The sequence below is a fragment of the Streptomyces sp. MB09-01 genome (assembly GCF_033794505.1).
Classification (GTDB): Bacteria; Actinomycetota; Actinomycetes; order Streptomycetales; family Streptomycetaceae; genus Streptomyces.
Genome location: NZ_JARAYQ010000010.1, coordinates 1 through 57,087, shown reverse-complemented (window position 1 = coordinate 57,087; position 57,087 = coordinate 1). Strand labels below are relative to the sequence as shown.

Genomic DNA, 57,087 nt, shown 5'->3' with positions numbered 1-57,087 from the left:
ACCCTCTTCCTTCCGGAGAAGGCCGCGGCGGTGTGGGGCGGGCCCCTCGCCGAGGGCGCGGCGAAGCGGGCGCCGGAGCTCGGCCCGCTGCAGACCGTCGCCGGGGGCCTGCTCGCCATCGGCGAGGACGCGGCCGCCGTACGGGACCTCGCGCGCCCGCAGATCGCCCTGTACGTCGGCGGCATGGGCGCGGTCGGCAAGAACTTCTACAACGACCTCGCCGTGGCCTACGGCTACGAGGAGGAGGCCCGGAAGATCCAGGAGCTCTACCTCTCCGGCCGCAAGCGCGACGCGGCCGCCGCCGTACCGGACGAGTTCTGCGAACTGATGACCCTCTGCGGGCCCGAAGGGTACGTGCGCGAGCGCGTCGAGGCCTTCCGGGAGGCGGGCGTCACCATGCTCAACGTCACGCCCGTCGGCCCCGAGCCCGCCCGGCTGATCGAAACCGTCAAGAACTGGCTTTAGGGAGCCGAACGATGAAACGCCAGATCTTCGACGCCGACCACGAGGCGTTCCGCGAGACCGTGCGCACCTTCCTCACCAAGGAGGTGCTGCCGCACTACGAGCAGTGGGAGAAGGACGGCATCGTCAGCCGCGAGGCCTGGCGGGCCGCGGGCCGGCAGGGGCTGCTCGGCCTCGCCGTCCCCGAGGAGTACGGCGGCGGCGGGAACACCGACTTCCGCTACGCCGCCGTCATCGCCGAGGAGTTCACCCGCGCGGGCGCCCCGGGGCTGGCCATCGGCCTGCACAACGACATCATCGGGCCGTACCTGACCTCGCTCGCCACCGAGGAGCAGAAGCACCGCTGGCTGCCCGGATTCTGCTCCGGGGAGACCATCACCGCCATCGCGATGACCGAGCCGGGGGCGGGCTCCGACCTCCAGGGCATCCGGACCAGCGCCGAGGACCGCGGCGACCACTGGGTGCTGAACGGCTCCAAGACCTTCATCTCCAACGGCATCCTCGCCGACCTGGTGATCGTGGTCGCCAAGACCACGCCCGAGGGCGGGGCACACGGACTGTCGCTGCTGGTCGTCGAGCGCGGCGCGGAGGGCTTCGAGCGCGGCCGCAACCTCGACAAGATCGGCCAGAAGTCCCAGGACACCGCCGAACTGTTCTTCCACGACGTACGCGTCCCGAAGGAGAACCTGCTCGGCGAGCTGAACGGCGCCTTCGTCCACCTGATGACCAATCTCGCGCAGGAGCGGATGGGCATCGCGATGGCCGGCATCGCGGCCGCCGAGTACCTGCTGGAGATCACCACCCGGTACGTGAAGGAGCGCGAGGCCTTCGGCCGCCCGCTGTCCAAGCTCCAGCACATCCGCTTCGAGATCGCGGAGATGGCCACCGAGGTCGCCGTCACCCGGACCTTCCTCGACCGGTGCATCACCGACCACTCGAACGGCGAACTGGACCACGTGCACGCCTCGATGGCCAAGTGGTGGGCCACCGAGCTGCAGAAGCGCGTCGCCGACCGCTGTCTGCAGCTCCACGGCGGATACGGCTACATGACCGAATACCGGGTCGCGCGCGCCTTCACCGACGGCCGCATCCAGACCATCTACGGCGGCACGACCGAGATCATGAAAGAGATCATCGGCCGCTCCCTCCTCGGCTAAGACCCAGACCTCCCGAAAGGCTTGACCAGTGAGCACCGAAGCTTACGTATACGACGCGATCCGCACCCCGCGCGGCCGCGGCAAGGCCAATGGCGCCCTGCACGGCACCAAGCCGATCGATCTCGTCGTCGGACTCGTCCACGCCCTGCGCGAGCGCAACCCCGGCCTGGATCCCGCCACCATCGACGACATCGTGCTGGGCGTCGTCGGCCCGGTCGGCGACCAGGGCTCCGACATCGCCCGGATCGCGGCCATCGCCGCCGGTCTCCCGGACACCGTGGCCGGCGTACAGGAGAACCGCTTCTGCGCCTCCGGGCTGGAGGCCGTCAACCTGGCCGCCGCCAAGGTCCGTTCCGGCTGGGAGGACCTGGTCCTGGCGGGCGGCGTGGAGTCCATGTCCCGCGTCCCGATGGCCTCGGACGGCGGCGCCTGGTTCAACGACCCGATGACGAACTGGGACGTCAACTTCGTCCCGCAGGGCATCGGCGCCGACCTGATCGCCACGATCGAGGGATTCTCCCGGCGCGACGTGGACGAGTACGCGGCCCTCTCGCAGGAGCGCGCCGCCGCCGCCATCAAGGACGGACGCTTCGCCAAGTCGGTCGTCCCGGTCACCGACCGCAACGGCCTGATCGTCCTGGACCACGACGAGTTCGTCCGCCCCGGCACCACCGCCGACACCCTCGCCAAGCTCAAGCCGTCCTTCGCGGACATCGGCGAGCTGGGCGGCTTCGACGCCGTCGCGCTGCAGAAGTACCACTGGGTCGAGAAGATCGACCACGTCCACCACGCGGGCAACTCCTCGGGCATCGTCGACGGCGCCTCGCTCGTCGCGATCGGCTCCCGCGAGGCGGGGGAGCGAAACGGCCTCACCCCGCGCGCCCGCATCGTCTCGGCGGCCGTCTCCGGCTCCGAGCCCACCATCATGCTCACGGGCCCGGCCCCCGCCACCCGCAAGGCCCTCGCCAAGGCCGGTCTGACCATCGACGACATCGACCTGGTCGAGATCAACGAGGCGTTCGCCGGTGTCGTACTGCGCTTCGTCAAGGACATGGGCCTGTCCCTCGACAAGGTCAACGTCAACGGCGGCGCCATCGCGCTCGGCCACCCGCTCGGCGCCACCGGCGCGATGATCCTCGGCACGATCGTCGACGAGCTGGAGCGCCAGGACAAGCGCTACGGCCTCGTCACCCTCTGCGTCGGCGGCGGCATGGGCGTCGCCACCATCGTCGAGCGACTCTGAACCGTCCTGTATCCCCGCCCCCCGGACCTTCCGAAACGAAAGCAGTGACCATGAGCGAGTCCACCACGATCCGCTGGGAACAGGACGAGACCGGCGTCGTCACCCTGACCCTCGACGACCCGGGCCAGTCCGCCAACACGATGAACCAGGCCTTCAAGGATTCGATCGCGGCGATCGCCGACCGCGCCGAGGCCGAGAAGGACTCCATCCGCGGCATCATCTACACCTCCGCCAAGAAGACCTTCTTCGCGGGCGGCGACCTCAAGGACATGATCCGGCTGCGCCCCGAGCACGCGCAGCTCGCCTTCGACACCGGCACCGCCATCAAGCGCTCGCTGCGCCGCATCGAGACCCTCGGCAAGCCGGTCGTCGCCGCCATCAACGGCGCGGCCCTGGGCGGCGGTTACGAGATCTGTCTCGCCTCCCACCACCGCGTCGCCCTCGACGCCCCCGGCTCCAAGATCGGCCTGCCCGAGGTCACCCTCGGCCTCCTCCCGGCGGGCGGCGGCGTCACGCGCACCGTCCGCCTGATGGGCATCGCCGACGCGCTGCTCAAGGTGCTGCTCCAGGGCACCCAGTACAACCCGAAGCGCGCCCTGGAGAACGGCCTGGTCCACGAACTGGCCGCCACCCCCGAGGAGATGCTCGCCAAGGCCCGCGCCTTCATCGACGCGAACCCGGAGTCGAAGCAGCCCTGGGACGTACCCGGCTACCGGATCCCCGGCGGCACCCCGTCGAACCCGAAGTTCGCCGCCAACCTCCCGGCCTTCCCGGCCAACCTGAAGAAGCAGCTGAACGGCGCCCCGTACCCGGCGCCGCGCAACATCCTGGCCTGCGCCGTCGAGGGCGCCCAGGTGGACTTCGAGACCGCGCTGACCATCGAGGCCCGCTACTTCACCGAGCTGGTCACCGGGCAGACCGCCAAGAACATGATCCAGGCCTTCTTCTTCGACCTTCAGGCCGTCAACGCGGGCCGCAGCCGCCCCCAGGGGGTCGAGCCGCGTCAGGTCCGCAAGGTCGCCGTCCTCGGCGCCGGGATGATGGGCGCCGGAATCGCCTACTCCTGCGCCCGCGCGGGCATCGAGGTGGTGCTGAAGGACGTCAGCGCCGAGGCCGCCGCCAAGGGCAAGGCGTACTCCGAGAAGCTCCTCGACAAGGCCGTCTCCCGCGGCCGGAGCACCGAGGCCCAGCGCACCGAACTGCTCGCCCGGATCACCCCGACCGCGGAGGTCGCAGACCTGGCGGGCTGCGACGCCGTCATCGAGGCCGTCTTCGAGGACACCGCCCTCAAGCACAAGGTGTTCCAGGAGATCCAGGACGTCATCGCTCCCGACGCGCTGCTGTGCTCCAACACCTCCACCCTGCCGATCTCCGGCCTCGCGGAGGGCGTGAAGCGGCCCGCCGACTTCATCGGGCTGCACTTCTTCTCGCCCGTCGACAAGATGCCGCTGGTCGAGATCATCAAGGGGGAGCAGACCGGGGACGAGGCCATCGCCCGCGCCTTCGACCTGGTCCGCCAGATCAACAAGACGCCGATCGTGGTCAACGACTCGCGCGGCTTCTTCACCTCGCGCGTCATCGGCCAGTTCATCAACGAGGGCGTGGCCATGGTCGGCGAGGGCATCGAGCCCGCCTCGGTCGAACAGGCCGCGGCCCAGGCCGGCTACCCGGCCAAGGTGCTCTCCCTGATGGACGAGCTCACCCTGACCCTGCCGCGCAAGATCCGAAACGAGACCCGCAAGGCCTTCGAGGCCGAGGGCCGGGCCTGGACCGAGCACCCGGCCGACACCGTCATCGACCGGATGGTCGACGAGTTCGGCCGCCCGGGCCGCAGCGGCGGGGCCGGCTTCTACGAGTACGACGAGGCGGGCAAGCGCGCCCGCATCTGGCCGGGCCTGCGCGAGCACTTCGCCGAGCCGGACGCCGACATCCCCTTCGAGGACATGAAGGAGCGGATGCTCTTCTCGGAGGCGGTCGACACCGTGCGCTGCCTCGACGAGGGCGTCCTCACCTCGATCGCCGACGCCAACATCGGCTCCATCATGGGCATCGGCTTCCCGGCCTGGACCGGCGGCGTGATCCAGTACATCAACGGCTACGAGGGCGGCCTGCCCGGCTTCGTCGCCCGCGCCCGCGAGCTCGCCGAGAAGTACGGCGAGCGCTTCACCCCGCCGGCGTCGCTCGTCGCGAAGGCCGAGCGGGGCGAGACGTACAGCGACTAGAGCGGTGACAGGGGTGGCGGGCCGGCTTGCTCCCGGCCCGCCACCCTCCTCCGTGGCCCCGGGTCAGGGCAGCGTCCAGAACACCTGCGTCATGAGGTAGAAGACGACGGCCCAGAACAGGAGCAGCCCGGCGACGATGCCGCCGCCGACAAGGTTGCTCCTGGCGGACGGTTCGTCCGGCGGGGGCCACAGCCACCGCCTGAGCAGCCGGTTCACGTAGTGGGGCATCGTGAAGAAGCTCATGATGAAGCTCGACAGCAGGTTGCCCACGAGCAGCCCGAACCAGAGCGGCATGCCCAGCGGATGCAGGGCGAGCGTCAGCAGCACGACGGTCGGGTACAGGCCGACCCAGACCGCGATGGCGGTCTTGGTCTCCGAGGGCGGCGGGGCCTCCCTGCCGTTCTCCTCGAAGGCGAACCAACTGCCGAACGAGTTGTCGATCGTGCGCAGTCTGAAGTCGTCGAACTTCTCCCCCTCGGCGAGTATCTCCCGTCGCTTCGCCGACGTCAGCCAGGCGTCGAGGTGTTCGGCATTGTCGTAGCGGTACAGGGTGGTCCACTCGTCCTGAAGGCCTTCGACGGGGCGGAATATCTCCGTTCCGCGAAACCCTTCGAACTTGCTCTCCTCCTGGCTCATGCGCTCCTGCCACGCAAGGAAGTCGTCGACGTTGTCCGGGTGGACTCGGTGGCTCACCACCACGGTCACGAGCGGGTCCGTCGGCTGTGTGCCGCCGCTGATCACCTGCTGGGTGGCGGGACCGTCGAAGTAGTGCGCGCCGACGTCGAGGAGCCTCTGCCTGGTCGCGCCGTTCATCCACGCCTGCAGATGGGCCACCGAGTCGAACCGGTAGACGATCACCCAGTCGGGCTGCAAGGCGGTCGGCTTGGTCACCTCGGCGCCGAGGTGACCGGCGTAGCGGGCGGCCGCGGCGTTGACCTCCTCCTGCCATTTCTCGTACGCCTGCTCCATGCCGGGGCGGACCTTCCGGCCGATGATGACCGTCGCCGCGGCGTCCGCCTGCCGGTCGGTCGTCATCGTGCCGTGCCCGTCCGCGCCGACCTGCTCTCGACGAGCCGGCCGTAGATCCGTTCCGGAGTGAGGGGCAGCTCGCGGTAGCGGACGCCGGTGGCGTCGCGGAGCGCGTTCGCCAGCGCGGGGGCCACCGGGTTGATGCAGCACTCCGCCATTCCCTTCGACCGCATGGCTCCGACGGAGTCCGACGAGCCCACCAGGAGCACGTCGGTGCGGGGGACGTCGGCGTAGGCGGGGATGCGGTAGTTGCGGAGGTTCGGGTTGGACACGACGCCGTCAGCGTCGATCTGGAAGTTCTCGGTCAGTGCGAATCCGATGCCCTGGGCGACACCGCCCTCCACCTGTCCCCGGACTTGTTCCGGGTTGATGAGCACACCGGCGTCGGCCGCCTGGACGCTGTACAGGACACGGATCTCACCCGTCACCTCGTGGACGGCGATGCGGAAGCCCTGCGTATTGGAGGTGAGGCTGCGGGGCGAGCCGTACGCCTTGCGGGCGGCCGTGAACCGGATGCCGCGCGCCCGCGCCTCGGCGACGAGCGTGGCCAGCGAGACGCGCTGGTCGCCGCAGACGACGTCGTCGTCGTCCATCGAGCACATCACGACGTGGACGCCCGTGTGCGTGGCGGCGAAGTCCAGGATGCGGTCGCGCACCGCGTCGGCCGCCCGCAGGACCGCGTTGCCCGCCACGAAGAGTCCGGCACTCGCGAAGGCGCCGGTGTCGAACCCCGTGCGGTCGGTGTCGGACTGCACCAGCCGGATCCGCGACGGTGTCGTACCCAGCTGGCCGGCCGCGATCTGGACGTGCGCGGTCGAGGTGCCCTCCCCGAATTCGACGGTGCCGACGGCCAGCTCGTATACGAGGTCGTCGCCGAGCGTGAGCCAGGCCTCGGAGATGTGCTCGGTCGGGGGCGCGGTCTCGTGCAGGGAACTCGCGACGCCGACCCCGACGAGCCACCCGGGGCCGGGGGAGGGCTGGCCGGCCGTACGGGCCAGCTCACCGGCCACGAGGTCGATGCACTTGCCGAGCCCGTCCTCGTGGAACACCACGTCGTCGGGCCCGTCGTGCAGCGCGACGAGCGGCTCGCCCGGGCGCACGATGTTGCGGCGTCGCAGTTCGAGCGGATCCATGTGCAGGGCGAGGGCCAGTTCGTCCATCGCCGATTCCACGGCGAAGGCCGGCTGGGTCATCCCGTAACCGCGCAGCGCGCCGCTCGGCACGGTGTTCGTGTAGACGGAGAAGGCGTCGTACTTCTTGTTGGGGCAGCGGTAGAGCATGACGGCGGCGCCGCCCGCGTACAGCGTCTCGCCGCCGTGGTTGCCGTAGGCGCCCGTGTTCGACACGTTGCGGACCTGGAACGCGGTGAGCCTGCCGTCCGACGTGGCACCGAGCTTGACCGTCAGCTTCATCGGATGCCGGGGCGAAGCGGTGGTGAACTCCTCCTCGCGCGTGTACTCGAAGCAGACGGGCCGCCCGGTGTCCAGGGCGGCGAGCGCGGCCAGGTCCTCCGAGATGACCTCCTGCTTGCCGCCGAAACCGCCGCCGACGCGCTTGCAGAACACGCGGAGCTGGTCCGGGCGCAGCGCGAACAGGTAGGCCAGCTTGACCTTCGCGATCGACGGAGACTGCGAACTGGTGCGGACGTTCAGCCGCCCGTCCTCCATCCACGCGATCGAACCGTGGGTCTCCAAGTGTGCGTGCTGCACGCGGGGCGAGGAGTACGTGCCCTCGTGGATCACGTCGGCCGCGGCGAAGCCCGCATCGACATCGCCGATGTGCGAGTGGATCTCCAGCAGGAGGTTGTGGACGTAGTCGCGGGCGAACGGGTCCTCCGAACCGTGCAGTTGCGGTGCCCCGTCGGCCATGGCCTGCTCGGGGTCGAAGACCGCCGGCAGGACCTCGTACTCCACGGCCACCTTCCGGCAGCCCTCCTCGGCCGCCCCGACCGAGTCGGCGAGCACCGCGACGACGCGCTGGCCGACGAAGCGGACCGTGTGGTCGAGGATGTAGGTGTCGTCCGGATCGACGAGGTGGTCGGTGTGGATCGCCGTGGTGAAGCGCCTGCGCGGCACGTCCTCCCAGGTGTAGACGCGGTGCACGCCCGGGACCGCGAGCGCGGCGGTCTTGTCGATCGAGACGATGCGGGCGTGAGCGTGGGGCGAGCGCAGCACTTTGAGGTGCAGCATGCCTTCCATGTGGGTGTCCATCGTGAATTCGGCGCGCCCGGTCACCACGTCGTCGGCCGCCGGCGCGCCGACGCTTGTTCCGACGGCCCGTCCCGGCCTGGCCGTCTGCACACCGGCGACGCCCTTCACCGCGTCCTCGATCGCCCGGTAGCCGGTGCAACGGCAGAGATTGCCCTTCAACGCCCGCGGCAGGTCCGCCTTCTGGGCCTCGGTGAACGCCGCCGACGTCATGATCATCCCTGCGGTGCAGAAACCGCACTGGAACCCCGGGGCGTCCCGGAACCGGCGCTGCGCGGGATGCAGGTCGCCGGGTGATCCGAGACCCTCGATCGTGGTCACCTCGTGGCCTTCCGCGCGGAAGGCGGGGGTGATGCAGCTGTGCACCGGAGTGCCGTCCAGCCACACGGTGCACGCACCGCAGTCGCCGCTGTCACAGCCCTTCTTGACACCGAAGTGGCCGAGCGCGCGCAGGAAGGTGCGCAGACACTGGCCGGGGTCCGGTTCTTCGGCGAAGCTCCTGCCGTTCACGGTGTAGGTCATGCCGGGCCCCCAGCCATGAGTTCGTGGCGGATCTCTTCGGCGAAGTGCAGGGTCAGGTGGCGACGGTGGTCCGGGGTTCCGTTGGGGTCGGCGAACCAGACGTCGGCGGGAAGGACGTTGATGCTCTCCTGCAGGGTGCGGGCATCGGGCATGGTGTCGAACGCGAGGCGCACGGGGCGCGTGGTGCCGGCCGTGACGGTGAGCAGCAGGTCCCCCGTTCCCGGCGTCTGCGTGCCGATGAGGAAGACCGTCGAACGGCCGAGCCGGGTCAGGGCGAAGCGGCGGTGCGCGGTGCGCTTGCGCAGGGCGCGTGCCGGAATGCCGATGCGCCGCAGGATTTCCCCGGGAGCAAGGACGTTCCGGTGGTTCCCGGTGACGAAGTCGAGGGCGCCGACCGTGCGCTCGGACCCGTCGGGAGCCCACAGCTCGTACTCGGCCTCCAGCGCGACCGTCAGCGTGATCATGGGGCCGGCGGGCAGGGACATGCAGATGTTCCCTCCCACGGTCGCCGCGCTCCAGACCTTGAACGAGGACAGGAACGCCTCGCAGCCCTGCGCGAGCAGAGGGCTTGCGGTCCAGTCGGCCGGCGGTACGAAGGCGTACAGGTCCCGGATGGTGCACGTGGCGCCGATCTCGAGGCCCGCGCCGCTCGGGACGAGGGGATCCCAGCCCAGCGCCGTCAGGTCGAGCAGCCGGCGCAGGTCCGGCTGCTCGGCGGAGAACAGCCACGTCCCGCCCGCGAGCCAGGCATCGCCCTCGCGCCAGGCCGTGCCCGGCCGGTCGGACGGCCGCCGGACGACTTCGGTGATGGTGTTGAGGTCCATGGAAACACCTGCCCGTTGCGTGCAGGGGTGGCCGCCACCTTGAGCGGCAGAATCCGCTGGGGCCGCTGGGGCCGACCCGCTCAGAGCAGGGGCCGGCGGGCGCAAAGACTCCTCTCCAGCGTACTGAGAACGCGCCGGCCCCGCCAAAGCAGGGCTTTCGGCTGCAGCTATGGCCCGCCGGTTGTCTCGCCGGACACGAACGCGGCCCTCAATTCCTCGCGCAGGGACCGCTGGAAGGCCGTCACCAGGGCCTGGACCACCATCGGCTGCATGTGCGCCGACAGGGCCTTCATCGACTCCACCCGCTCGGGATCGCTCTCGTCCCGCGTGAACGGGCCCCACACCTCGTCCCGGAACAGCGCCGTCAGCTCGTGCGCGGCCGACCTGGTGTGCTCCATCAGCACCTTGCGCGCCGTCAGGATCGTCTCGTGCGCGATCGGCACGTCGAGCAGCGCGACCCCCAGCCGCAGCAGCCCCACGTCCACCCGGAACCCGTCGCCCGAGGCGCCGAGCACGTTCATCGCGGTCAGCCGCCGGACGTCGGTGTCCGACAGGCTCCGCCCGGCCCGCTTCTCCAGCTCCTCGCGCGAGACCTCCTGGGCCGCGTCCGGGGCCCAGCTGGCCACCATCGCGCGGTGGATCGCCAGGTCGTGCGCGCTCAGGTCGTCGGGCAGCGCGTCCAGATAGCGCTCGATGGCGGACAGGGTCATCCCCTGGTGCTGGAGCTCCTCGATCAGGGCCAGCCGGGACAGGTGCTCCGGCCCGTAGTGCCCCACCCGACGAGGACCGATCACGGGAGGGGGCAAAAGCCCGCGGGTGCTGTAGAACCGTACGGTGCGCACGGTGACGCCCGCCCTGGCCGCCAGTTCGTCGACGGTGAGCATCGGCTCGGTTGCCTGGTCGGCCATCGTCTGCGCCTCGCTCTCTGCTCCACAGCTTGGGTTCAACAGTATTGCTGTCGCACCAACGATGTGAAACGGCCAGGAGCTGCCCATGACCACGAACCTGCGACTGCCCGGACAACCCGAAGAGATCACCCTCCCCGCCCTGCTGGCCCGCAACGCCGCCGAGTACGGGGAACTGCCCGCCCTCTCGTGGCGCGCCGGCCCCGGCTCCGCCGCATGGGCGACCCTCACCTGGAGCGAGGTCCGCCGCAAGGTGGCCGTCCTCGCCTCCGGCTACGCCGCCCTCGGTGTCGAGCGCGGCGAGCACGTCCTGATGATGATGGGCAACCGTCCGGAGCACTGGCTCAGCGACCTCGCCCTCGTCCACCTCGGCGCCGTGCCCGTCACCGTGTACGGGACCTCCGCGCCCGAGCAGATCGCCCACATCGCCCGCCACAGCCGGGCCAGGGTCGCCGTCGTCGAGGGCGCCCGCGAACTCTCCCGGTGGGAGCCGCTGCTGGCCGACCCGGGCGTGCCCCTGGAACGCCTCGTCGTGGCCGAGGCCGCCGACGCGGGCGGGCACTCCACGTACGGCTCCCTGCACGCCAGCGGGGCCCGGATCCACCGCGCCGACGCCTTCGAGAAGGCCTGGCAGGAGACGCGCCCCGAAGACCCGCTGACCGTCGTCTACACCTCCGGCACCACCGGCGACCCCAAGGGCGTGCGGCTGACCCACCGCAACCTCATGCTCCAGGCGATCCGCCTCGACCGGCACGTCGACCTGCCCGAGCACGCCGAGCACCTCTGCTACCTGCCCTTCGCGCACATCGCCGAGCGGGTCCTCGGCATCTACCTGCCCCTGTTGCGGGCCGCGCACGTACGGCTGTGCGCCGACCCGACCGCCGTGGCGGGGGCGGTCCGCGAACTGCACCCGGTGCAGTTCTTCGGCGTGCCCCGGGTGTGGGAGAAGCTCGCCGCCTCGGTCCGCGCGGTCCTCGCACAGCTCCCCGAGGCGCAGCGCGCGGCCATCGAGGCGGCTAACGACCTGGCCCGCGCCCGGGCCGGCCACCGGGAGCGCGGCGAGGAGGTGCCGGCCGCGCTCGAAGCCTCGTACGCCGGGGCGAAGGAGCAGGTGCTGGATCCGCTGCTGCGCATGGCCGGCCTGGACCGGTTGGTCTGGACGGCCAGTGCCACCGCGCCGATGCCGATCGACGTGGTCCGTTTCTGGGCCGGCTGGGGCGTCACGATCATGGACGCCTGGGGGCTCACCGAGACGGCCGGCGTGTGCACGGTCAACAGTCCGGACGGCTTCCGGCTGGGCTCGGTGGGCCGCCCGATCGAGGGGCTGGAGCTGAGGCTCGCCGAGGACGGGGAGATCCTCACCCGCGGTGCGACCGTCTTCGGCGGCTATCTGCGGCCGGACGGCACGGTGGAGAGCGCCTCCGACGCCGAGGGCTGGTTCCCGACCGGGGACGTGGGCCGGCTCGACGAGGACGGGTTCCTCTGGCTGACCGACCGCAAGAAGGAACTGATCATCACCTCGAACGGCAAGAACGTCTCGCCGGCGCTGGTGGAGAACACCGTCAAGGAGCACCCCCTGATCGGCCAGGCCATGGTCCACGGCGACGGCCGGTCCTACCTCGTCGCCCTGCTGGTCCTGGACCCCGAACTGGCGCCGGTCTGGGCCGCCGCCCGGGGCATCGGGCCCGACACCCCGGCCGGGCTCGCCGCGCACCCGGCGGTCCGGGAGGAGATCGCCCGCGCGGTCGAGGCGGCCAACGCCCGGCTCAACCGGACGGAGCAGATCAAGCGGTACCGGCTGCTGACCGAGGAGTGGGGTCCCGACACCGGGGAGCTCACCCCCTCGCTCAAGCTCCGCCGCCGCGTGATCCGTGACAAGTACGGCGCACTGATCGACGGACTGTACGAGGAGCCGTACGAGGCGCCGTGACGGGCTGAGCGGACGCACCGCACCCGGGGGGACGGACCGGGTGCGGTGCGCGGCCGCTAGCGGCCGATCAGCGGGTAGTGGTCGGAGAGGTTGGTGTAGGTGTAGGAGGTGCCCCAGCTGGAGACCGTCCAGGGCGCCGACTGCTCCTTGACGACGTTGTTCTCCCAGCCCGCCGGACGGGCGTTGCCCTTGCGGTGGAGGACGTAGTCCAGGTCCTCGCGCGGGTCGGTGGGGTAGCGGTAGTTCGCTATCGAGTTCAGCGCGGTGTCGAAGGAGTACGGGTGGCCCGTGCGCGTGTCGGTGCCCGCCAGGTCGGCGTTGGCGAGCAGGGCGGCGTACTCGGGCGTGCGCGAGTCGACGTTCAGGTCGCCCGCCACGATGACCTGCTCGTTCGCCGGGATGTTCTTCCCGTCCAGGAAGGCGTCGATCGCGCGGAACTGGCGGGCGCGCATGTCCGCCGCCTCGCCCGCGCCGCAGCCCGGGTCGGTGGACTGGGCGTGGGTGCCGACCACGTGCACCTTCGCGCCGTTCACGTTCAGCACCACGTAGGCGAAGCCCTTGTTGGACCACCAGTCGGCGCCGCAGGCGTCCTTGAAGACCACCTGCTCCTTGCGGACGATCGGCCACTTGCTCAGGACCGTGACGCCGCCGTCCTCCGGGGTGGTGGAGGAGTACGCGCCGCCCGTCGCGTCCCAGCCGCTCCTGCTGCGGCCGACGACCGGGGTCTGGTACGGGTACTGCGCGGCCGAATTGGCCTTCAGCGCGTCCGACGCGCCGTTGTCGAAGGCCTCCTGGAGCACCACCACGTCGTGGCCCTGGTAGAAGGAGGCCTTGGGGATCTCCGCGGCCCGGTGGTCCTGGCCCCAGTTCGGGTAGAGGTTCTTGCTCATCAGGAACACGTTGTACGACAGGACGCTGAGCCGCGGGGCGGTGGCGCCCTCCGCGGCCGTGGCGGCGGGCGCGGAGGCGGCGGCCAGGGCGCCGGCGGCGACCGCCGCCACGGCCGCGGCGGCGGCGCGGTGGCGACGGGGGGAGTTCTGCGGCATGGGGGACTCCATCATTCCTGCGGGAAGATCGGCTCCGTCATCCAAGCAGCCGCGGTTACCTCTGGGTAACACCCGTGCAGCGACTTTCTGTCCGGCTCGGGGCCATCTGGCTCTCGCATACTGGTGCCATGGAAAGAACGGCAGCCCACGCATTCGAAGGCCGCGCCGCGCGCCCCCGCACGGATCCCGAGCCGCCGCCCCCCGGCGGGGTGCTCTGGACCATCGCCGGCGACGTACGGGCCCTGCTGATGCTGCCCGCCGCCTTCACCCTGCAGGTCGCCCACCCCGCGATCGGGGCCGGCGTCGACCAGTACTCCGTGTTCCGCACCGACCCCTGGGGCCGCGGCGAGCGCTCGCTGCGCTCGGTCCAGCTGTGGGTGTACGGCGGGGAGGAAGCCGCCGAGGAGGGCCGCCGGGTCCGCCGCCTGCACAAGGAGATCCAGGGCACCGACACCCGAGGCCGGCGCTACCACTCCCTCGACCCCGCCTGCTACTCCTGGGTGCACGCCACCGGCTTCCCCGTCTACCTGTACGCCGGGCGCTACCTGCTGCGCCGCTTCACCCCGGCCCAGGAGCGGCAGCTCTACCGGGAGTGGCTGCAGGTGGGGCGGATCCTCGGCATACACGACCGGGACATGCCGCAGACCATCGAGGAGTACTGGACGTACTGGGGCCGGATGCTCGCCGAGGAGATCGAACCCACCAAGGTCGCCCGCGAGCTGGTCGCCACCGATGTGCCGCTGCCCCGGCCCGAGGCCGGTTCCCTCGCCGTACGCGTGCTGCTGCGGCTCACCTGGCCCGTCCTGCGGGCGGCGTTCCTGCACCTGCGGGCCTTCGTCACCGTCGGGTACATGCCGCCCGAGGCGCGGGCCGTGCTCGGGCTGGAGTGGAGCCCGGCCCGGGAGCGCAGGCTGCGCAGGTTCAGCACGGCCGTGCGGCTCCTCGTACCGCTGCTGCCGGAGCGGTTGCGGTACCTGCCGATCGCCTACCGGGCGCGGGCCGCATGGCGTGCCGGAGGCCGCTGACCAACCCGGCACGCGCGGCCCCCGCCGGATGCGGGGGCCGCGCGTGGTGCGGGCCGGCGCGGACTCAGTGCCGGTGGCCGGGCTCGGAGCCGTGCGCGGTGTCGTGGATCGTGTTGGTCTGCGCGATCTTCTTCCAGGACTTCGGCTCCGCGGCGGGCTTCGCCGGGGCGGACTGCGCCGAGCGGGCCGCCGGCTTCGCGGCCGCCGGGTTCAGGGCCGAGGCCTCCGGCTTGCCCGGGGTGTAGAGCCAGGTCTCGAACAGCTGGGCCAGTGGCTTGGCCGAGACCTTCTCCGCGTAGCGCACGAAGTCCCCGACCTTGGCGTTGCCGTAGGCGCGCTCGGTCGGCCAGCCCTTGAGGATCTGGAAGAACTTCTCGTCGCCGATCTCGTTGCGCAGCGCCTGCAGGGCGATGGCGCCACGGTCGTAGACGGCCCCGTGGAACTGGTTCTCCGGACCCGGGTCACCCGGCTTGACCTGCCAGAACGCGTCCTCCGCCGGGCGCAGCGCGTAGGCCCAGTCGGCGAGCTCCTGCGCGGTGCCCTCGCCCTCCTTCTCCGACCACAGCCACTGGCTGTAGCGGGCGAAGCCCTCGTTGATCCAGATGTCCTTCCAGCCTTCGACGGACACGCTGTCGCCGTACCACTGGTGGGCCAGCTCGTGCACGACCACCGAGACGTTGGCGCCGTTCTGGAACTGGCGCGGACCGTAGAACGGCCGGGTCTGGGTCTCCAGCGCGTAGCCGGCGTTCACGTTCGGCACGTAGCCGCCGAGCGCGTTGAAGGGGTACGGTCCGAACACCCCCTCCAGCCACTCGGTGACCTCGCCGGTGCGCTCCACGCTCGCCCGCGCCGCGCCCGCGTTGTCGCCGAGGTCCTTGCTGTAGGCGTTGACGATCGGCAGCCCGCTCGCCGTCCTGTCGGTGGTGATGTCGAACTTGCCGACGGCGAGGGTGGCGAGGTAGGTCGCCTGCGGCTTGTTGGAGCGCCAGTTGTACCGGGTCCAGCCGAGCCGCGAGGTCTGCGACTGGAGCACGCCGTTGCTGATCGCCTGGGTGCCGTCGGGAACGTTGACGGAGACGTCGAAGGTGGCCTTGTCCAGGGGGTGGTCGTTGCTGGGGAACCACCAGACCGCCGAGTCGGGCTCCTGCGCCGCCACACCGCCGTCGGGCGTGCGCTGCCAGGCCGTCCAGCCGTCCACCTTGAACTCGGAGGGCTTCCCGGCGTACTTGACGACGACGGTCAGCGGGGTGTTGCGCGCCAGCGGCTTCGCCGGGGTGACCTCCAGCTCGTGGGCGCCGGAGGTGGCGAACTTCGCCTTGGCGCCGTTGACGCGGATCTCCCTGACCTGAAGGCCGAAGTCGAGGTTGAAGCGGGACAGGTCCTGCTTGGCGGTGGCGAGGAGGGTGGCGGTGCCTTCGAGCAGGTCCGTCTTCGGCTGGTACTGCAGGCGCAGGTCGTAGTGGGACACGTCGTATCCGCCGTTGCCGCTGGCCGGGTAGTAGGGGTCGCCGATACCCGGGGCACCCGGACCGGCACTCGCCGCCGACGCCGGGATCACCAGCAGCAGGGAAGCGGCGAGCACGCTCGGGGCGATGACTTTGCGGTGCACGAATGACTCCAAGTGGTAGGGGAGGTAGGTCGGTTCCAGGTCTTGTCGCTCGACCGTATTCACCCGTGATCGCTCACGTCATGTCCATGGCCCCTGCTGTCACACGATCGCCATTCGGCCGTCACGGTACGGCGCGAGGCCCGGGGCGCACGCGCGCGGCGCAACGCGCCGGGTGCACCCCGCCGACGGACCGGCGCCCCCCGGCCGGGCCCGTGGCCTGCGGCGCAGCCGCCGGCTCCCGGCCCGGCGGCGCCCGTGCGGCCCCTGCCGAGGAGGTCGGGAGCCGCGCCGCGACGAGCAGCACCCGGCGCTGCGGATCGGCCGAATCGGGTCTGAGGCGCCAGGGGAAGCCCCGGCCCTCCCGGCCGTCGCAGCGGCGGCTCAGTCGTCGAGCAGGCGCCAGGCGGTGAGGGCGAGCGCGGCCCGCTGCAGGCCCGCGGGCTCGGTGAAGTCGATCCCCAGGGTCTTCGCGATCTGGTCGATCCGGCGGGCGACGCTGCTGTGGTGCAGGTGGAGGAGATCGGCGGCCCGGCGCAGGGAGCCGGTGGCGCAGTAGGCGTCCAGCGTCGCCAGATCCTCCGGGTGGGCGGCCAGGCGCGCGACAGCGGCCACGTCCGTGTTCTCGCGCGCGGCGCCCCGGGGTACGTCGGCCAGCAGCGCCAGCGCACCCAGGTCGTCGTGGCGGACGACGGGTTCGCGTGAGGTGGTGAAGCGCAGGGCGGTGCGGGCCTGCCGCCAGGAGCGGTCGGGGCTCCCGGCGGCGCCGATGCCCGCGCGCACGTCCGCCGGAAACCGGGCCGCGTCGACGGCGGTGGCCAGGATGACGCCCACGCCGGCGACCGATGCCGCCTTCACCGGGCGGGCCGGGCACACCAGGGCGCCGATCCGCTCGAGCGGCAGCCGCGACCGTACGGCGACGGCGCGGACCGGCAGGCCGGCGGTGAAGCCCAGCAGCCGCAACGCCCGGGCCCGGGCCGCCTCGTCACCGTCGGAGCTGATCGCCAGTTCGACGAGCGCGGGGTCGGCCATGGTGGTGGCGGCGGGGCCGTACCGTTCGACGACCGCCGCGGCGGCGAGGGCGAGCCGGTCCAGGAGCACGTCGTCGAGCGGGTTCGGCGGGCCGGGGCGCTCCAGCCACACCACGCCGATCTCCTCCTCGTCCAGGGTGATCGGCGCCGTGGAGGACGCGGCGGGCGGCGGGGCGGACACCTGCCCGCCGTCGGGCGCGACCCGGACCACCCGCCCCGTGCCGTGGAGCCGGAAGCCCGCCACGCATTCGGCCAGGCCCGCCGAAGCCCGGGCGAGCGCCGGGAGATCGACGCGCCGGCGCATCAGCGTGTCGTAGAACGCGACGACGCGGATCGCACCCTCGGCGTACGAATCGAGTCCCGACAGCCGTACGGCCAGTGCCTCCATGACGCAAGGATAGGCACCGGCCGGTGCGCCGATCGGCGCGCGATGGGGGCGCGATGCGCGACGGACGGCGGACGACCCGCCCGGGCGGGGGCCGCGAGGATGGGCGTCATGGATCCCGAACTCGAAGCATTCATACCCTTGCTCGCTCCGATCGACCTGAGCGACCCGGTCACCGCACGCAAGACCTTCGCCGAGCGCGCCGCGGCGGCGCCGGCGCCGGACACCTCGGACATGGAGGTCGAGGACCGCACCGTGTCCGCCGACCCGGACGTGCCGGTGCGGATCTACCGCCCGGACGGGGCCCGAGGAGCCGTCGTCTGGCTGCACGGCGGCGGCGGGGTCTTCGGCGACCTGGACACCGAGCATCCCTGGGCCGCCCGGATCGCGGACCTCTCCGGGGCGGTGGTGATCTCGGTGGGCTACCGGCTGGCGCCCGAGCACCCGTTCCCCGCCGCCCTGGACGACGCCTACGCCGTACTGAACTGGACGGCCGGGCACGCGGACGAACTCGGCGTCGACCCGGCACGGATCGCGGTCGGCGGACACAGCGCCGGCGCGAACCTCGCCGCCGCGACCGCGCTGCGGGCACGTGACGAGCAGGGGCCCGCCATCCGCTTCCAACTGCTCAACCAGCCGGGACTGGACGACCGTCAGGAGACGTGGTCGGCGCGGAACTTCACCGACACGCCCTGGTTCAACCGCGACCAGATCGCCACGGCCTGGCGGCACTACCTCGGCTCCCGGCCCGCCACCCCGTACGGCGCGCCGGCGCGGGCCGCCGACCTGTCCGGGCTGCCCCCCGCCTACATCGCCACCGCGGAGTTCGACCCGAACCGCGACGAGGACATCGACTACGCCCGGCGCCTGCTGCAGGCGGGCGTGTCCGTCGAGCTGCACCAGTGGCCCGGCACCTTCCACGGGTCCCAGGCGATCCTGTCCGCCGAGGTCTCGCAGCGCCAGAACGCCGAACTCGCCGCAGCCCTGCGCCGCGGCCTCGCCCGATGAGCCGCGGACGTCGGCCGGCAGGGGGAGGGCCCCCGGTCGTCAGCTCGCCGAGCAACTCACCGATCGTGAAAGGGACGGACGTGTTGAAGATCCGAATGGCGGTATGTGCAAGCGTGGCCGCGCTGAGTGTCTGTGCGGGAACGGCGGCGGCAGCTCCCGCGCCCCACGCGACTTCCGCTCCCGCGGAGCTGAAGTCCGCCCTGGACGGCGTCCACCGCGCGGGAATCCCGGGGGTGTACGCCGAGGTGCGCGATGCCGGTCAGGTCTGGCGCGGGGCCTCCGGGGTCGCCGATGTCCGGACCGGCCGCCCCGTCAGGCCCGACATGAGGCAGCGCGTCGGCAGCATCACCAAGACCTTCACCGCCGCCGCGATCATGCAGCAGGTGGAGCAGGGCCGTATTCGGCTCGACGCGCCGATCGGCGACCACCTGCCGCAGCTGGTCCCGGGGGAACGCGGCAGGAAGATCACGGTCCGGATGCTGCTCAACAACACCAGCGGCCTTCCCGACTACATCCGCCATGCGTTCCCCTCCCTGCAGGACATGTCGCCCAAGAGCCTGGACGACAACCGGTTCAGGCGGTTCCGCCCGGCCGAGCTGATCGGGATGGGGGTCGACGCGCCTCCCGCGAGCGAGCCCGGAGCCACTCCGGGGGTGTACTCCAACACCAACTACCTGCTCCTCGGCCAGCTCCTGGAGCAGGTGACCGGTACCCCGGCCGAGGAGTACATCACCCGGAACGTCATCGAGCGCGCCGGGCTCCGGCACACCGGATTTCCGACCGGGCCGCGCATCGAGGGACCGCACTCGCGGATGTACGAGGCCCTGTGGGGTCTGATCGACCCGCCGCGCGACTACAGCGTCTACGACACGTCCTGGACGGGGACGGGGGCGGCCCTCGTGTCGACCATGGAGGATCTCAACCGCTTCTACGGCAAGCTGCTCGACGGGAAGATCGTCAACCGGTCGTCGCTGGCACAGATGCAGCGCACGGTCCCGGTCATCGCCCTGGACGGAACGACGATCGATTACGGCCTCGGTCTGCACAAGGTCGCCATCGAGGGGTGCGGCACCTTCTGGGGGCACGACGGCACGGTGTGGGGGGCCGGAACGATGTCCCTGACCCGGGCCGACGGCAAGCGCCAGATGTCCGTCGCGGTCAACCTGCAGAGGTGGAACGAGCCGGGCTCCTCGGGCGCGCCGCGGCCCCACCCCATCGACGACGCGCTGAAAGCCTTCTACGGGCAGGCGATGTGCGGTGACACGGACGCCCGGCCCCGGCCGGCCGGGGACGCGGGGGAGGTGTCCACGCGGTGAGACGTACCACGGGGCCGCGGCCCTACCCGGCGTACCAAACAGTCGGTAGCCTGCAGCGCATGACGTTTCCCCTGCTCGCCGCCCGTCGCTGCTGGCACGCCGCGATCAACCCGCTGCACGCCACCGTCTACTTCTCGCCGGAGATCGCCAAGGAATTCGCCGCCCTCGGGATCACCGATCCCGTCGCCGTCAACCTCGCCCACCGCTCGGCCGCGATGGGCGCCGTCGGGGCCGGCGTGGTCACCGCCACCTTCTACAACTACCGCCACGACCTCGTCGCGCGGCACCTGCCCGCCGTCTGGGACACCACCACCCCCGAGGAGGCCCTGGCCGCCCGGCTTCGGGCCGCCGACGGCTCCCTGCGCCGGCTCCTCGGCGCCGAGACCATAGCGTCGCCCGAGCTCGCCGAAGCCGCCGACCTGGCGATGCGCGCCACCGAGGGCTGCACCCGGCACGCCCGCACCCTGTACGCGGCCCACGCCGACCTCCCCGTACCGGAGGAGCCGCACCTGCGCCTGTGGCACGCCACCACCCTGCTGCGCGAGCACCGCGGCGACGGCCACCTCGCCGCCCTGCTCCTGGCGGGCCTCGACCCGGTCGAGGCCTTGGTCAGCCACACCGCCACCGGCAAGGGCATGACCCCGAAGTGGCTCAAGGGCATGCGCGGCTGGGGGCAGGGCGACCTGGACGCCGCGGCCGGCCGGCTGCGCGAGCGCGGCCTGCTCGACGACGCCGGTGAGCTGACCGAGCGGGGCGCCGCCCTGCGCGAGCAGCTGGAGAGCGACACCGACCGCCTCGACGCCGGTCCCTACCAGCACCTCGGTGAGGCCGGCCTGGCCCGCCTCACCGAGCTCGGCGGCGCCCTCGTCGTCAAGGCCGTGACCGCCGGGGCCTTCCCCGCGGACCTCATGGGCAAGGGCTGACGGACAGGGCTCCCGCCGTCCGTCACCGCCACCTGCCACAATTGGCAGCCTTCCAGTGCAAACGAAGGCAGGCGGGACCCGATCGTGACGATGTCCATCGAAGGCAGGATCGCCGAGGAGCTCGGCGTACGGGAGCGGCAGGTGAAGGCCGCCGTCGAGCTGCTCGACGGCGGCTCCACCGTGCCGTTCATCGCGCGCTACCGCAAGGAAGCGACGGAGATGCTCGACGACGCCCAGCTGCGCACCCTCGAGGAGCGGCTGCGGTATCTGCGCGAGCTGGAGGACCGGCGCGCGGCGATCCTGGACTCCGTACGGGAGCAGGGCAAGCTCGACGCCGAGTTGGAGGCCCGGATCGACGCGGCCGACACCAAGGCCCGGCTGGAGGACATCTACCTCCCCTTCAAGCCCAAGCGGCGCACCAAGGCCCAGATCGCCCGCGAGGCCGGGCTGGCGCCGCTCGCGGACGGCCTGCTGGCCGACCCGTCGGTGGAACCGGCCGCCGCGGCCGCCGCGTTCGTCGACGCCGACAAGGGCGTCGCCGACCCCGCGGCCGCCCTCGAAGGCGCCCGCGCCATCCTCACCGAGCGGTTCGGCGAGGACGCCGACCTGATCGGTGAGCTGCGCGAGCGGATGTGGGGACGCGGCCGGCTCGCCGCGAAGGTCCGCGAGGGCAAGGAGGAGGCGGGCGCCAAGTTCGCCGACTACTTCGACTTCGCCGAGCCGTTCACCGCGCTGCCCTCGCACCGCGTCCTCGCCATGCTGCGCGGCGAGAAGGAGGACGTCCTCGACCTCGACCTGGAGCCGGAGGACCCCGAGGACACGGCGGCTCCCGGCCCCTCCACGTACGAGGGCATGATCGCCCGCCGCTTCGGGGTGAACGACCGCGGCCGCCCCGGCGACAAGTGGCTGGCCGACACGGTCCGCTGGGCCTGGCGTACGAAGATCCAGGTGCACCTCGGCATCGACCTGCGGATGCGGCTGCGCCAGGCCGCCGAGGACGAGGCCGTACGGGTCTTCGCGTCGAACCTGCGCGACCTGCTGCTCGCGGCGCCCGCCGGCACCCGGGCCACGCTCGGCCTGGACCCGGGCTTCCGTACCGGCGTGAAGGTCGCCGTCGTGGACGCCACCGGCAAGGTCGTGGCCACGGACGTGATCTACCCGCACGTGCCCGCCAACAAGTGGGACGAGTCCCTCGCCAAGCTGGCCCGCCTCGCGAAGGAGCACGCGGTCGAGCTGGTCGCCATCGGCAACGGCACGGCCTCCCGCGAGACGGACAAGCTCGCCGGGGACCTCATCACGCGCCACCCCGAGCTGGGGCTCACCAAGGTGATGGTCTCGGAGGCGGGCGCCTCCGTTTACTCGGCCTCGGCCTTCGCCTCGCAGGAACTCCCCGGCATGGACGTGTCGCTGCGCGGCGCCGTCTCCATCGCCCGCCGCCTGCAGGACCCGCTCGCCGAGCTCGTCAAGATCGACCCGAAGTCGATCGGCGTGGGCCAGTACCAGCACGACCTGTCCGAGACGAAGCTCTCGCGCTCGCTCGACGCGGTGGTCGAGGACTGCGTGAACGGCGTCGGCGTGGACGTCAACACCGCCTCCGCGCCCCTGCTTTCGCGGGTGTCGGGCATCAGCGGCGGCCTCGCCGAGAACATCGTGGCCCACCGCGACGCCAACGGCCCCTTCCGCAACCGCAAGGGGCTCAAGGACGTGGCCCGCCTCGGCCCGAAGGCGTACGAGCAGTGCGCGGGCTTCCTGCGGATCCGCGGCGGGGACGACCCGCTGGACTCCTCCGCCGTGCACCCCGAGGCGTACCCGGTGGTCCGGGCGATGGGCAAGACGGCCGGCGGCGAGGTCGCGGCCCTGATCGGCAACACCTCCGTCCTGCGGTCCCTGCGCCCCGAGCAGTTCGTCACCGAGGCCTTCGGCCTGCCGACCGTCACCGACATCCTGCGCGAGCTGGAGAAGCCGGGCCGCGACCCGCGTCCCGCCTTCAAGACGGCGACCTTCAAGGAGGGCGTGGAGAAGATCGGCGACCTCGCCCCCGGGATGATCCTGGAGGGCGTCGTCACCAATGTGGCCGCCTTCGGCGCCTTCATCGACATCGGCGTCCACCAGGACGGTCTGGCGCACGTCTCGGCGCTGTCGAAGAACTTCGTCAAGGACCCGCGGGACGTGGTCAAGCCGGGCGACATCGTCCGCGTGAAGGTCATGGACGTGGACATCCCGCGCAAGCGGATCTCGCTGACCCTGCGGCTCGAGGACGAGGCCGGGGCGGAACGCGGCGCGGGCGCCCCCAGGCAGCGCGATGACCGGCGGGGCGGCGGCTCCGGCGGCGGCCGTCCCCCGCAGCAGCGTGGCGGTTCCGGCGGCGCCCGCGAGGGCGGCAGGAACCAGGGCGAGCGGGGCCAGGGCGGCCAGCGTCAGGGCCAGGGCCAGGGTGGCCAGGGCCGGCGCCAGGGCGGCGGCGGTGCCCCCGCCCCCGCGAACAGTGCGATGGCGGACGCGCTGCGCCGCGCGGGCCTCACGGCTCCCGAGGAGCGGCGCAAGCGGTAGGCGCCGTCAAGGGCGGCTTGCAGCCACCCGGCGCGTCAGGGTCTCGTACGCAGTGGCCGAATAGGTTCCCCACCTGGGGACTTGCCTTGCCAACTCGCGTACAAGATCTGTAGGCATGGTGGAACGCCCGTTCGTCGTCCGGCGGACGGGCTTCCGTGTTCCCCCTCAGGACCCGCATTCCCCGAGGCCGCCTTGAAGGCACAGGACGTCATGCCCATGCCCATACACGCCTACCGACGCTGCCCCGGAAAGGGTCCGAAGAGGGATCACATGCCCCACCGGCAACTCAGCCTTCGTAAAAGGTGCGAGAACATTCTCGGCCATCTGGATCTGACCCGTCCGTTCTCCCTCGACGTGCTGTGCCACCGGATAGCCGAGCAGCGCGGCCGCCCCATCCGCCTCCACCCGCTCCCCAAGGAGGCGGCGGAGTCCGGAGTGTGCGGACTGTGGGTGGGCACGGCCAGCGTCGACTACGTCTTCTACGAGGCGCAGACCACCCCGCTGCACCGGGAGCACATCGTCCTCCACGAGCTCGGCCACATCCTCTTCGGACACCACTCGCTGGAGGGCGAGGAGACCGACGGCAGCGTCCCCACCGTGCTCGGGCGCACCAACTACACCACCCGCCAGGAGCAGGAGGCGGAGATGCTCGCGAGCATGATCCGCATCCGCACGGCGAACGCCGGCCCGCGCCCGGCGGACCGGGACCGGGGCACACTGGCCCGGCTGGAGTCGGCCATGGGCTACGAGTGGGGCAACGATGGCAGCTGACCTCACCGCCTTCGGTAACTGGCTCGCCGTCCCCAGCGTGGTGTGCCTGTGGGCCGCGGTCCTGCTCCGCGCCCCCGGAGCCCTGCGCTCACCCCAGCAGCGCGGCCTGTGGCTGGCCGTCGCCACCGCCGCCGCCGCGATGACCCTGAACCTCCCGGACGTGGTCACCTACGCGATGAACCGCGGCGCCGGCTACGCCCACACCATCGGCCTCGTCCGCAACCTCATCGGTGTGCTGTCGGCGGGCGCCGTGCTCTACTTCGTCGCCGCCGCCACCCGCGGCCGACGCCTCCAACTCGCCTCCTGGATCGCCACGGTGGCGTGGCTGGGCGCGCTCCTGGCCCTGGACGCAGCCGCACCCGGCCACGGCACCCACACGATGCCTCCGGTCGGCGACCCGGTACCCTCCCTCGCGTACTGGCTGGTGCTGATCTCCGCCCACGTGATCGCCAACACCGTCTGCGTGTCCCTGTGCTGGCGCTACAGCCGGCGCACCGAGAGCCGCGGACTGGCCGCCGGACTGCGCCTGTTCGGCCTCGGCACCGCCCTCGCCGGACTGTTCTGGCTGGCGTACCTGCTCAAGGCCCTGTTCGGCAGCACCTGGGCGATGCCCGCCCTCCCGCTGCTGATGAACCTGCACGGCCTGCTGCGCGCCGCCGCGATCCTCGTGCCCACCCTCTTCACCCTGCGCCGCACCGCCGCCGACACCGCCACCGCCTGGCGGCTGTGGCCGCTCTGGCGCGACCTGGTCGAAGCCGTCCCGCACGTGGCCCTCAACAAGCCGCGCGCCGGGCGGGTGGTGGAGCTGCTGTGGCCGCCGGTCCCGCGCAACCTGCTGGTGTACCGCAAGGTCATCGAGACGCGCGACGCGATCCTGATCCTGGGGGAGTACGCGGCCCCGGGCGCCCTGGAGCGTGCCCGCGGGCAGGCCGCCGGACAGGGGGTGCCCGAACAGCGGCGCACCGCGGCCGCGCTGGCCCGCGTACTGCAGGAGGCGCGGCAGGCGAAGCTCGACGGACTGCCCGGGCAGCCGGGCGAGGCCGCCGCGCTGGAGCTGCCCGCCTCGATCCACACCTCCCAGGAGGGCGGGGACCTGGCGGACGAGGCCCGGTTCCTCGTCGACGTCGCCCAGGCGTACGCCCCGCCCGCCGGCGCCACGCCCGCCCGCACGAGGAAGTGAAGCCGTCGTGACGACAGGAACCACCGTACTGATCACCGGGGCGAGCGCCGGACTGGGCGCGGCCTTCGCCCGCGGCTTCGCGGCCAAGGGCTGCGACCTGGTCCTGGTCGCCCGCGACAAGGACCGGCTCGAAGCCGTCGCCGGTCAACTGGGCCGCGAGTACAGCGCCGTGTGCGAAGTGCTGCCCGCCGACCTGCTCGATCCGGCGGACTGCGCGGCGGTCGCCGAGCGCCTCGCCGACCGGTCCAGGCCCGTGGACATGCTCGTCAACAACGCGGGCTTCGGGCTGCCCGCGCCCTTCCCGTACAGCCCGGTCGAGGACGAGGAGCGGATGCTCGACCTGCTCGTGAAGGTCCCGCTGCGGCTCACCCACGCCGTCCTGCCGGGCCTGCGCGAGCGCCGCCGCGGCGCGGTCCTCAACGTCTCCTCGGTGGCGGGGCTCCTGCCGACCGGCACGTACGGGGCTGCCAAGGCCTGGATCACCGCGTTCAGCGAGTCGCTCCGGGTGGACATGGAACCGTACGGGGTCCGGGTCCTGGCCGTGGTCCCCGGCTTCACCCGCACCGAGTTCCAGGAGCGTGCGGGGATGGACGTCAGCGCGCTGCGCGACGCGGTCTGGCTGGAACCGGAGGCCGTGGTCGCCCGGGCACTGAAGGACCTGGCCCTGCGCCGCCCGGTCAGCATCACCGGCCGCCGCTACCAGGCGTACGCCCTGGCCGCCCGGCACCTCCCGCGCGCCTTCGTGGCCCGGAACATGGCCCGCAAGCGCCGGCCCCCGGCCGACCAGGCAGGATGACCCCGCCCGTGGACCGGATCCGTGAGGCACTGGGGTCCGGCCTCCCGGTCATCGAGGTCCACGCCGAACTCGCGGCCGGCACGGATGACGTGCGGGCGGCCGCCCTCGTGGTGTGCGACGCGCTCGGCATCCCGCGCGGGGAGGCGGAGCGCAGGCTGCGCGGCTGCCAGGACCTGTGGGGCGAGTTCGGCCCCGGTGACGAGCGGCTCGTCGGGGAACTCCTCGACGGCATCGGGCTGTTCGACGTCCACGTCACCCTGGACGAGCGCGGCGAGCGCATCCGCGGCCTGATGCGCCGGGCCATGGGTGCGTCGGGCGGCATCTCCAGCGGGATCGGCGTCGGCATCCTCCGGAAGCTGGACACCGGCCGCCTGCCCGAGGCGTTCGCGGTCCTCGTGCGCGTACGGGTCCGCGAGCGCGGGGACCCGGTCCGGTACTGGGCGGTGCTGGGCACGGCGGGCGAGCTGCTCGCCGCGTGGCTGCCGTCCGGCGACGAGGAGGCCGCCGGACGGGTGCGCGAAGCGCGCGAGCGGTGCGCCCGGGAGGCAGCCCTTACAGCTCGGTGACCTTGCCGCCCGAGACCTCCAGGCGACGGGTCACGTGCACGGCTTCCAGCATGCGGCGGTCGTGGGTGACCAGGAGGAGGGTGCCCTCGTAGGCGTCGAGGGCGGATTCCAGCTGCTCGATCGCCGGCAGGTCGAGGTGGTTGGTGGGCTCGTCCAGGACCAGCAGGTTCACCCCGCGGCCCTGGAGCAGCGCCAGCGCGGCGCGGGTGCGCTCGCCGGGGGAGAGGGTGGCCGCCGGGCGCAGCACGTGGGCCGCCTTGAGGCCGAACTTGGCCAGCAGGGTGCGCACTTCGGCGGGCTCGGTCTCCGGGACCGCCGCGCAGAAGGCCTCCAGCAGAGGCTCGTCGCCGAGGAACAGGCCGCGGGCCTGGTCCACCTCGCCGACCAGGACGCCGGAGCCGAGGGTGGCTGACCCCGAGTCCGGGGTCAGCCGGCCCAGCAGGACCGCGAGGAGGGTGGACTTGCCGGCGCCGTTGGCCCCGGTGATCGCCACCCGGTCCGCCCAGTCGATCTGCAGGATCGCCGGGCCGAAGGCGAAGTCGCCCCGCTTGACGGCCGCTTCGCGCAGGGTGGCCACCACCGAGCCGGAGCGCGGGGCCGCCGCGATCTCCATGCGCAGCTCCCACTCCTTGCGGGGCTCGTCCACGACCTCCAGCCGCTCGATCGCGCGCTGCGTCTGGCGGGCCTTGGCGGCCTGCTTCTCGCTGGACTCGCCGCGCAGGTTCTTGCCGATCTTGTCGTTGTCGGAGGCCTTGCGGCGGGCGTTGCGCACGCCCTTGTCCATCCAGTTGCGCTGCATCTGGGCCCGGCCCTCCAGGGCCGACTTCTTGCCCGCGTACTCCTCGAACTCCTCGCGGGCGTGGTCGCGGGCGCGCTCGCGCTCCTCCAGGTACGCGTCGTAGCCGCCGCCGTAGAGGTTGATCTGCTGCTGGGCCAGGTCGAGTTCGAGGACCTTGGTGACGGTCCGGGTCAGGAACTCGCGGTCGTGGCTGATGACGACCGTGCCCGCGCGCAGCCCCTTGACGAACCGCTCCAGCCGCTCCAGACCGTCCAGGTCCAGGTCGTTGGTGGGCTCGTCGAGGAGGAAGATGTCGTAGCGGGACAGCAGCAGCGAGGCGAGGCCCGCGCGGGCCGCCTGGCCGCCCGAAAGCGCCGTCATGGGCAGGTCCAGGCCCACCGTCAGGCCGAGCTCGGCGGCGACCTCCTCGGCCCGCTCGTCGAGATCGGCGCCGCCGAGGTCCAGCCACCGGTCCAGCGCGGTCGCGTACGCGTCGTCCGCGCCCGGCGTCCCGTCCACCAGCCCCTGCGTCGCCGCGTCGAGCTCCGCCTGCGCGGCGGCCACGCCCGTACGGCGGGCCAGGAAGTCCCGGACCGACTCGGACGGCCGGCGCTCCGGCTCCTGCGGGAGGTGGCCGACGGCGGCGGTCGGCGGGGAGAGCCGCAGCTCCCCGGTCTCGGGGGTGTCCAGCCCGGCGAGCAGGCGCAGCAGGGTGGACTTCCCGGCGCCGTTCACGCCGACGAGGCCGATGACGTCACCGGGGGCGACGACGAAGTCGAGATCGGCGAAGAGCGTGCGCTCACCGTGCGCGGCGGTGAGCTTCTTGGCGACGAGGGTTGCAGTCATGATGTGCCGATCCTATCCGGGCGGGCGGACGTCCCCGGATGGCCGAATAGGTGGGAAGCGCGTCATTGCAGCCATCGGGGCCCGCGTCACACCATGGGGTCATGTCGTTGCGAAACGTGCTCGTCGTCCTCTACGACGGGGTGCAGAGCCTGGACGTGACCGGGCCGGTGGAGGTGTTCGCCGCCGTGGCCGGGTTCCCAGGGCTGCCCGGGTACACGATCGGCACGGTGTCGCCGGGAGGTGCGCCGGTCCGTACGAGCAGCGGGCTGACCCTGGTGCCGGACGGAGACCTGGAGGGCGCCCGGCCGGGCGCCGGGACCACCCTGCTGGTCCCCGGGGGCCGGTTCACGGGCGACTTCGAGCCGCGGCTCACCGACTGGCTGCGCGCTCACGGGGGTGGGGCGGAGCGGTTGGTGTCCGTGTGCACCGGCGGACTGCTGCTGGCCGAGGCCGGACTGCTGGACGGGCGACGGGCGACGACGCACTGGTACGTGTGCGAGCAGATGGCGCGCGACTACCCGGCCGTGGCGGTGGAGCCCGACCCCATCTACGTGCGGGACGGACCGGTGGCCACCTCGGCGGGGGTCACGGCCGGGATCGACCTCGCGCTCGCCCTGGTGGAGGAGGACCACGGGAAGGACGTCGCGCTGACGATCGCCCGGCATCTGGTGGTGTTCCTGCACAGGCCGGGCAACCAGGCGCAGTTCAGCGCCCAGCTGGCGGCCCAGACGGCCCGGCGGGAGCCACTGCGGGACGTGCAGCAGTGGATCACCGAACACCCGGACGGAGACCTCAGCGTCGAGGCGCTCGCCGCACGGGCCCGCCTCTCCCCGCGCCACTTCGCCAGGGCCTTCCGGACGGAGACGGGGGTGACCCCGGGGCGGTACGTGGAACGGGTGCGGGTGGAGCACGCCCGGCGCCTGCTGGAGGAGGGCTCCTCGGGCATCGCCCAGGTCGCCCGCGCCTGCGGGTACGGAACGCCGGAGGCACTGCGCCGGGCCTTCGTGAAGACGCTGGGCCAGCCCCCGACCGAGTACCGCCGCCGCTTCGGCGCACCCCGGGCCCCTTAGCCGGCACCGGGACAGACAGACACCCGGACCGACCGACAGACAGAGAGACCGACGGTCCCGACGGACAGCCGGACCAGTCAGCCAGAGAACGCATCACCCATCCAGAGCTCCGGAGGAGCCATGCAGATCGCCGTACTGCTCTACGACCGCTTCACCGCCCTCGACGCCATCGGGCCCTTCGACACGCTCGGGCGGCTGCCCGGCGCCGAGGTCGTGTTCGTGTCCGAGCGCCCCGGGCCCGTGCGGACGGACAACGGGTCGCTCGCGCTCGTCGCCGACAAGGCGCTCGGCGAGGTGACCCGGCCCGACATCGTCATCGTGCCCGGCGGGCCGCACCCCGAGGTGGAGATGGAGAACCCCGCCGTACTGGAGTGGCTGAAGACCGTCGACGCCACCAGCACGTGGACCACGTCCGTGTGCACCGGATCGCTGCTGCTCGCCGCCGCCGGGCTGCTCGACGGGAGGCGGGCGGCCGGCCACTGGCTGTTCCTCGACCAGCTGCCGCGGTTCGGGGCCGAGCCCACCGGGGAGCGGGTGGTCTTCGACGGGAAGTACGTCACCGCGGCCGGGGTGTCCTCCGGGATCGACATGGGCCTCACCCTGCTCGGCAGGATCGCGGGGGAGGAGGTCGCCCAGACCGTCCAGCTGATGACCGAGTACGACCCGCAGCCGCCCTACGACGCCGGTTCGCCGGAGAAGGCGCCCGCCGAGCTCGTCGCCCGGCTGCGGGCGCACAGCCCGCTGGTGTAGCCCGGGGCGTCAGCGGCGCAGGTCAGGGCCCCGCCGCCTCACGGCGTCCAGGTGAAGCGGGGGGCCCGGCGCTCCAGGAACGCGGCGACGCCCTCCGCGGCGTCGTCGCTGACCGCCGCCCGGGCGTCCCAGTGCCCGTCCCGGTCCGTCCGGCCGTCCGCGAACTCCTTGGCCGCCGCCTGCGTCAGCTGCGAGCGCGAGGCCAGGATCCGGGTGAACTCGGCGACCCGCTTGTCCAGCTGCCCGGCCGGCAGCAGCTCGTTCAGGAACCCGGCGCGCAGCGCCTGGTCCGCGCCGATCAACTCCGCAGAGAAGAGGAGGTACTTGGCCCAGGCCGGGCCGACCAGGGAGGCCAGCCTGCGGGTCGAGGAGGCCGGGTAGACGATGCCGAGCTTCGCCGGGGTCACCCCGAAGGAGGCGCCCTCCTCCGCGAAGCGCAGGTCGCAGGCCGCCGCCAGCTGGCTCCCGCCGCCGACGCAGAACCCGCGGATGGCCGCCAGCGTCGGCTTGGGGAAGGCGGCCAGGGCCTCCTCCGCCGTCACGGCGAGGGCCCTCGGGTCCTCGTCCCCGGTCAGCGAGGAGATGTCGGCGCCCGCGCAGAAGGTCGGTCCGGCCCCGGTCAGGACGAGTGCCCGTACCGCCGGGTCGCCCGCCAGCCCCGTCAGCAGCTCCGGGAGCGCCCGCCACATCGAGGCGGTCATGGCGTTGCGCTTGGCGGGGTGCGAGACGACGACGGTGGCGACCCCGTCGGCGACCGTGTGCAGGAGGGTGGCGTCGAGGTCTGCGTCCATGCGGCGGATGCTATCCCGGGCGGCCGAACCTGTGATCGGGGGAGTCCGTCCGGGGGTGCGAGGAGATGGCGCGTCCGTGGGCACGGACCGTGCAGACCGTACCGGGGCCGAGGCGGGGGGCCGGGAGCCGCAGCGGCAGAAGAAGGAGCTCAGCCGCAGTTACGGGCTGCTGGCCCTGGCTGGTCGGAGCGCTGGTGGTGCGCGGAGCGCACTTCGGGCTCGCTCTTCCAGGGCGCCTCGGGGTCCTGCTGGGGATCCTGATCCTCTCCGACCGGCCCGGCAACAGTCTGTACGTGATCGGAACCTTCTTCTCCCTCGCCCTCCTGTTCGACGGCCTGAGCCTGATCGCCCTGGGCGCGGGGGCCCGGCGCATCCTGGGCTTGGTCAGGGAAGACGAGGAGCCGCGGGAGGCGGCCGCGGCGGACGGGGCCCGCGAGTCGGCCGCGAAGCGCCCAGCGGAAGATCAGGAACAGTCGAACAACTGACTCTGTCATACGCCAGTGGTCAGAATGTGTCCGATTGACGCTGACTTCTGGTCAGCAGTCGGGTCCGGACCAGCCCGTTCCCCACTCTTGACGCGTGGAGACGATCGAGCGTGAAGACGGGGGACGGAAGATGGATGTCAGCGGGAGCGTCCCGCCAGCCAAGGAGGGGGAGCCGGAGGCTCCGGCCGACCCCCTCGCGTACGAGGGCGTGTGGAGGTTCACGGCGCCCGCCGTAGAAGAATCCGTTCCGCAGGCCCGCCGGGCGGTCCGGGACCTGCTCGGGCGCCAGGGGGTGCCGGCCCATCAGGACCTCGTGTACTCCCTGCTCCTGATCGTCTCCGAACTGGTGACGAACTCGGTCCGGCACGCCGCCCTGCTCTCGCCGGAGGTCGCGGTCGAGGTCGCGATCGGCCGCGAGTGGGTGCGGGTGGCGGTCGAGGACAACCACCCGTACCGGCCCAAGGCGCTGGAGGCCGACTTCGGCCAGACCGGCGGCCGGGGCCTGCTCCTCGTACGGGAGGTCACGCGGGAGGCCGGCGGGGTCTGCGACGTCGAGCACACCTCGACCGGCGGCAAGGTCATCTGGGCGGCCCTGCCGCTCACCGCCCCGCCGGCGGCCGGCTGAGCGGCGGACGGCGCAGCGGCGGACGAGCGGGACGGCGTACGGGCAGGACCCGGGAGACAGGACGGCGTACGGGCAGGACTCCGGAGAACAGGACGGCGTCCGGCTACCAGCCGGCAGCGTCGCCGGTCAGCTCGCGGATCGCGGGCCGCGCCGCGTCCAGCACGGTCATGAACCAGGCCGAGAACGGCACTTCGGCATGCCGCTCGGCCAGCTCCTCGGCGGTGACGAAGGCGGTGGCTTCGACCTCCTCCGGATCGGGCCGCACGACCGCCTGCGCGAGTCCCACGAACAGGTGATTGAACTCCTGCTCCACCAGACCCGACGCGGGGTCCGGATGGTTGTAGCGCACCGTCCCCGCCTGCGCGAGCAGCGAGGGCGACAGCCCCAGCTCCTCGTGGGTCCGCCGGGCCGCCGCTGCGAACGGCGACTCCCCGGGATAGGGGTGACCGCAACAGGTGTTCGACCAGACGCCGGGGGAGTGGTATTTCCCGAGGGCCCGCTGCTGGAGCAGCAGACGGCCCTGCTCGTCGAAGAGGAACACCGAGAACGCCCGGTGCAGCTGCCCGGGCGCCTGGTGGGCGGAGAGCTTCTCCGCCGTGCCGATGGTGTTGCCGGACTCGTCGACCAGTTCGAGCATGATCGGTTCTTGAGTACCGGTGCCGTTGGACGCGCTGTTCGCGGCGGTGGCTGGTGTGGTCGGCATACCCATCCTTCGCTTCGGACTTCGGCCTTCAGTCTGCCGTACAAAAGAGGCTTGTCCCCACTTCGGAGATCCGCGCATGTCCGCCCCCCGTCCCGTGCTAGGCGACGAGGGGCGGATCACATCGGTCCTGCGCGGTCCTGCGCGACGGCCTTGCGCGCGCGTCAGATTCCGAAGGGGGCCGGATACTCGATCATGCCCGCGGGCACCGGCACGGAAGCGTCGAGCACCAGCGCCATCATCACCTCGTCCGGGACCTCGAAGGGCGCCCGGATCCCGAAGCGCGACGCCGGTGTGAAACCGAAGCGCGGGTAGTACTCCGGGTGCCCGAGCACGAGGACCAGTGACTCCCCGCGCTCCGCGGCCGCCGCGAGCAGGGCCCGGACGACCGCGCTGCCCGCGCCCGAGCGCTGGAACGCGGGCGCGACGGCCACCGGGGCGAGCGCGAGCGCCCGTTCCCCGCCGACCCGGCACGCGGTGAGCAGCGCGTGCGCCGCCACCGATCCGTCCGGGGCCTCGGCCACGTACGACAGCCCGGGCAGCCAGGCCGCGTCCGTGCGCAGCGCGTCCACGAGGTCCGCCTCCAGCGGGGTCTCGAACGCCGCGAGGTTGACCTCCCGTACCGCGGCCGCGTCGGCCGCGGTCTCCGGGCGGGCGGGCCAGGCGTCGCCCGCACCGGCGGTCACCGGGCTCAGGACGTATCCCGTGTACCCGTACTCGTGCCCGTGCCGGGCCCGTACGTCGAGCTCCTCGCGGCTCGCGGCCAGGGCCGCGGCCATCGCGGGGGAGGCGGCGCCGGAAAGGGTGCGGACCCGCTCGGCGAGCGGTTCGTAGTACTCGGCCCAGTCGGAATCGGGCAGGTGGTGCACGCCGAGCACCCGGTACCCGGCGGCCTGGGCGGCCGCGAGGTTGCCGGCGGTGGTGCGCAGCGCGTAGTGCGGGTCCCAGAAGGCGCGGGCGCCCGCGGACGGCTCGGGCACCGTCCACTGGCACTCGGTCAGGACGAGGGTGCCGCCCGGGGCGAGCAGCCGCTTCCACCGCGCGAGCGCGGCGTCGAAGCCGAGGATGTAGGCGGAGCCCTCCGCCCATACGAGGTCGAAGGAGCCGTCCGCGAAGCCGTCGGAGTCCCCGGCGTGAAGTGCGCCCATGTCCGCCTCGACGGTGCGGACGCGGCCGGCGAGCCCGCGGGCCGCGGCGGCCGTGCGGAGCTCTTCGAGGAAGGGGGCGTGCAGGTCGACGGCGGTCACCTCGGCGCCGGCGCCGCCGCCCGCCTCGGCGGCGAGCAGCAGGGCGCTGCGGCCCGGACCACAGCCCAGGTCGAGGACGCGCGGCCGCTCGGGCAGCGGTCCGCACAGGGACAGCAGGTGGCGGGTGGTCGCGTCGGAGCCCGGGGCCTGCCGGGGCAGGCCGTGGTGCAGGGCGAAGAAGGCCTCGGTGAAGGCGTGGTCGGTGAAGGTGTTGTTGTCGGTCAACGTGAACCCTTGGAACGGGGGCTCCGGCCGACGAGGCCCAGCTGTGTGATCAGGCCCGGCCGGATGCCCGGAGGAAACGGGAAGTGGGGATGTACCGGAGTTCGCTGCGCACGGCCGCGACCACTACGACGGTCATCAACCCACCTCTTTCCACTCGACACGTTCAGGGGCGTGCCCACCGTAACATCCGGGCCGTTTGTGGTACCGCGCCGTGATCACCGATGATGATCGCGACCCGGCCCGGGGCCGCGATATTCGGCTGATCGGGGCGTGAACGGGTGATGAACCCCTGCTTCCATTCATCCGATAGCCTCTGCCGACGTGCCGCCGCCCCCGAGGCGCCCGTCCGGAATCCGTTACAAGGAGTGAGTTCGTCTGCCGACCGTCATCCTCACCGGCCTGCCGGTCCCCGGATCACCGCTCGCGGACGAGCTGCGCTCCCTCGGCTTCGAGGTCCGCCCCGCCACCGGCGCCGAGGACGCCGCCGCCGCCCTGGCCGCCGTACCCGCCGACCAGCGGGTGGCCGTCGTGGACAGCGCCTTCGTCGGGCACGTGCACGCACTGCGCCTCGCGCTGACCGATCCGCGCTTCGACGCCTGCGCCGTCACCGGCGCACTCGCCGTCCAGCCCGGAGCCCGCGACGCCCTCGACAAGGCCGCCGTCGCGACCGGAGCGGACGCCGACGGCACCGCCCCGTACGCGGACCGGCTCGCCGCCGCGGTCGAGGCCGCCGGGACCTCCGTCCAGCGCCCCGAACTGGGCACCCTCGTCGCGACGGTCCCCGCCGGCCCGGCGGAACGGGACGCGGCGACCGCCGCCGTCGCCGCCGTCGACGAGGAGGCCGTGCGCCTGCGGACCGCGGTGAAGTCCCGCGACGGCTTCTTCACCACCTTCTTCATCAGCCCGTACTCGCGCTACATCGCCCGCTGGTGCGCGCGCCGCGGCCTGACCCCGAACCAGGTCACGACCGCCTCGCTGATCACCGCGCTGATCGCGGCCGGCTGCGCCGCCACGGGCGAGCGCTGGGGCTACGTGGCGGCCGGCGTGCTGCTCCTCGTCTCCTTCGTACTGGACTGCACCGACGGGCAGCTCGCCCGCTACTCGCTCCAGTACTCGACGATGGGCGCCTGGCTCGACGCCACCTTCGACCGCGCGAAGGAGTACTCCTTCTACGCGGGCCTCGCGCTCGGCGCAGCCAAGAACGGCGACGACGTCTGGGCCCTGGCCACCGGCGCCATGATCCTCATGACCTGCCGGCACGTCGTGGACTTCTCCTTCAACGAGGCCAACCACGACGCCACCGCCAACACGAGTCCCACGGCGGCGCTCTCCGACAAGCTCGACAGCGTCGGCTGGACCGTGTGGGTCCGGCGGATGATCATCCTGCCGATCGGCGAGCGCTGGGCGATGATCGCGGTCCTGACCGCCCTCACCACCCCCCGCACCGTCTTCTACGCCCTGCTCGTCGGCTGCGCCTTCGGCGCGCTCTACACCACCGCCGGCCGGGTCCTGCGCTCCCTGACCCGCAAGGCCACCCGCACCGACCGTGCGGCCCAGGCCCTCGCGGACCTCGCCGACTCCGGGCCGCTCGCCGAGCTCCAGGCCCGGCTGCTGCGCGGCCGCGCCGGGTCCTTCGGGTCCGTGTTCGTGGCGGCCCTGGGCGCGGCGCTGATGATCGGGGCGGCCCTGTGGCTGCCGTTCGGCGACCCGCGGCTGATCGCCGCCGCGGTGATCTACGTCATGGCGTCGGGGCTGGCCGTCGCCGCACCGCTCAAGGGCGCCCTGGACTGGCTGATCCCGCCCCTGTTCCGGGCCGCCGAGTACGTCACCGTCCTCGTGCTGGCCGCCAAGGCGAACGTCCCCGGAGCCCTTCCGGCGGCATTCGGCCTGATCGCGGCGGTCGCCTACCATCACTACGACACGGTGTACCGCATCCGCGGCGGCACCGGCGCGCCCCCGCACTGGCTGGTGCGGACGATCGGCGGCCACGAAGGCCGGGTCCTGCTGCTCACGGTCCTGGCGGCCGTCCTCGCCTCGCGCGCAGCGGACTTCCCCGTCGCGCTCACGGTCACGGCCGTGTTCGTGGCACTCGTGGTGCTCGTGGAGAGCATCCGATTCTGGGTCTCCTCCGGAGCACCCGCCGTACATGACGAAGGAGAACCAGCATGATCGGCCTTGTACTCGCTGCCGGTGCCGGACGCCGTCTGCGTCCCTACACCGACACCCTGCCCAAGGCGCTCGTGCCGGTCGGCCCCGAGGGTGACGAGGAGAGCCTGACGGTTCTCGACCTGACGCTGGGCAACTTCGCCGAGGTCGGCCTGACCGAGGTCGCCATCGTCGTCGGCTACCGCAAGGAAGCCGTGTACGCCCGCCGGGAGGCCCTGGAGGCCAAGTACGGCGTCAAGATCACGCTGATCGACAACGACAAGGCCGAGGAGTGGAACAACGCCTACTCCCTGTGGTGCGCGCGTGACGTCCTCAAGCAGGGTGTGATCCTCGCCAACGGCGACACCGTCCACCCGGTCTCCGTCGAGAGGACCCTGCTCGCCGCCCGCGGCAACGGCCAGAAGATCATCCTCGCCCTCGACACGGTCAAGAACCTGGCCGACGAGGAGATGAAGGTCGTCACCGCCGATGGGAAGGGAGTCCAGAAGATCACCAAGCTGATGGAGCCCTCCGACGCCACCGGCGAGTACATCGGTGTCACCCTCATCGAGCCCGAGGCCGCCGAGCAGCTCGCCGAGGCCCTGAAGACCACCTTCGAGCGCGACCCCGACCTCTACTACGAGGACGGCTACCAGCAGCTCGTCAACGACGGCTTCACCATCGACGTGGCCCCCATCGGCGACGTCAAGTGGGTCGAGATCGACAACCACGACGACCTCGCCAAGGGCCGGACGATCGCATGCCAGTACTGACGAGGCTCATCCCCTCGCCCGTCGTCGTCGACATCAGTCGCGGGGCGATGGACGACCTGGCCGGCCTCCTGGCCGACCAGCGGATCTCCGCCTCCGGCAAGCTGGCCATCGCGATCAGCGGAGGCTCCGGCGTGGCGCTGCGCGCCAAGCTGGAGCCCGTACTGCCGCACGCCGACTGGTACGCGGTCGTCGACGGCACCATCGACTCCGCGGTCAAGCTGGCCGACGACATAAAGGGCCGCCGCTACGACGCCGTCGTGGGCCTGGGCGGCGGCAAGATCATCGACGTGGCGAAGTACGCCGCGGCGCGGGTCGGCCTGCCCATGGTGGCCGTCGCCACCAACCTCTCGCACGACGGCATCTGCTCGCCGGTGTCCATCCTGGACAACGACAACGGCCGCGGTTCCTACGGCGTCCCGACCCCCATCGCCATGGTCATCGACCTCGATGTGATCAAGGAAGCCCCGGTGCGGTTCATCCGCGCCGGCATCGGCGACGCGATCTCCAACATCTCGGCGATCGCCGACTGGGAGCTCTCGCACGAGATCACCGGCGAGCCCGTCGACGGCCTGGCCGCCGCCATGGCCCGTACCGCCGGCGAGTCCGTGCTGCGCCACCCCGGCGGCTGCGGCGACGACGAGTTCCTCACCGTGCTCTCCGAGGCGCTGGTCCTCTCCGGCATCGCCATGTCGATCAGCGGGGACTCCCGCCCGTCGTCCGGCGCCTGCCACGAGATCAGCCACGCCTTCGACCTGCTCTACCCGGGGCGCTCCGCGCTCCACGGCGAGCAGGTCGGCATCGGCGCCGCCTTCGCGATGCACCTGCGCGGGGCCGCCGAGCAGTCCGGCCTCTTCACCGAGGTGCTGCGCCGGCACGGCCTGCCGGTGGCGCCCGAGGAGATCGGATTCAGCGTCGACGAGTTCGTCACGGCCGTCGAGTACGCCCCCCAGACCCGCCCGGGACGATTCACGATCCTGGAGCACCTCAACCTGTCCGCAGCCGAGATCAGGGACGCTTACGCCGACTATGCCAAGACCATCCGTAGCTGAACTCCGGCCCGTCGTGCACCCGGCGGGCGTCAAGGACCGGGTCAGCGGCGAGCACTGGGGCGGGCGCCTCTACATGCGCGAGATCTCCCTGCGCATCACCCGCCTCCTGGTCACCACCAAGGTCACGCCGAACCAGCTGACCTACGTGATGACCCTCGCCGGCGTCCTCGCCCTTCCGGCCCTGCTGGTGCCCGGCATCCTGGGCGCCGTCCTCGGCGTGGTCGCGGTCCAGCTCTACCTGCTGCTCGACTGCGTCGACGGAGAGGTCGCGCGCTGGAAGAAGCAGTTCTCGCTCTCCGGGGTGTACCTCGACCGCGTCGGCGCCTACCTGTGCGACGCGGCCGTCCTCGTGGGCTTCGGCCTGCGCGCCGCGGACCTGTGGGGCCCCGGGCGGATTGACTGGCTCTGGGCCTTCCTGGGCACCCTCGCGGCGCTCGGCGCGATCCTGATCAAGGCCGAGACCGACCTGGTCGGCGTCGCCCGCCACCAGGCCGGCAAGCCGGTGGTCAAGGACGCGGCGGCCGAGCCGCGCTCGTCCGGCATGGCGCTCGCCCGCCGGGCCGCCGCCGCGCTCAAGTTCCACCGCCTGGTCCTCGGCATCGAGGCCTCGCTGCTCATCCTGGTGCTGGCCGTCCTGGACCAGATGCGCGGCGACCTGTACTGGTCCCGCGTCGGTGTGGCCGTCCTGGCCGGCATCGCGGTGCTGCAGACCGTGCTGCACCTGGTGTCGATCCTGGCCTCCAGCAGGCTCAAGTGACCGCCCCGATGCGGCTGGGCGCCGTGATCATCACCATGGGCAACCGGCCCGACGAGCTCAAGGCGCTCCTCGACTCGGTGGCCCGCCAGCAGGGCGACCCCGTCGAGGTGGTCGTCGTGGGCCAGGGCGTCGAGGTCACCGGCCTGCCCGAGGGTGTGCGAAGTGTCACGCTGCCCGAGAACCTGGGCATCCCCGGCGGCCGCAACGTCGGCATCGAGGCCTTCGGCCCCGGCGGCGGCGAGGTGGACGCGCTGCTCTTCCTGGACGACGACGGGCTGCTGGAGCGCACCGACACCGCCGAGCTGTGCCGCCAGGCCTTCGCCGAGGACCCCGGGCTCGGGATCATCAGCTTCCGGATCGCCGATCCGGACACCGGCGAGACCCAGCGCCGGCACGTGCCGCGGCTGCGTGCCTCGGACCCGATGCGCTCCTCCCGCGTGACCACCTTCCTGGGCGGCGCCAACGCCGTCCGCACGAAGGTGTTCGAGCAGGTCGGAGGGTTGCCGGGGGAGTTCTTCTACGCCCACGAGGAGACCGATCTGGCCTGGCGGGCGCTCGACGCCGGGTGGCTGATCGACTACCGGGCGGACATGGTCCTGCTGCATCCGACCACCGCCCCCTCCCGGCACGCGGTCTACCACCGTATGGTGGCTCGTAACCGGGTGTGGCTCGCCCGCCGCAACCTGCCCGCTCCGCTGGTCCCGGTCTACCTGGGCGTCTGGCTCCTGCTGACGCTCGTACGCAGGCCCTCGGCACCGGCGCTCAAGGCCTGGTTCGGCGGATTCCGGGAGGGATGGACCACTCCCTGCGGACCCCGCCGCCCCATGAGATGGCGTACGGTCTGGCGGTTGACCCGGCTGGGCCGACCGCCTGTCATCTGACCAGCCCGCGTCTGGGAACATGGCGCGATCACGGGCCTCGCGCCACCAGCCTGATGCCCACCTGGCCGCATCTTGAAGACGAAAGTTTCAACTTGTGAGTGACACAACCCACGACGGCGCCCTCGCCACGAGCAAGCCGCCGTCCGAAGACGCGGGGCTCAGCTCCGCGGAGCTCGCCAGGAAGTACGGCCTCTCCGTCAGCGGCGCCCGGCCCCGCCTGGGCGAGTACGTACGGCAGCTCTGGGGCCGCCGCCACTTCATCATGGCCTTCTCCCGGGCCAAGCTGGTCGCGCAGTACAGCCAGGCGAAGCTCGGCCAGGTCTGGCAGGTGGCGACCCCACTGCTGAACGCGGTCGTCTACTGGCTGATCTTCGGCGTGATCCTCGGCGCGGGCCGGGAGATGCCCAAGGACGTCTACATCCCGTTCCTGGTGATCGGCATCTTCGTCTTCACCTTCACCCAGAGCTCGCTGATGGCGGGCGTCCGGGCGATCTCCGGGAACCTCGGGCTGGTGCGGGCGCTGCACTTCCCCCGAGCCTCCCTGCCGGTGTCCTTCTCCCTGCAGCAGCTCCAGCAGCTGCTGTACTCGATGATCGTCGTCTTCGTGATCGCCATCAGCTTCGGCAACTACCCGCGGCTCTCCTGGCTGCTGGTGATCCCGACGCTGGTGCTGCAGTTCGTCTTCAACACCGGCCTCGCCATGATCTTCGCGCGGATGGGGTCCAAGACCCCCGACCTGGCGCAGCTGATGCCGTTCGTGATGCGCACCTGGATGTACGCCTCCGGGGTCATGTTCCCGATCGGGATCTACCTCAAGGAGCAGCCGCAGTGGATCAGCGACGTGCTGCTGTGGAACCCGGTGGCGATCTACATGGACCTCATCCGGTTCGCGCTGATCGACGACTACGGTTCGAGCAACCTGCCCCCGCACGTGTGGCTCTTCGCCGTGGGCTGGGCCGTGGTGATCGGCCTCGGCGGCTTCGTGTACTTCTGGAAGTCTGAGGAGCGTTACGGCCGTGGCTGACAACACCCAGGGGCGCGTCCCCACCGTGATCGCGGACGGCGTCCACATCGTCTACCGAGTCAACACCGGCAGCGCCGGCAAGGGCGCGGCCACTGCCGCGCTCAGCAAGATAATCCGCCGGAAGAAGGGCGACGCCCCTGGCGTCCGGCGGGTCCACGCCGTGCGCGGGGTCTCCTTCACGGCGTACCGCGGCGAGGCCATCGGCCTCATCGGCTCCAACGGCTCAGGCAAGTCGACCCTGCTGCGCGCCATCGCGGGCCTGCTTCCCTGCGAGGAGGGCAAGGTCTACACCGACGGCCAGCCCTCGCTGCTGGGTGTCAACGCGGCCCTGATGAACGACCTCACCGGCGAGCGGAACATCGTTCTCGGCGGTCTCGCGATGGGCATGAGCCGCGAGCAGATCAAGCAGCGCTACCAGAGCATCGTCGACTTCTCGGGCATCAACGAGAAGGGCGACTTCATCTCCCTGCCGATGCGCACCTATTCCTCCGGCATGGCGGCGCGCCTGCGCTTCTCCATCGCGGCGGCCAAGGACCACGACGTCCTGATGATCGACGAGGCCCTGGCCACCGGCGACCGCAGCTTCCAGGTGCGTTCGGAGAACCGCATCCGCGAACTGCGGGAGAAGGCCGGCACGGTCTTCCTCGTCAGCCACAACAACAAGTCCATCCGCGACACCTGCGACCGGGTGCTCTGGCTGGAGAAGGGCGAGCTCCTGATGGACGGCCCGACGGAGGAAGTCGTCTCGGCATACGAGAAGGCCACCAACGGCTGACCTCCGGGTCGCGCGGCGCTCTTCGCGGCGCTTCTCCGCTTCACCCGAAGGCCCCCGCCGCTCAGCGCGCCGGGGGCCTTAGGCGTGCTGTCGCATTCCGCGGCGACATTCGACGCCGGAGCGAATACCCGAGAGGCCTCCGCGACGTTCTACAGCGTAAGCTGAAGCGGTCCTGAATCGCGGCAAGAGGGGACGATTCCCCGCAGGTGAACGGCCCTGGGGCAGCCCCGGGGAAACCCCCGGCGGCGTGTCCGAAATAGGATGTATTGGGTCGGCAGTGTAGAACGGGAGATGTGACGGCAATGGCTACGGGAATTCTCCGGCCCCCACGCACGACGGCCGTCCCCGCCCCGGGCGGCGGCCGGTGACCGCGGCGCACGGCATCCGACCCCTGTCCGACACGGTCCACGTGAGCGCCACCCTCGACAAGGCATCGGCGGAGAACTTCCCCGTCGCCCCCGCCTTCCTTCCCCGCGCCTGGCGCGACGGGCTGACGGCCGTCTACGGGTACGCCCGCCTCGTCGACGACATCGGCGACGGCGACCTCGCCCCCGGCGGGCGCGACGCCGTGCTCCTCGGCCTCGAACCGGACGCGGCCGACGACCGGCTCGCGATGCTCGACGCCTTTGAGGCCGACCTGCGCCGTGTCTTCAACGGTTCCCCCAGGCACCCCCTGCTGCTCGCCCTGCAGCCCGTGGTCCGCGCCCACGGCCTCACCCCCGAGCCCTTCCTCGGGCTCATCGAGGCCAACCGCCAGGACCAGCGGGTCACGCGCTACGAGACCTACGGGGACCTGGTCGGCTACTGCGAGCTCTCCGCGAACCCGGTCGGGCGCCTCGTGCTCTCCCTCACCGGCACCAGCACGCCCGAACGCATCCGCCGCTCCGACGCCGTCTGCACCGCCCTGCAGATCGTCGAGCACATCCAGGACGTCGCCGAGGACCTCGGCAACGACCGGATCTACCTGCCCGCCGAGGACATGCGGCGCTTCCACGTGAGCGAGGCCGATCTCGCGGCCCCGACCGCCGGCGCGTCCGTACGCGCCCTGGTCGCATTCGAAACTGAGCGCGCACGCGAGCTGCTGAATGAAGGCGCCCCGCTCGTGGGTAGCGTGCACGGCAGACTCCGGCTGCTGCTCGCGGGCTTCGTGGGAGGAGGGCGCGCAGCCCTGCGGGCCGTCACGGCCGCCGGCTTCGACGTACTCCCCGGCCCACCCAAGCCCACCAAGAGCGGCCTGCTCCGCGAGGTTGCCGCCGTCCTGCGCACAGCGCCGAGAAAGGGGTGAGCCCGACCGTGGAGGGCCCCACACATGCGTCCGCACCGGCTGCGATGTCCGCACCGATCGCGGCGGCCTACGGCTACTGCGAGGCCGTCACCGGTTCACAGGCGCGCAATTTCGCGTACGGCATCCGGCTGCTGCCCACCGACAAGCGGCAGGCGATGTCCGCGCTGTACGCCTTTTCCCGGCGCGTCGACGACATCGGCGACGGCACGCTGGCGCCCGAGGCCAAGCTGGCCCGGCTGGAGGAGACGCGCGCCGTGCTCGGGCGGATCCTGGCCGAGGAGATCGACGAGGACGACACCGACCCGGTTGCCGTCGCCCTCGCGCACGCCGCCCGCCGCTTCCCGATCCCGCTCGGCGGCCTCGACGAGCTCATCGACGGCGTCCTGATGGACGTCCGCGGCGAGACCTACGAGACCTGGGACGACCTCAAGGCCTACTGCCGCTGCGTGGCCGGAGCCATCGGCCGGCTCTCCCTCGGCGTGTTCGGCACCACCGCGGCCGCGGCCGACTCCGGGCGCGCCGCCGAGTACGCCGACACCCTGGGCCTCGCCCTGCAACTCACCAACATCCTCCGCGACGTTCGCGAGGATGCGGGCAACGGACGCACCTACCTGCCCGCCGAGGACCTCGCCAAGTTCGGCTGCTCGGAAGGCTTCCACGGCGACCGGGCGCCCGCCGGCTCCGACTTCGCCGGGCTGGTCCACCACGAAGTCCGGCGGGCCCGCGCCCTGTTCGTCGAGGGCTACCGGTTGTTGCCGATGCTCGACCGGCGCAGCGGCGCCTGCGTGGCCGCCATGGCCGGCATCTACCGCCGTCTCCTCGACCGCATCGAGCGGGAGCCGGAGGCGGTGCTGCGGGGCCGCGTCTCGCTGCCGCCGCACGAGAAGGCGTACGTCGCCGTCCGCGGCCTGTCCGGCCTCGACGCGCGCACCATCTCCCGCCAGAGCACGCGGAGGCGGCCCTGATGGCCTCGATCACCCTGCCCCCGGGGACCGCTCCGGGAGCGGTCCCGGCATGCGCGACCGCCGCACCGCACCGGGCCGCGCGAGCCCACAGCACGGGTGCGTCCGTCACCCCCCGCCGCGCGGGCACGTCCGGCGCCCTGGTGACCGTCCCGGAGGCCCGCGCGGCGGGCGCCGCCGCGCTGCGCCCGAGCCTGCGCCCGGCGGGTCGTCCCGGCCGGGACGGAACCCGGGCAACCACCACGGCGGCGGGCGCGTCTCTTCCGGCGGACTCCGGCCGTGCCGGGCGGGCCGCCGCACACGGGGCGGCCTCGCCCGCCCAGGACCGACCGGCCGGCCCGGAGGGCGACCGCACCACGGGGGAGGGCGCATGACCGGCACCGACCACCACGCCGTCGTCGTGGGCGGCGGCCTCGCCGGGGTCACCACCGCCCTCGAACTCGCCGACGCCGGGCTCCGCGTGACCCTGCTGGAAGGCCGCCCCCGGCTCGGCGGACTCGCCTTCTCCTTCAAGCGCGGCGACCTCGACGTCGACAACGGCCAGCACGTCTACCTGCGCTGCTGCACCGCCTACCGGTGGTTCCTCGACCGCGTCGACGGGGCCGCCCTCGCCCCCCTCCAGGACCGGCTCGACGTACCCGTCCTCGACGTGGCCCACCCCGGCGGCCCGCGCCTGGGACGGCTGCGCCGCAGCGCCCTGCCCGTGCCCCTCCACCTGGCCGGGTCGCTGGCCCGCTACCCGCACCTGTCCCTCGCCGAGCGCGCGAGCGTCGGCCGCGCCGCCCTCGCGCTGCGCCGCCTCGACCCCGCCGACCCGGCCCTGGACGGCCTGGACTTCGCGACCTGGCTCGGCCGCTACGGCCAGAGCCCGCGCGCCATCGAGGCCCTGTGGGACCTCGTCGGCATCGCCACCCTCAACGCGACCGCCGCCCAGTCCTCGCTGGGTCTGGCCGCCATGGTCTTCAAGACCGGCCTGCTCTCCGAGAACGGCGCCGCCGACATCGGCTGGGCCCACGTACCGCTGGGCGACCTGCACGACGGGCTCGCCCGCAAGGCCCTCGACGCGGCCGGCGTGCGGACCGAACTGCGCACCCGGGTCACGGGCATCTCCCGTACCGCCGAAGGGAACTGGCGGGTCGACACCGAGGAGGAGTCCCTCGATGCCGGGACCGTCGTCCTCGCCGTCCCGCAGCGCGAGGCGCACGGACTGCTGCCGGCCGGCGCCCTCGCCGACCCCGACAAGCTCCTCGACATCGGCACCGCGCCCATCCTCAACGTGCACGTCGTCTACGAGCGCAAGGTGCTCAAGCAGCCCTTCTTCGCCGCACTCGGCTCGCCGGTGCAGTGGGTCTTCGACCGCACCGAGTCCTCCGGACTCCCCGACGGCGGCCAGTACCTGGCGCTCTCCCAGTCCGCCGCCCAGGACGACATCGACGAGCCCGTCTCGGTCCTGCGCGCCAAGTACCTGCCCGAGCTGGAGCGGCTGCTCCCCGCCGCGCGGGGCGCCAAGGTACGGGACTTCTTCGTCACCCGGGAGCGGACCGCCACCTTCGCCCCCACCCCCGGGGTCGGCCGGCTGCGCCCCGGGGCGCACACCGACACGCCGGGGCTCTACCTCGCCGGTGCGTGGACTGCCACCGGTTGGCCCGCGACCATGGAGGGCGCCGTCCGGAGCGGAATGAGCGCGGCGCACGCCGCACTCGCCGCGCTCGGCCGCCACCGCGACCACCCTCTGCAGGAGGCGGCATGACGAGCACCACGAGCACGACGAGCACGACCAGCAACACCGGCACAGCACGTACAGGAACAAGAGGAGAGCCAGTGAACCCGGGGAATCCGGCCGTGGAGAACACGGATGCCAGTGTGGGCACGGCCGGAAGGGGCGCGGAGAAGGCGGACACGATCGCCCTCCTGGAGCGCGGCCGCACACTGTCGACCCCCGTGCTCCGCGCCGCCGTGGACCGGCTCGCCGCGCCCATGGACACCGTCGCCGCCTACCACTTCGGCTGGATCGACGCCCAGGGCAACCCGGCGGACGGCGACGGCGGCAAGGCCGTGCGCCCCGCCCTCGCGCTGCTGTCCGCCGAAGCCGCGGGCGCCGCGGCCGAGGTCGGCATCCCCGGAGCCGTCGCCGTCGAGCTCGTGCACAACTTCTCGCTGCTGCACGACGACCTGATGGACGGCGACGAGCAGCGCCGCCACCGCGACACGGTGTGGAAGGTGCACGGGCCGGCCCTCGCGATCCTGGTCGGCGACGCCCTCTTCGCCCTCGCCAACGAGGTGCTGCTGGAGCTCGGCACCGTCGAGGCCGGCCGGGCGACCCGCCGGCTGACCACCGCCAGCCGCAAGCTCATCGACGGCCAGGCACAGGACATCTCCTACGAGCACCGCGAGACCGTCAGCGTCGAGGAATGCCTCGAGATGGAGGGCAACAAGACCGGCGCGCTCCTCGCCTGCGCGGTCTCCATCGGCGCGGTGCTCGGCGGCGCGGACGACCGTACGGCCGACAAGCTGGAGGAGTACGGCTACCACTTGGGCCTCGCCTTCCAGGCCGTCGACGACCTGCTCGGCATCTGGGGCGACCCGGAGGCCACCGGCAAGCAGACCTGGAGCGACCTGCGCCAGCGCAAGAAGTCCCTGCCGGTGGTCGCCGCCCTCGCGGCCGGCGGGCCGGCCTCCGAGCAGCTCGCCGAACTGCTCGCCGCGGACGCCAAGGCCAGCGACTTCGAGAACTTCTCGGAGGAGGAGTTCGCGGCGCGCGCGGCGCTCATCGAGGAGGCCGGCGGCCGCCAGTGGACCGCCGACGAGGCACGCCGCCAGCACGCCGTCGCGATCCGGGCCCTCGATGACGTCGACATGCCGCAGCGGGTGCGCGAACAGCTCGTGGACCTCGCCGACTTCGTCGTCGTGCGCAAGAGGTGATCGCCACCCGACAGCGGATATGAATCGCGAGTCGCCGGCCGGCGCCGCCTTCTGAGTGGCGCGCACCGGCCGACGGCAGACCCCAGCACAGCAGAGGACACTGTTCTAAGGGGAAGCCATGACAGCGACGACCGACGGCAGCGCCGAGGGCGCTGCCGCTGGCAGCGAATCAACACCGGGCCTTTCGGCGGGCCCCTCCGTGGGGCGCGCCCGCGGTCCGGCCGCCGAAGCGGGGCCCCCGCCCCCGCCCCGCGCAGGCCTGCCCGCCCTGCAGGCCGAGTACGGGGACGCGCCCGGCGCCGTCGGCCCGCGGGCCGAGTACGGTCCGCGCGGCACGCCCGGATCGGACGGCGGCCGGGTCCGCGTGACCCCGCCCGGGGACCGGTCGGCCCCGGCACGGGCGCCGGGCGCCGCACCGCCCGGCCCCGCCCCGGAGGCCGACCCGCCGGGCGAGCCCGGTGGCCGCGTGCGCGTGAGCGTGCTCGCGGACGCGCCCCCGGGACCGCACCGGGTGGGCCCGGCCCGCGCCGCCGAGGACCTGCCCGAGCCGCCGGACGGGGCACCACCGGGCGTGTACGAGGCCACCGCGCGGGCGACCAGGCACCTGCTCGAGCGTCAGGACGCCGAGGGCTGGTGGAAGGGCGACCTGGAGACCAACGTCACCATGGACGCGGAGGACCTGCTGCTGCGGCAGTTCCTCGGCATCCGGGACGAGGCCACCACCCGCGCCGCGGCCCTGTTCATCCGCGGCGAGCAGCGGGAGGACGGCACCTGGGCCACCTTCCACGGCGGCCCGTCCGAACTGTCCGCCACCATCGAGGCCTACGTCGCGCTGCGCCTCGCCGGGGACGCGCCGGACGCCCCGCACATGGCCCGCGCCTCGGCCTGGATCCGGGCCCACGGCGGGATCGCCGCCGCCCGCGTCTTCACCCGGATCTGGCTCGCGCTCTTCGGCTGGTGGAACTGGGACCACCTGCCCGAACTCCCGCCCGAGCTGGTGTTCCTGCCCTCCTGGGTGCCCCTGAACATCTACGACTTCGGCTGCTGGGCCCGCCAGACCATCGTCCCGCTCACCGTGGTCTCCGCGCTGCGCCCGGTCCGCCCGGCCCCCTTCGCCCTCGACGAACTGCACGCCGACGCCCGGGTGCCGAACCCGGTCAAGCGCCTTGCCCCACCCACCAGTTGGGAGGGAGCCTTCCAGCGGATGGACAAAGCCCTGCACGTCTACCGGCGGTTCGCCCCGCGCCGGCTGCGCAAGGCCGCCATGGCCAGCGCCGGCCGCTGGATCGTCGAGCGCCAGGAGAACGACGGCTGCTGGGGCGGGATCCAGCCGCCCGCCGTGTACTCCGTCATCGCCCTGCACCTGCTCGGCTACGACCTCCGGCACCCCGTGATGCGCGCCGGTCTGGAATCCCTGGACCGCTTCGCGGTGTGGCGCGAGGACGGCGCCCGGATGATCGAGGCCTGCCAGTCCCCGGTGTGGGACACCTGCCTGGCCGCGATCGCCCTCGCCGACGCGGGCCTGCGCCCCGACCATCCCGCGCTGGTCAAGGCGGCCGACTGGATGCTCGGCGAGGAGATCACGCGCAGCGGGGACTGGGCGGTGCGGCGGCCGGGGCTGGCCCCCGGCGGCTGGGCCTTCGAGTTCCACAACGACACCTACCCCGACATCGACGACACCGCCGAGGTCGTCCTCGCCCTGCGCCGGATCCGGCACCCCGACCCGGCCCGCGTCGAGGCGGCCATCGCCCGTGGCGTGTCCTGGAACCTGGGCATGCAGTCGAAGAACGGCGCCTGGGGCGCCTTCGACGCCGACAACACCAGCCCCTTCCCTAACAAGCTGCCCTTCTGCGACTTCGGCGAGGTCATCGACCCGCCCTCGGCCGACGTCACCGCCCACGTCGTGGAGATGCTCGCCTTCGAGGGCCGGGCGGGCGACGCCCGGACCCGGCGCGGCATCGCCTGGCTGCTCGCCGAACAGGAGCCGAACGGCGCCTGGTTCGGCCGCTGGGGCACCAACTACGTCTACGGAACCGGATCGGTCCTCCCGGCACTCACTGCGGCCGGCATCGCCCCGGGACATCCCTCGATCCGCCGGGCCGTGCGCTGGCTGGAGACCGTACAGAACGAGGACGGCGGGTGGGGCGAGGACCAGCGCTCCTACAAGGACCCGTCCTGGGCGGGGAAGGGAGCCTCCACCGCCTCGCAGACCGCGTGGGCGCTGATGGCCCTCCTGTCGGCCGGCGAGCGGGACGGAAAGGCCGTCGAACGGGGCATCGCCCACCTGGTGGAGACGCAGCGGGAGGACGGCTCCTGGGACGAGCCGTACTTCACCGGTACCGGCTTCCCCTGGGACTTCTCCATCAACTACCACCTGTACCGGCAGGTGTTCCCGCTGACCGCGCTCGGCCGCTACCTGTACGGGGAACCGCTCGCCGCGGGCGTGGGCGTCTGATGTCCGCCGCGCCGGAGCGGACCAAGGGGGACGGGGCCGGGAACCCCGGCCCGCTGCTGGTCGCCTGCGCGCTGCGCATCGAGCAGGCGGCGCTGCGCAGCGCCGGGCCCGGGCCGGCCCGCGGCCCGGCCGGGGGCTACTCCCTGCTGCGCACCGGGATGGGCCCGCGCGCGGCCGAGCGGGCCGTCGCCCGGGCACTGGACCGGCCCGGGATGGACCGGGCCGCCGTCCTCGCCACCGGGTTCTGCGCCGGACTGGTCCCCGGCATGCACCCGGGCGACCTGGTCGTCGCCGAGGAGACCCGGGACCCGCAGGGAGCCGTCACCTGCACCGGCACCGCCCTGCTCGCCGAGGCACTGGCCCGGGCCGCACCGGGCCGGACCGTGCACACCGGCGCACTGACCGGATCCGACCACGTCGTCCGCGGCCAGGAGCGCGCGCAGCTGCGCGCCACCGGCGCCATCGCGGTCGACATGGAGTCCGCGGCCACCCTGTGGACCGCCACCCTCGGCAGCCCCTGCCCGGGCGGCGGCCGCCCGGTTGCGGCCGTCCGGGTGATCGTGGACGCTCCGGAGCATGAGCTCGTCCGTATCGGCACGGTTCGCGGGGGAATATCGGCCTTCCGCGTTCTGCGTGCCGTACTGCCCGCGTTTTACGAATGGCACCGTTCTTTGCTGCTCCCCAGGAGGTGAGCCAGATGGCCATGCCGCTGCGCCAGTCCATCAGGGTCGGGACCTATCTTCTCGAACAGAAGCTCCGCAAGCGTGAGAAGTTCCCGCTGATCGTCGAGCTGGAACCGCTCTACGCCTGCAACCTGGCCTGTGAGGGCTGCGGAAAGATCCAGCATCCGGCCGGGGTGCTCAAGCAGCGCATGCCGGTCGCCCAGGCGGTCGGCGCCGTGCTGGAGTCCGGCGCGCCGATGGTGTCCATCGCGGGCGGCGAGCCCTTGATGCACCCGCAGATCCACGAGATCGTCCGGCAGTTGGTGGCGAGGCGGAAGTACGTCTTCCTCTGCACCAATGCCATGCTCCTGCGCAAGAAGATCGAGAAGTTCACCCCTTCCCCCTATTTCGCCTTCGCCGTGCACATCGACGGCCTGCGCGAGCGGCACGACCAGTCCGTGGCCAAGGAAGGCGTCTTCGATGAGGCGGTCGCGGCCATCAAGGAGGCGAAGAAGCGCGGATTCCGGGTGACCACCAACTCCACCTTCTTCAACACGGACACCCCGCAGACGATCATCGAGGTGCTCAACTACCTCAATGACGACCTGCAGGTCGACGAGATGATGATCTCGCCCGCCTACGCCTACGAAAAGGCTCCCGACCAGGAACACTTCCTCGGCGTCGAACAGACGAGGGAACTCTTCAGGAAGGCCTTCGCGGGTGGCAACCGGCGGCGCTGGCGGCTCAATCACTCGCCGCTCTTCCTGGACTTCCTGGAAGGGAAAGCCGATTTCCCCTGCACGGCCTGGGCCATTCCGAATTACTCCCTCTTCGGCTGGCAGCGCCCCTGCTATCTCATGAGCGACGGCTACGTACCGACGTACCGGGAACTGATCAACGACACCGACTGGAGCAAGTACGGCCGCGGAAAGGACCCGCGCTGCGCGAACTGCATGGCGCACTGCGGCTACGAGCCCACCGCCGTCCTCGCCACCATGGGCTCCCTCAAGGAGTCCCTGCGAGCGGCCCGGGAGACGATCGGCGGCAACCGGGAAGCGTCGGCATGATCCCGGCGGAGGAAGGAGCGGGCGCCCGGGGCAAGGGCTTCGACCTCGGCGCCCTGCTGGCCGCGCGCGGAGGGGAGCGGTACGAGCTGCACGCCCGGCACCTCAACCACCAACTGCCCCGGATGCTGCACACCATCGGCTTCGACAAGGTCTACGAGCGGGCCGAAGGCGCCCACTTCTGGGACTCCGAGGGCAACGACTACCTGGACATGCTGGCCGGCTTCGGGGTGATGGGCCTGGGCCGCCACCACCCGGTCGTCCGCCGGGCCCTGCACGACGTCCTGGACGCACAGCTCGCCGACCTCACCCGCTTCGACTGCCCGCCGCTGCCGGGGCTGCTGGCCGAGAAGCTGCTCTCGTACAGTCCGCACCTGGACCGGGTCTTCTTCGGCAACAGCGGCACCGAGGCGGTGGAGACGGCTCTGAAGTTCGCCCGGTTCGCCACCGGGCGGCCCAGGGTCCTCTATTGCGACCACGCCTTCCACGGCCTGACCACGGGCTCGTTGTCGGTGAACGGGGAAGGCGGGTTCCGCGACGGCTTCGCCCCCCTCCTCCCCGACACGAAGATCGCCCTGGGAGACCTGGGCGCCCTGGAGCGCGAGCTCCGCAAGGGCGACGTCGCCGCCTTCGTCGTCGAGCCGATCCAGGGCAAGGGGGTCGCCCCGGCCCCGCCCGGATTCCTGCTCGCCGCGCAGGAACTCCTGCACCGGCACAAGGCGCTGCTCATCGCGGACGAGGTGCAGACCGGCCTCGGACGTACCGGGGACTTCTACGCGTACCAGCACGAGCCGGGCGTGGAGCCGGACCTGGTGTGCGTGGCCAAGGCGCTGTCGGGCGGCTACGTGCCGGTCGGCGCGACCCTGGGCAAGGACTGGATCTTCAAGAAGGTCTACTCGTCCATGGACCGGGTGCTCGTGCACTCCGCGAGCTTCGGGTCCAACGCGCAGGCGATGGCGGCCGGGCTGGCGGTGCTGTCGGTCATGGAGGACGAGGAGCTCGTCGCGCACGCCCGGGCCACGGGTGACCTGCTGCGCGGGCGGCTCGCGGCCATGGTGGACGAGTACGAGCTGCTGCACGAGGTGCGGGGGCGCGGGCTGATGATCGGCATCGAATTCGGCCGGCCGTCCTCGCTGGGTCTGCGCAGCCGGTGGACGATGCTGCAGGCGGCCCGCAAGGGACTCTTCGCCCAGATGGTCGTGGTGCCGCTGCTCCAGAAGCACCGGATCCTCACCCAGGTCTCCGGGGACCACCTGGAGGTCATCAAGCTCATTCCGCCGCTGGTCGTGGACGAGCGGGACGTCGACCGGTTCGTCGGCGCCTTCCGCGCGGTCATGGACGAGGCGCACGGCGGTTCAGGGCTGATGTGGGACTTCGGCAGGACGCTGGTGAAGCAGGCCGTCGCCCAGCGCTGACGGCCCGCTCCGGGCGGTCTATTCCAGCAGTTGGTCACGCAGCCGGCCGAGGGTCTCGGGCTTCAGCCCGAGGCCCTCCGCCAGGTAGGGGTCCACCCCGCCCCAGGTCTCGTCGATGGTCTCGAACGCGGCGACCAGGTACTCGGCGCGGGCGTCGAAGAGCGGCGCGAGCAGCTCCATCACCTCGGGGGAGCGGGCCTCGTCCGAGGCGCCGCTGCGGCGCACCCGATAGCGGCGGTGCGGGGCGTTCGACTCCAGGTAGTCCGCCACGATCGCCTCGCGCTCGACGCCCAGCGCGAGCAGGGTCACGGCGATCGAGAGGCCGGCCCGGTCCTTGCCGGCCGCGCAGTGCAGGAGGGCGGGGACGCTGTCCTCGGCGAGCGCGTGCACGACCCGGCTGTGCTCGGCGGTGCGCTGCTCGATGATCCGGCGGTACGAGTTCGTCATCCGGGCCGCGGCCTTGCCTTCGCCCAGGATCTCGCGCAGCTGGTCGAGGTCGCCGTCGCGCACCAGCCGCCAGAACTCCCGGCCGTCGGCCGGATCCGAGAGCGGGATGTTCACGTTCCGCACGCCGGGCAGGTCCACGTCCGGCCCCTCCAGTGCGTGGTCGGCGCCGTTGCGGAAGTCGAAGACGGTGTGGAGGCCGAGGGAGGCGAGGAACTCTGCATCGGTTTCGGTGGCATGTGCGAGATGTCCGCTTCGGAAGAGTCGTCCCGTCCTGACCCTTCGCCCATCAGAAGTCGGCAATCCGCCCACATCGCGGAAATTGCGCACTCCGATCAGCTCCGGCTCCTGTATCTGCTGGGTCACGTGAGCTCCTCCGCTTTCTGCTGAGACGCCTGTCCGAATTGAGCCGTTTGGCGCCAACTTGCCATATCCGGAGGCGAGATCGGGCACGTCTCCGTGAGCCAGATCATACGGTGACCGTGAGTGCCTGATCGGGAATGGCGAATGGCCCCGTCGGAGCGGTTGTTGACGGCGGGTAATGGACGCAGGGTGACCGGAATTCCGTCGATTCCCCAGTCCTGTGATTCCGTCAGGAAATTCATGGCTTGTTCCCTGCTGGCGCAAGGGATTACCTTCGCGATCGATCCGGGTGGATCGCCGAATCCTGCCGCCGCCCGGAAACCGCACCCGACCATTCGTGCGGCAGGAGCGGGGGAACCAGGTAAGCCGCTGTTCCGGAGATCTTTTTCGCCGGGACGGCTCGGGGTGAAGACGTACATGTGCCGTTCATGTACCTCCGGACATCTCCAGTCCGAACCCGACAGCTCACCTCGCAGGCGCCGGAGAGGAATTCGCCATGCCTGCAAAGGGTAAGCACCGCCGTCCCAAGTCCCTTTCGATATCGCGCGGTTTCGCCGTCGCAGGCACGGGTGGCGCGGCCCTCGCGCTGCCGCTGATCGGCGCGGCCGGCGCCCACGCGGCCGGTGCCCCGGCCGTCGCGGCCGCGGTGGCCCCCGCCGTGGCCCCGCAGCTCCCCGCCCCGCTGCAGGCCGCGCCCGCCGCCGCCGTGCGGACCGCGCCGAGCGTCTACACGGTCGTGCCGGGCGACTGCCTCTCCCAGATCGCCGCCGACCGCCACCTGTCCGGCGGCTGGGAGCAGCTGTACGCCGACAACCGCGAGGCGGTCGGCACCGACCCGTCGCTGATCCACCCCGGCCTGAAGCTGAACCTCGGCGGTGCGGCCGAGGCGGCTCCGGTGGAATCCGCCCCCGAGGCCGAGGTCGAGGCCGCTCCGGAGCCGGTCCCCGAGGCGGCGCCGAAGGCAGCCCCGAAGGCGGCCCCGAAGCCGGCCCCGAAGCCGGCCGCGAAGGCCCCGGCGCGGCAGGGCTCCGCCGCCGAGGCTCCCGCCGGGCAGCAGTCGGCCTCCGGCTTCGTCGCCCCGCTCGGCGGCGGCATCTCCACCCAGTACAAGGTCGCGGGCAGCATGTGGTCCTCCGGCTACCACACCGGCGTCGACTTCATCGCGAGCTCCGGGACCACCGTCAAGGCCGTCGGCGCGGGCACCGTGGTCTCCGCCGGCTGGAGCGGCGCGTACGGCAACGAGGTCGTCATCCGGCACGCGGACGGCAAGTACTCCCAGTACGCCCACCTGTCCCAGCTGTCCGTCTCCTCCGGCCAGAGCGTCACCGCCGGCCAGACCCTCGGCCTCTCCGGCTCCACGGGCAACTCCACCGGCCCGCACCTCCACTTCGAGATCCGCACGGGCCCCTCGTACGGCTCCGACATCGACCCGCTGGCCTACCTCCGCTCGAAGGGCGTGAGCATCTGACGGCACCCGCCGTCGGAGCACGGACACGCGTGAGGCCGGGACCCGAGGGGGGTCCCGGCCTCATGTGTACTTATTCCTTATCCCCCACGTGGTACAGATCACGGTCCGTCAACCCCTCATTACGTTGGCGTAAGTTGGTTACGGGAGTGAAGGATGGTGTCCCGTGGCAGCGACGACGACGAAACTCAAGACCATCGGCTCGTACGCGGCGATCGGGGACAGCTTCACCGAAGGCGTGGGGGACCCGGGACCCGGGGATTCGCATCTCGGCTGGGCGGACCGGCTCGCCGTGCTCCTGGCCGATCAGCGCGACGAGCACGACTTCCGTTATGCGAATCTGGCGGTGCGCGGAAAGCTCCTCGACCAGATCGTGGCCGACCAGCTTCCGAGAGCCAAGGCCCTCGCACCGGACCTGGTCAGCTTCTGCGCGGGCGGCAACGACATCATCCGGCCCGGCAGCGACCCGGACGACGTGGCGGAGCGGTTCGAGGCGGCCGTGGCCGACCTCGCCGGCGCGGTCGGCCAGGTCATGATCACGACCGGCTTCGACACCCGGGGCGTGCCGGTCCTCAAGCACCTCCGGGGCAAGGTGGCGACGTACAGCGCGCACGTGCGCGCCATCGCCGACCGCTACGACTGCCCGGTGCTCGACCTCTGGTCGCTGAAGTCCGTACAGGACCGGCGGGCGTGGGACGCGGACCGGCTGCACCTCTCGCCCGAGGGGCACACGCGGGTCGCACTGCGCGCGGCGCAGGTGCTCGGCCTGGACGTGCCGACCGATCCCGACCAGCCGTGGCCGCCGCAGCGGCCGCGCGGCTCGGTGGACGTCACCCGCGACAACATCCAGTGGGCGCGCGACCATCTCGTGCCGTGGATCGGCCGGCGGCTGCGCGGGGAGTCCTCCGGGGACCACGTCGAGGCGAAGCGGCCCGACCTGCTGCCGCTGTAGACGTACGGCCCCGCGGCGGCGGGCGCACGGGAACCCGGGGCGGGGGCACGGGAACCCGGGAAGGGGACACGGGAGGGGACGGGGCGCACGGGTGACGGCGGCGCCGAAGGGGACGGGGCAGCAAGCGGAATCCTTCGGGGCCGGTGTGCGTTGGGATGGTCGTAGAGAGACGACCACCCCTTACTCCATCCTCCCTGGAGGCGCTTTGACCGGCTCCCGTCCCTTGCGTCCCCGGCTGCGCGCCCTGCGGCCCGAAGCCTTCGGCGCGGACCCGTCCGGTGCCCGGCTGGACCGCATCCGCCGCTCGCCGAACTTCGCCGACGGCGTCTTCCAGAATCCGGTCGGGGCCCGGAACAGGCCCTCGGGGTCGATGTCGGAGTTCGCCAAGATCTACTTCCACCGGGAACAGCGGGTGCGGCGCAGTCCCGCCGCGCCCATTCCCGTGTACCCGACGACCCTGGCGGAGCTGGCGAAGCCGCCCGCGAGCGGTCTGCGCCTGACCTGGATGGGGCACTCCAGCGTGCTCGCGGAGATCGACGGGCGCCGCGTGCTGTTCGACCCGGTGTGGGGCGAGCGGTGCTCCCCCTTCCCCTTCGCCGGCCCCAAGCGGCTGCACCCGGTGCCGGTCCCGCTGGCCTCGCTGGGCACGGTCGACGTCGTGGTCATCTCGCACGACCACTACGACCACCTCGACCTGCCCACCATCAAGGCCCTGGCCGGTACGGACACGGTCTTCGCCGTCCCGCTGGGCGTGGGCGCGCACCTGGAGCGCTGGGGCGTGTCCGCCGACCGGCTGCGCGAGCTGGACTGGAACGAGAGCACCAAGATCGCCGGGCTCTCCCTGACGGCCACCCCCGCCCGGCACTTCTGCGGACGCGGTCTGCGCAACCAGCAGCACACCCTGTGGGCCTCCTGGGTCGTCGCGGGCGACGAGCACCGGATCTACCACAGCGGAGACACCGGCTACTTCCCCGGCTTCAAGGAGATCGGCGCCGAGCACGGCCCCTTCGACGCCACGATGATCCAGATCGGGGCGTATTCGGAGTACTGGCCCGACATCCACATGACCCCCGAGGAAGGCATGCGGGCCCACCTCGACCTGCAGGGCGGCGCCGCGCACGGCACGATGCTGCCGATCCACTGGGGCACCTTCAACCTGGCCCTGCACCCGTGGGACGAGCCGGGCGAGGGCACGCTGGCCGCCGCCGAGGGCGCCGGGGCGGCCGTCGCGCTGCCGATCCCGGGCCAGCCGTTCGAGCCGGGGTCCATCGGGGCTCCCGCGCAGCCCTGGTGGCGGCCGTTCGTCGCGGGAGGCCCGGCCGTTCCCCCGGCCGCGACCCCGGGCCCCGTCACGGCGGAGCGGCCGCAGGCCGTGATCCGCGAGGAACCCGAGGCCGTCGGGTCCTGACGTAACGGCGTACCGCCGCCCGCCGCCCGCCGCGGGGCCCGGGGCGGGCGGCGGCAGCCCGGGGG

50 protein-coding genes and 1 riboswitch (1 of these 51 only partly in view) are annotated in these 57,087 nt (G+C 72.2%); of the genes, 37 read left to right on the top strand and 13 right to left on the bottom strand.

The features are described 5' to 3' along the window. The 4 genes in view from PV721_RS03875 to PV721_RS03860 are tightly spaced (at most 50 nt apart) and all read left to right on the top strand, a layout consistent with a single transcriptional unit that may run on beyond the window. Positions 1–465: the 3' portion of an LLM class F420-dependent oxidoreductase gene (locus PV721_RS03875; protein ID WP_319721359.1), read on the top strand. The gene continues 561 nt to the left of window position 1, outside the view; only the last 465 of its 1,026 coding nucleotides appear in the window; the start codon falls outside the window, past its left edge; the stop codon is at positions 463–465. Positions 466–476: 11 nt separating this feature from the next. Then, on the top strand, positions 477–1,619 hold the full coding sequence (locus PV721_RS03870) for an acyl-CoA dehydrogenase family protein (protein ID WP_319721358.1): 1,143 nt from the start codon (positions 477–479) through the stop codon (positions 1,617–1,619). Between the two features lie 28 nt (positions 1,620–1,647). Next, positions 1,648–2,862 carry an acetyl-CoA C-acetyltransferase gene (locus tag PV721_RS03865; RefSeq protein ID WP_319721357.1) on the top strand — a complete coding sequence of 405 codons (1,215 nt, stop codon included), beginning with the start codon at positions 1,648–1,650 and terminating at the stop codon, positions 2,860–2,862. 50 nt (positions 2,863–2,912) lie between these two features. Next, positions 2,913–5,084, top strand: a complete 2,172-nt coding sequence (locus PV721_RS03860) for a 3-hydroxyacyl-CoA dehydrogenase NAD-binding domain-containing protein (protein WP_319721356.1) — start codon at positions 2,913–2,915, stop codon at positions 5,082–5,084. A 63-nt stretch (positions 5,085–5,147) separates the two neighbouring features. Here PV721_RS03860 and PV721_RS03855 read toward each other — a convergent pair whose 3' ends face one another. The 4 genes from PV721_RS03855 to PV721_RS03840 all read right to left on the bottom strand — a co-directional run bounded on the left by PV721_RS03855 (position 5,148) and on the right by PV721_RS03840 (position 10,574). Next, a complete protein-coding gene (locus tag PV721_RS03855; RefSeq protein WP_319721355.1) occupies positions 5,148–6,119 on the bottom strand; it encodes an antibiotic biosynthesis monooxygenase in 972 nt (323 codons plus the stop codon). Then, positions 6,116–8,842, bottom strand: a complete 2,727-nt coding sequence (locus tag PV721_RS03850; protein ID WP_319721354.1) for a molybdopterin-dependent oxidoreductase — start codon at positions 8,840–8,842, stop codon at positions 6,116–6,118. Before PV721_RS03850 ends, PV721_RS03855 begins: the two co-directional genes overlap by 4 nt. Continuing rightward, positions 8,839–9,666 (bottom strand): FAD binding domain-containing protein, encoded by an 828-nt coding sequence (locus PV721_RS03845; RefSeq protein WP_319721353.1) that lies wholly within the window; start codon positions 9,664–9,666, stop codon positions 8,839–8,841. The genes PV721_RS03850 and PV721_RS03845 overlap by 4 nt, the downstream gene beginning before the upstream one ends. Positions 9,667–9,833: 167 nt before the next feature. After that, positions 9,834–10,574: a MerR family transcriptional regulator gene (locus PV721_RS03840; RefSeq protein WP_319721352.1), complete on the bottom strand. Its 741-nt coding sequence runs from the start codon at positions 10,572–10,574 to the stop codon at positions 9,834–9,836. An 85-nt stretch (positions 10,575–10,659) separates the two neighbouring features. Between PV721_RS03840 and PV721_RS03835 the strand changes: the two genes are divergently transcribed. Beyond that, a complete protein-coding gene (locus PV721_RS03835; RefSeq protein WP_319721351.1) occupies positions 10,660–12,501 on the top strand; it encodes an AMP-dependent synthetase/ligase in 1,842 nt (613 codons plus the stop codon). A 56-nt stretch (positions 12,502–12,557) separates the two neighbouring features. On the opposite strand, the gene sph is transcribed toward PV721_RS03835, so the two are convergent. Continuing rightward, on the bottom strand, positions 12,558–13,547 hold the full coding sequence (gene sph, locus PV721_RS03830) for a sphingomyelin phosphodiesterase (protein WP_319721350.1): 990 nt from the start codon (positions 13,545–13,547) through the stop codon (positions 12,558–12,560). Between the two features lie 128 nt (positions 13,548–13,675). Here sph and PV721_RS03825 point away from each other — a divergent pair, with 128 nt between their 5' ends. After that, positions 13,676–14,572, top strand: coding sequence for an oxygenase MpaB family protein (locus PV721_RS03825; RefSeq protein ID WP_319721349.1), 897 nt, complete (start codon positions 13,676–13,678; stop codon positions 14,570–14,572). 64 nt (positions 14,573–14,636) lie between these two features. Here PV721_RS03825 and PV721_RS03820 read toward each other — a convergent pair whose 3' ends face one another. Both PV721_RS03820 and PV721_RS03815 read right to left on the bottom strand, forming a co-directional pair. Next, positions 14,637–16,181, bottom strand: coding sequence for a M1 family metallopeptidase (locus PV721_RS03820; RefSeq protein WP_319721348.1), 1,545 nt, complete (start codon positions 16,179–16,181; stop codon positions 14,637–14,639). 381 nt (positions 16,182–16,562) lie between these two features. Then, positions 16,563–17,597, bottom strand: a complete 1,035-nt coding sequence (locus PV721_RS03815; protein WP_319721347.1) for a helix-turn-helix domain-containing protein — start codon at positions 17,595–17,597, stop codon at positions 16,563–16,565. Between the two features lie 108 nt (positions 17,598–17,705). Between PV721_RS03815 and PV721_RS03810 the strand changes: the two genes are divergently transcribed. The 8 genes from PV721_RS03810 to PV721_RS03775 all read left to right on the top strand — a co-directional run bounded on the left by PV721_RS03810 (position 17,706) and on the right by PV721_RS03775 (position 26,704). Then, a complete protein-coding gene (locus PV721_RS03810) occupies positions 17,706–18,602 on the top strand; it encodes an alpha/beta hydrolase (RefSeq protein ID WP_319721346.1) in 897 nt (298 codons plus the stop codon). Between the two features lie 113 nt (positions 18,603–18,715). Beyond that, positions 18,716–19,918 carry a serine hydrolase domain-containing protein gene (locus tag PV721_RS03805; protein ID WP_319721345.1) on the top strand — a complete coding sequence of 401 codons (1,203 nt, stop codon included), beginning with the start codon at positions 18,716–18,718 and terminating at the stop codon, positions 19,916–19,918. A gap of 59 nt (positions 19,919–19,977) precedes the next feature. Further along, positions 19,978–20,841, top strand: a complete 864-nt coding sequence (locus tag PV721_RS03800) for an SCO6745 family protein (protein ID WP_319721344.1) — start codon at positions 19,978–19,980, stop codon at positions 20,839–20,841. Positions 20,842–20,925: 84 nt separating this feature from the next. Continuing rightward, positions 20,926–23,391 carry a Tex family protein gene (locus tag PV721_RS03795; RefSeq protein WP_319721343.1) on the top strand — a complete coding sequence of 822 codons (2,466 nt, stop codon included), beginning with the start codon at positions 20,926–20,928 and terminating at the stop codon, positions 23,389–23,391. 270 nt (positions 23,392–23,661) lie between these two features. Continuing rightward, positions 23,662–24,162, top strand: a complete 501-nt coding sequence (locus PV721_RS03790) for an ImmA/IrrE family metallo-endopeptidase (protein ID WP_319721342.1) — start codon at positions 23,662–23,664, stop codon at positions 24,160–24,162. Then, complete coding sequence (locus tag PV721_RS03785; RefSeq protein WP_319721341.1) at positions 24,152–25,342, top strand: MAB_1171c family putative transporter; 1,191 nt, start codon at positions 24,152–24,154, stop codon at positions 25,340–25,342. The genes PV721_RS03790 and PV721_RS03785 overlap by 11 nt, the downstream gene beginning before the upstream one ends. A 7-nt stretch (positions 25,343–25,349) precedes the next feature. Further along, entirely contained in the window at positions 25,350–26,138 is a 789-nt protein-coding gene (locus PV721_RS03780; protein WP_319721340.1) for an SDR family oxidoreductase, read from the top strand. A gap of 8 nt (positions 26,139–26,146) precedes the next feature. Next, positions 26,147–26,704, top strand: a complete 558-nt coding sequence (locus PV721_RS03775) for a hypothetical protein (RefSeq protein WP_319721338.1) — start codon at positions 26,147–26,149, stop codon at positions 26,702–26,704. Here the strand turns inward: PV721_RS03775 and PV721_RS03770 are convergent. Further along, complete coding sequence (locus PV721_RS03770) at positions 26,691–28,328, bottom strand: ABC-F family ATP-binding cassette domain-containing protein (RefSeq protein WP_319721337.1); 1,638 nt, start codon at positions 28,326–28,328, stop codon at positions 26,691–26,693. The genes PV721_RS03775 and PV721_RS03770 overlap by 14 nt on opposite strands. 101 nt (positions 28,329–28,429) lie before the next feature. On the opposite strand from PV721_RS03770, the gene PV721_RS03765 reads away from it, so the two are divergent. Continuing rightward, positions 28,430–29,398 (top strand): GlxA family transcriptional regulator, encoded by a 969-nt coding sequence (locus PV721_RS03765; protein WP_319721336.1) that lies wholly within the window; start codon positions 28,430–28,432, stop codon positions 29,396–29,398. 120 nt (positions 29,399–29,518) lie between these two features. After that, positions 29,519–30,148: a DJ-1/PfpI family protein gene (locus PV721_RS03760; RefSeq protein WP_319721335.1), complete on the top strand. Its 630-nt coding sequence runs from the start codon at positions 29,519–29,521 to the stop codon at positions 30,146–30,148. 38 nt (positions 30,149–30,186) lie between these two features. Here the strand turns inward: PV721_RS03760 and PV721_RS03755 are convergent, their stop codons facing one another. Next, positions 30,187–30,939, bottom strand: a complete 753-nt coding sequence (locus tag PV721_RS03755) for an enoyl-CoA hydratase/isomerase family protein (RefSeq protein WP_319721334.1) — start codon at positions 30,937–30,939, stop codon at positions 30,187–30,189. Positions 30,940–31,136: 197 nt separating this feature from the next. On the opposite strand from PV721_RS03755, the gene PV721_RS03750 reads away from it, so the two are divergent. Both PV721_RS03750 and PV721_RS03745 read left to right on the top strand, forming a co-directional pair. Beyond that, on the top strand, positions 31,137–31,424 hold the full coding sequence (locus tag PV721_RS03750) for a hypothetical protein (RefSeq protein ID WP_416371017.1): 288 nt from the start codon (positions 31,137–31,139) through the stop codon (positions 31,422–31,424). Positions 31,425–31,554: 130 nt separating this feature from the next. Next, the gene (locus PV721_RS03745) at positions 31,555–32,049 is read left to right on the top strand and encodes an ATP-binding protein (RefSeq protein ID WP_416371019.1); all 495 of its coding nucleotides are present in this window, start codon (positions 31,555–31,557) and stop codon (positions 32,047–32,049) included. A 103-nt stretch (positions 32,050–32,152) separates the two neighbouring features. Here PV721_RS03745 and idi read toward each other — a convergent pair whose 3' ends face one another. The 3 genes from idi to PV721_RS03730 form a co-directional block, all read right to left on the bottom strand. After that, positions 32,153–32,752, bottom strand: a complete 600-nt coding sequence (gene idi, locus PV721_RS03740) for an isopentenyl-diphosphate Delta-isomerase (RefSeq protein ID WP_319721332.1) — start codon at positions 32,750–32,752, stop codon at positions 32,153–32,155. Positions 32,753–32,913: 161 nt separating this feature from the next. Beyond that, complete coding sequence (locus tag PV721_RS03735) at positions 32,914–34,221, bottom strand: bifunctional class I SAM-dependent methyltransferase/N-acetyltransferase (protein WP_319721331.1); 1,308 nt, start codon at positions 34,219–34,221, stop codon at positions 32,914–32,916. A 414-nt stretch (positions 34,222–34,635) separates the two neighbouring features. Continuing rightward, on the bottom strand, positions 34,636–34,779 hold the full coding sequence (locus PV721_RS03730; RefSeq protein ID WP_319721330.1) for a hypothetical protein: 144 nt from the start codon (positions 34,777–34,779) through the stop codon (positions 34,636–34,638). Here PV721_RS03730 and PV721_RS03725 point away from each other — a divergent pair. The 16 genes from PV721_RS03725 (at position 34,774) to PV721_RS03650 (ending at position 52,390) form a co-directional block, all read left to right on the top strand. Further along, on the top strand, positions 34,774–36,390 hold the full coding sequence (locus PV721_RS03725) for a DUF5941 domain-containing protein (RefSeq protein WP_319721329.1): 1,617 nt from the start codon (positions 34,774–34,776) through the stop codon (positions 36,388–36,390). The two genes, PV721_RS03730 and PV721_RS03725, sit on opposite strands and share 6 nt — an antisense overlap. Continuing rightward, the gene (locus PV721_RS03720) at positions 36,387–37,139 is read left to right on the top strand and encodes a phosphocholine cytidylyltransferase family protein (RefSeq protein ID WP_319721328.1); all 753 of its coding nucleotides are present in this window, start codon (positions 36,387–36,389) and stop codon (positions 37,137–37,139) included. Before PV721_RS03725 ends, PV721_RS03720 begins: the two co-directional genes overlap by 4 nt. Continuing rightward, positions 37,127–38,188: an iron-containing alcohol dehydrogenase family protein gene (locus tag PV721_RS03715; RefSeq protein ID WP_319721327.1), complete on the top strand. Its 1,062-nt coding sequence runs from the start codon at positions 37,127–37,129 to the stop codon at positions 38,186–38,188. The genes PV721_RS03720 and PV721_RS03715 overlap by 13 nt, the downstream gene beginning before the upstream one ends. Beyond that, positions 38,166–38,945 carry a CDP-alcohol phosphatidyltransferase family protein gene (locus tag PV721_RS03710; protein ID WP_319721326.1) on the top strand — a complete coding sequence of 260 codons (780 nt, stop codon included), beginning with the start codon at positions 38,166–38,168 and terminating at the stop codon, positions 38,943–38,945. Before PV721_RS03715 ends, PV721_RS03710 begins: the two co-directional genes overlap by 23 nt. An 8-nt stretch (positions 38,946–38,953) precedes the next feature. Further along, complete coding sequence (locus tag PV721_RS03705) at positions 38,954–39,826, top strand: glycosyltransferase family 2 protein (protein ID WP_319721378.1); 873 nt, start codon at positions 38,954–38,956, stop codon at positions 39,824–39,826. A 94-nt stretch (positions 39,827–39,920) separates the two neighbouring features. After that, positions 39,921–40,850, top strand: a complete 930-nt coding sequence (locus PV721_RS03700; RefSeq protein WP_319721325.1) for an ABC transporter permease — start codon at positions 39,921–39,923, stop codon at positions 40,848–40,850. Next, entirely contained in the window at positions 40,843–41,625 is a 783-nt protein-coding gene (locus tag PV721_RS03695; protein WP_319721324.1) for an ABC transporter ATP-binding protein, read from the top strand. The genes PV721_RS03700 and PV721_RS03695 overlap by 8 nt, the downstream gene beginning before the upstream one ends. Before the next feature lie 382 nt (positions 41,626–42,007). Continuing rightward, positions 42,008–42,910: a squalene synthase HpnC gene (gene hpnC, locus PV721_RS03690; protein ID WP_416371018.1), complete on the top strand. Its 903-nt coding sequence runs from the start codon at positions 42,008–42,010 to the stop codon at positions 42,908–42,910. Positions 42,911–42,954: 44 nt separating this feature from the next. Continuing rightward, on the top strand, positions 42,955–43,875 hold the full coding sequence (gene hpnD, locus PV721_RS03685) for a presqualene diphosphate synthase HpnD (protein ID WP_319721322.1): 921 nt from the start codon (positions 42,955–42,957) through the stop codon (positions 43,873–43,875). Beyond that, complete coding sequence (locus PV721_RS03680) at positions 43,875–44,246, top strand: hypothetical protein (RefSeq protein WP_319721321.1); 372 nt, start codon at positions 43,875–43,877, stop codon at positions 44,244–44,246. Before hpnD ends, PV721_RS03680 begins: the two co-directional genes overlap by 1 nt. Continuing rightward, positions 44,243–45,622, top strand: coding sequence for a hydroxysqualene dehydroxylase HpnE (gene hpnE, locus PV721_RS03675; RefSeq protein WP_319721320.1), 1,380 nt, complete (start codon positions 44,243–44,245; stop codon positions 45,620–45,622). Before PV721_RS03680 ends, hpnE begins: the two co-directional genes overlap by 4 nt. Then, the gene (locus tag PV721_RS03670) at positions 45,619–46,794 is read left to right on the top strand and encodes a polyprenyl synthetase family protein (protein ID WP_319721319.1); all 1,176 of its coding nucleotides are present in this window, start codon (positions 45,619–45,621) and stop codon (positions 46,792–46,794) included. Before hpnE ends, PV721_RS03670 begins: the two co-directional genes overlap by 4 nt. 118 nt (positions 46,795–46,912) lie before the next feature. Beyond that, positions 46,913–49,249: a squalene--hopene cyclase gene (gene shc / locus PV721_RS03665; RefSeq protein ID WP_319721318.1), complete on the top strand. Its 2,337-nt coding sequence runs from the start codon at positions 46,913–46,915 to the stop codon at positions 49,247–49,249. Continuing rightward, the gene (locus PV721_RS03660) at positions 49,249–49,941 is read left to right on the top strand and encodes a 1-hydroxy-2-methyl-2-butenyl 4-diphosphate reductase (protein WP_319721317.1); all 693 of its coding nucleotides are present in this window, start codon (positions 49,249–49,251) and stop codon (positions 49,939–49,941) included. The genes shc and PV721_RS03660 overlap by 1 nt, the downstream gene beginning before the upstream one ends. A gap of 5 nt (positions 49,942–49,946) precedes the next feature. Beyond that, on the top strand, positions 49,947–50,978 hold the full coding sequence (hpnH, locus tag PV721_RS03655) for an adenosyl-hopene transferase HpnH (RefSeq protein WP_319721377.1): 1,032 nt from the start codon (positions 49,947–49,949) through the stop codon (positions 50,976–50,978). Then, positions 50,975–52,390, top strand: coding sequence for an aspartate aminotransferase family protein (locus PV721_RS03650; protein ID WP_319721316.1), 1,416 nt, complete (start codon positions 50,975–50,977; stop codon positions 52,388–52,390). Before hpnH ends, PV721_RS03650 begins: the two co-directional genes overlap by 4 nt. Positions 52,391–52,408: 18 nt before the next feature. Here the strand turns inward: PV721_RS03650 and PV721_RS03645 are convergent, their stop codons facing one another. Continuing rightward, the gene (locus PV721_RS03645) at positions 52,409–53,200 is read right to left on the bottom strand and encodes a tyrosine-protein phosphatase (RefSeq protein WP_319721315.1); all 792 of its coding nucleotides are present in this window, start codon (positions 53,198–53,200) and stop codon (positions 52,409–52,411) included. A 282-nt stretch (positions 53,201–53,482) separates the two neighbouring features. Further along, a riboswitch (cyclic di-AMP (ydaO/yuaA leader) is annotated at positions 53,483–53,689 on the top strand. Between the two features lie 4 nt (positions 53,690–53,693). Between PV721_RS03645 and PV721_RS03640 the strand changes: the two genes are divergently transcribed. The 3 genes from PV721_RS03640 (at position 53,694) to PV721_RS03630 (ending at position 57,022) form a co-directional block, all read left to right on the top strand. After that, complete coding sequence (locus tag PV721_RS03640) at positions 53,694–54,665, top strand: LysM peptidoglycan-binding domain-containing M23 family metallopeptidase (RefSeq protein ID WP_319721314.1); 972 nt, start codon at positions 53,694–53,696, stop codon at positions 54,663–54,665. 163 nt (positions 54,666–54,828) lie between these two features. Continuing rightward, positions 54,829–55,614 (top strand): SGNH/GDSL hydrolase family protein, encoded by a 786-nt coding sequence (locus PV721_RS03635; protein WP_319721313.1) that lies wholly within the window; start codon positions 54,829–54,831, stop codon positions 55,612–55,614. 205 nt (positions 55,615–55,819) lie between these two features. After that, positions 55,820–57,022, top strand: coding sequence for an MBL fold metallo-hydrolase (locus tag PV721_RS03630; protein ID WP_319721312.1), 1,203 nt, complete (start codon positions 55,820–55,822; stop codon positions 57,020–57,022). The last annotated feature ends 65 nt before the right edge of the window (positions 57,023–57,087 follow it).

Coding starts and splice junctions, on each gene's coding strand:
- PV721_RS03870 (WP_319721358.1), top strand. CDS start 477: ATGAAACGCCAGATCTTCGACGCCGACCACGAGGCGTTCCGCGAGACC.
- PV721_RS03860 (WP_319721356.1), top strand. CDS start 2,913: ATGAGCGAGTCCACCACGATCCGCTGGGAACAGGACGAGACCGGCGTC.
- PV721_RS03855 (WP_319721355.1), bottom strand. CDS start 6,119: ATGACGACCGACCGGCAGGCGGACGCCGCGGCGACGGTCATCATCGGC.
- PV721_RS03850 (WP_319721354.1), bottom strand. CDS start 8,842: ATGACCTACACCGTGAACGGCAGGAGCTTCGCCGAAGAACCGGACCCC.
- PV721_RS03845 (WP_319721353.1), bottom strand. CDS start 9,666: ATGGACCTCAACACCATCACCGAAGTCGTCCGGCGGCCGTCCGACCGG.
- PV721_RS03840 (WP_319721352.1), bottom strand. CDS start 10,574: ATGGCCGACCAGGCAACCGAGCCGATGCTCACCGTCGACGAACTGGCG.
- PV721_RS03835 (WP_319721351.1), top strand. CDS start 10,660: ATGACCACGAACCTGCGACTGCCCGGACAACCCGAAGAGATCACCCTC.
- sph (WP_319721350.1), bottom strand. CDS start 13,547: ATGCCGCAGAACTCCCCCCGTCGCCACCGCGCCGCCGCCGCGGCCGTG.
- PV721_RS03825 (WP_319721349.1), top strand. CDS start 13,676: ATGGAAAGAACGGCAGCCCACGCATTCGAAGGCCGCGCCGCGCGCCCC.
- PV721_RS03815 (WP_319721347.1), bottom strand. CDS start 17,597: ATGGAGGCACTGGCCGTACGGCTGTCGGGACTCGATTCGTACGCCGAG.
- PV721_RS03810 (WP_319721346.1), top strand. CDS start 17,706: ATGGATCCCGAACTCGAAGCATTCATACCCTTGCTCGCTCCGATCGAC.
- PV721_RS03800 (WP_319721344.1), top strand. CDS start 19,978: ATGACGTTTCCCCTGCTCGCCGCCCGTCGCTGCTGGCACGCCGCGATC.
- PV721_RS03790 (WP_319721342.1), top strand. CDS start 23,662: ATGCCCCACCGGCAACTCAGCCTTCGTAAAAGGTGCGAGAACATTCTC.
- PV721_RS03785 (WP_319721341.1), top strand. CDS start 24,152: ATGGCAGCTGACCTCACCGCCTTCGGTAACTGGCTCGCCGTCCCCAGC.
- PV721_RS03770 (WP_319721337.1), bottom strand. CDS start 28,328: ATGACTGCAACCCTCGTCGCCAAGAAGCTCACCGCCGCGCACGGTGAG.
- PV721_RS03765 (WP_319721336.1), top strand. CDS start 28,430: ATGTCGTTGCGAAACGTGCTCGTCGTCCTCTACGACGGGGTGCAGAGC.
- PV721_RS03760 (WP_319721335.1), top strand. CDS start 29,519: ATGCAGATCGCCGTACTGCTCTACGACCGCTTCACCGCCCTCGACGCC.
- PV721_RS03755 (WP_319721334.1), bottom strand. CDS start 30,939: ATGGACGCAGACCTCGACGCCACCCTCCTGCACACGGTCGCCGACGGG.
- PV721_RS03745 (WP_416371019.1), top strand. CDS start 31,555: ATGGATGTCAGCGGGAGCGTCCCGCCAGCCAAGGAGGGGGAGCCGGAG.
- idi (WP_319721332.1), bottom strand. CDS start 32,752: ATGCCGACCACACCAGCCACCGCCGCGAACAGCGCGTCCAACGGCACC.
- PV721_RS03720 (WP_319721328.1), top strand. CDS start 36,387: ATGATCGGCCTTGTACTCGCTGCCGGTGCCGGACGCCGTCTGCGTCCC.
- PV721_RS03715 (WP_319721327.1), top strand. CDS start 37,127: ATGCCAGTACTGACGAGGCTCATCCCCTCGCCCGTCGTCGTCGACATC.
- PV721_RS03710 (WP_319721326.1), top strand. CDS start 38,166: ATGCCAAGACCATCCGTAGCTGAACTCCGGCCCGTCGTGCACCCGGCG.
- PV721_RS03705 (WP_319721378.1), top strand. CDS start 38,954: ATGCGGCTGGGCGCCGTGATCATCACCATGGGCAACCGGCCCGACGAG.
- hpnD (WP_319721322.1), top strand. CDS start 42,955: ATGTCCGCACCGATCGCGGCGGCCTACGGCTACTGCGAGGCCGTCACC.
- PV721_RS03680 (WP_319721321.1), top strand. CDS start 43,875: ATGGCCTCGATCACCCTGCCCCCGGGGACCGCTCCGGGAGCGGTCCCG.
- hpnE (WP_319721320.1), top strand. CDS start 44,243: ATGACCGGCACCGACCACCACGCCGTCGTCGTGGGCGGCGGCCTCGCC.
- PV721_RS03670 (WP_319721319.1), top strand. CDS start 45,619: ATGACGAGCACCACGAGCACGACGAGCACGACCAGCAACACCGGCACA.
- shc (WP_319721318.1), top strand. CDS start 46,913: ATGACAGCGACGACCGACGGCAGCGCCGAGGGCGCTGCCGCTGGCAGC.
- PV721_RS03660 (WP_319721317.1), top strand. CDS start 49,249: ATGTCCGCCGCGCCGGAGCGGACCAAGGGGGACGGGGCCGGGAACCCC.
- hpnH (WP_319721377.1), top strand. CDS start 49,947: ATGGCCATGCCGCTGCGCCAGTCCATCAGGGTCGGGACCTATCTTCTC.
- PV721_RS03650 (WP_319721316.1), top strand. CDS start 50,975: ATGATCCCGGCGGAGGAAGGAGCGGGCGCCCGGGGCAAGGGCTTCGAC.
- PV721_RS03640 (WP_319721314.1), top strand. CDS start 53,694: ATGCCTGCAAAGGGTAAGCACCGCCGTCCCAAGTCCCTTTCGATATCG.